The following is a 57,671-nucleotide window of genomic DNA, read 5'->3' as shown; positions in this document are numbered from 1 at the left end:
CTTAACATACGACATACCCGCCTTAACCACAAAAAAGCGGCGGAGCATCATGTACAGGTTCATCTCCTGTAACACGATACTCCGCCGCTTTTCATGTCCAAGAACAATTATTTGCACGCTATGATTGACAGTGGAGTACTAAGCTTGTCCATCCTCAACATAGGTATAAATAATGTCATCATGTTCCTCCAAATACTTAACTTCCAGATGATGGCCCTTGAGATACCAGTAATCCTGGTCCTCCATATAAAACGTAATGCCAGCCGCTTCATGCTGTAATACGGGGTGCTGCGGAGGCTCTACGGCAATTCCCAGAGAAAAGCCTGGATGCAACCCACCGCCAGAGCTATAGCGAACAAAAAAACGGATCGAATCTCCACGTTTCAAACCAAGCTCCTTAATATACCACTGTGCCGCAGGTTCAGTTACCTGTATGCTCATGCGCTATTCTCATCTCCTTATACAATGACGTCTGCTAACTATATCATAGCATTTTTTAGAATGACCACCAACCGTCCTAACCCAGCCAGTTTCTTGGACAAGCCATATACATTTTTTTGAAAAAGGTTTGACAATTCGCAAAAAAGGGTGTTAAGATTCAACCATACGAGATCCATTTTGAAATTTATTACCAATTTGAACGATTACTCATGTTAGAATGAACCCATTTTGAGGAAGAAAGGAGTGTTACCGGTGCTAAAATTTCCTATTGCATTTTACCCACATCTACAAACACAACAACTTCATACCGGAGCATCTCCCCTGTCGCATCCTTCAGAATTGGGCCATTCACGTTGTATGGTTTAATACGAGTGGCTGCCTGCGTTTGAGCAGTTTTTCAGTGGTGAGTGTGCTGAAAATACCTGCGCGCCATATGATATTGAGATTTAAGGCATATCGTCTGCGGACGGTATGCCTTTTTTGTGCCTGTTGTCGGATCTTACTTGTGGCAGCAAGCCCTGTTGTTTCTTCAAAATGGTACACAACTCTCGAATGAACTTGTCATGAAAGGATGGGATTCCTCTTGTTTTCAGTACTTAAAAATTTAAGCTGGTTTTTTAAAAGAGAACGAAGCCGATACTCCATTGGACTGTTTTTGCTGATAGCTGTTGGTGTACTGGAGCTTGCTCCACCTCGGCTGCTAGGTAGTGCCATTGATGAAATTGTGCGCGGTTCAATTTCCTGGTCCTCACTTTGGCATTATATTTTGTACATCATAGGCATTCTAGCCGTCATCTACTACATTACGTACATATGGATGCACAAGCTGTTTGGTGGTGCCAATCTGGTGGAGCGCTTACTGCGCACACGCTTTATGAATCATCTGCTGCGGATGACCCCTCCATTTTTTGAACGTAATCGCACTGGCGATCTGATGGCTCGGGCCACGAACGACCTTCGCTCCGTAGCAAGTACAGCGGGCTTCGGCATGCTGACACTGACAGACTCTACGGTCTATCTGAGCGTGGTATTAGTTGCCATGGGCACCCTAATCAGTTGGAAGTTGACACTGGCAGCTATCCTGCCCCTACCTTTTATCGCACTGGCTATGAGCATTTACGGTAAAGCCGTTCATGAGCGTTACACACTGGCACAAGATGCATTTGGTGATATGAACGATCAGGTGTTGGAATCCGTGGCTGGTATCCGGGTCATTCGCGCCTATGTGCAAGAGCGAATGGACGAAAAGCGTTTCGCTGATATTACTGACGATGTATTTCGTAAAAATCTGGCTGTCGCCCGGATGGATGCTCTCTTTGAACCGACGATCCGTTTATGTGTAGGACTTAGCTACGTCATTGGACTCGGGTATGGTATTTATCTGGTATTTCATAACGATATCACGCTAGGCGAATTGGTCTCCTTTAATATGTATCTAGGAATGATGATTTGGCCGATGTTTGCCATTGGAGAGCTGATTAACATTATGCAGCGCGGTAGCGCTTCCCTGGACCGGGTCAATGAAACTCTCGATGTCCAGCCAGACGTTCAGGATGCAGCTCAACCTGTTCCAGTAGACCGCCTCGAATCCATCAGGATGAAAGACGTTACCTTCCGTTACCCTACCTCTACTATTGACAATCTGTCACATGTGAGTCTGGAGCTCAAACGCGGAGAAACGCTAGGCGTCGTCGGTAGAACCGGCAGCGGGAAATCCACTCTGCTCAAACAGCTACTGCATGAATATCCGACGGGGAGCGGTGATATTTTAATCTCCGGCATAAGTTTGGAGGACATTGCAGTAGAACAACTACACAGCTGGATCGGCTACGTGCCGCAAGAGCAAATTTTGTTTTCCAAATCGGTGCGCGAGAACATTCAGTTCGGGAAACCTCATGCAGATGATGACGACATTATGGAAGCAATCCGTACTGCTGCCTTCGATCAGGATTTAGGTACCCTGTCTGACGGGCTGGATACACTGGTCGGAGAAAAAGGTATCGCTCTGTCCGGCGGCCAGAAGCAGCGCGTTTCGTTGGCACGTGCCTTTATCGGTGACCCGGATATTCTATTGTTAGACGATGCACTATCTGCAGTAGATGCCCGGACGGAAGCAAGAATTATTGACAATATCCGACGCAAGCGCTCGGGTAAAACGACCCTGATCTCCACCCACCGCCTCTCCGCTGTAGAACATGCAGACCGGATCGTCGTGCTGGAACAAGGACGCATTATTGAGGAAGGAACCCACAGCGAGCTGCTTCAGGCTGACGGATGGTACCGACAACAGTATGAACGGCAACAAGTGGAATCTGATCTGACCTCAGGGGAGGTATCCTAATGAAACCCAATATCGGCAAAAGACTATTCCAGTACGCACTGACGAGCAAAGCAGGCTTTATCGCCGCTCTCATCGCTTTGGCTATCGGAGTAGCCGCCGAGCTGGCTGGTCCCTTCATCGCCAAAACGATGATCGACGACCATATGCTCGCTATTGAAAAACCATTTTATGAAACAACTAGTGTGGACGGCACCGTAAGCTATGCGGGAACCCACTTTAAGCGTGAAGATCGCTTTGAGTCCGGGGAGACTAAAGGTCGTGAAGCGAGGATTTTACAAGTTGGAAAATCTTTCGTATTTGTGGATGGCTCGGTTCAAGTGGCTGACGGTAATCGCTCCTTTACGAACGGAACGCTGACTGTGACACGCGGCTCCGACACCTTTCGCTATGAAGCCAAGGCTCTGACAGCTGATGAACTGTATAGCTTTTACAAACCGGAAATGCCCGGTATCTTTCAGCTGATTGGTTGGTATTGCTTCTTCCTGGTTATTTCCATTTTTGCTGAATTTGGCAAAACATACTGGCTGCAATCCTCGGCGAACAAGGTCATTCAAAAGCTTCGGCTTGATCTCTACGCGCACATCCAGCGGTTGCCAGTTTACTTTTTTGATAACTTGCCTGCAGGCAAGGTCGTATCCCGTGTTACGAATGACACTGAGGCAGTCAAAGATTTGTTTGTGGCTGTGCTGTCAAATTTCACTTCAGGGATTGTAACGATGGCAGGGGTATATGTTGCACTCTTTCTGCTGGACTTCAGACTGGGTCTTATCTCACTGTTTATTGTACCGTTACTGATCTTGTGGATTGTATTGTACCGCAAGGTCGCCACCCGCTATAATACGATCATTCGGTCCAGACTCAGTGAGATTAATGCGATTATCAATGAATCGATTCAAGGGATGTCCATTATTCGCGTATTCCGGCACCAGAAACAAACGCAGCAAGAGTTTGAAGAATTGAATGATGACTACATGAAGCATCAGAATAAAATGTTGAATTTGAACGCCTTCACTTCGCACAATTTAGTCAACGTGTTGAGAAATCTCGCCTTTGCCGTCGTGTTGTGGTATTTCGGATCTGAGGCGCTCGGAACGACAGGTAGTGCTGTTTCACTAGGCGTATTGTATGCCTTCGTCGATGTGCTGGGACGACTGTTCCAACCTATGACGGGTATGGTCAACCAACTCGCCGTACTGGATACTTCCATCGTATCCTCAGGACGCGTATTTGAGTTGATGGACGAAACTGGAGAGCCAGTGACGGATGGCACGATGCCGCGCTACAAAGGTCAGGTGGAGTTTAACGACGTTTCCTTTGCCTACAAAAAGGATGATGTACTTAAGCATATCTCCTTTACAGCACAGCCCGGCCAAACAGTTGCCCTTGTCGGACATACCGGATCAGGCAAAAGTTCGATTATCAACCTGCTATTCCGGTTCTATGATCCGCAAAAAGGAACGATCACCATTGACGGAACGTCTGTCAAAGACATCCCTAAGCAATGGCTTCGCCATCATATGGGTATTGTTCTTCAAGATCCATATTTGTTCACAGGTACGGTAGCCTCCAATGTGAGTCTCGGAGACAGCCGAATCACGAGAGAACAGGTGAATAAAGCGCTGCATGATGTTGGAGCTGACAAATTGCTGGCCCATTTGCCGCAAGGATTCGATGAGCCCGTTATTGAGAAAGGTAGCACCTTATCAGCCGGACAACGCCAGCTTATTTCCTTCGCTCGTGCACTAGCCTTTGATCCCGCAATTTTAATTCTGGATGAAGCTACTGCCAATATTGACACCGAAACAGAAGCGCTCATCCAATCCGCTCTTGAGGTACTTAAGAAGGGACGTACGACCTTTATCATTGCTCACCGTTTGTCCACCATTCGCAGTGCGGACCAAATTTTGGTGCTGCATCGGGGTGAAATTGTTGAACGGGGTAGCCATGACGAGCTTATGGCCCAAGGCGGGCGTTACTTCCAAATGTATCAGCTCCAGTCGGGAACAGTTGCAACAGAATCCGATTCAATCTCTGCTACGCCTCCTGCGCAAAATGACTTACTTACTGGCAAAGTCAGCATTTAAAGCTAGAATAGCCCTATTGCTTAGGGCTAACGATGAACATTTGGCATGAAAAAACCAGCAAGTCTCCCCCACAAATTGGAGGCTCGCTGGTTTTATTTATATCTATAACGTATGGCTTGTAATTTTATTTAGCTACAGACGTGCCCGTTCCTGTGGGCGGAAGCACTGTTCCATCTACTGCTTTAAGCGTAACCTTATACTTACTGTCTACCATTGTACTTGTGTGGGTATCCGTAATGACCTGAATATTCATTTCCCCTGGCTTTGGACTAGTCAACTTGTAGTAAATTACTGCATTTGTATCATCTACGTAGTCGATGTGATCCACTTCAATGCCGTAACCTGGATTAGGTGCCTGCAAACGAGTAATTGTCACTTTGTTCTGCTGGTCATTCGCCTTCTCTATACTCATACTAATGTTATTTTGTTGACCCGGATCTGCAGGCTCAACCGGATTTTCAGGAGTGGATTCAACTGGTTTATGATTTTGCACAAATTCGGATGCGTTATAGACCATTTCTGCTGCCTCCATCCGGGTTACTTTACGATCCGGGTTAAAGTTGCTCTGTTCGTCCAATTTTGCAATTTTGGTCAACAGTAGGAATTGAATTGCTGCGTTTGATTCCTGATCTAGTTTTTTGCCATCCGCTACATTAATGTACATACGGACAGTTGGATATTCACCCGTTGCACTCACTGCTTTATACAGAATATTAGCAAATTGTTCTCTTGTCATACGAGTGCTTGGATCAATATCTGGTGACAAAGGGATTTGGTGTTGGGCTGCAATCCGATAGGACTGAGCATACCATGCGGAAGCCGGAATGTTTGCAAAGGAACCCGTTGTGAAATCAGGCATCACCTGAAGATCCATTGCACGAACAACCAAGTGTACTCCTTGTGCATACGTGAGCGTTTGATCCGGTGCAAATTTATCCTTGGTTATTCCTTGAATAATTCCTTTGTCCTGAAGTGAGTTTACGATCTTCTCCTGTTCAGCTCCCTTTATATCCAGAAAAGCAGAAGCCGACGTAGCCACTGCCAATGAGCAGACGACAAGCAGGGCAGCTGTCACACTTTTGTTCTTTTTCATGAGATACACCTCCATGTTTACTTTGCTTCTACACTTACCGACGCAATAGAATCATCAAATGTTTCAAATATACACAAATTGGTTACAAAACGGTGGAATTCCTGCGATTAGTGTACCCGTCTAACTCTTTTCTGCTCACAACATTTATGCATACCCAAAAGTGGCTGCAACAGATTAATCTTTTACAGTATTCCTTTAGAAGAGCCAAGTATGGGTAGCAGTCATCCCGCCAGCAAAAACTCGCTCCCTTCGTTCGCTTTGCTTACATCCGATTCGGTGCTTTCAGACCAAGAAGTTGCAGCGCGCATGCCAGAATATCCGCAGTTTGTTCCGCCAACTGAATACGCCATTGTCCACCATCGACAATCCTTTCCTTGGCGTAAAACCGGTTAAACGCCTGGGCCGTATCCAATGCAAATCTCGCAATTACCGAAGGCTCTAGTTGGCGAGCCGCACGTATCAGTTGCCCGTGATAGCGACCCAATTGCTTAAGCAGCGCCCAACCTGCGTCACCCAATATTTCATCCGATACGTCATTTAAATCACGAGAATGGCTATCTTGGACAAGGTCATTGTCGCTAGGGTTAGTGTTAACATCAACATCGGCGCGAGCGTGAGCTTTCTCCAGAAGGCTGCGTATGCGCGCATGAGTATACTGCACATAAGGCCCGGTCTCGCCTTCAAAGGTCAGCGCCTCCTCCAACGAAAAGTCCACTTCATTCAGCCGGTTGTTTTTTAAATCACCAAAAATAATCGCCCCAATTCCAACGTTCTCCGCTATTGCCTGTTGTTCCTGTAAACCAGGGTTCTTCTGAGTAATGATGCCTTGAGCACGCGCTACAGCTTCATCCAGCACCTCCTCCAGCTTCACAACCTTGCCACGTCTTGTGGACATTTTCTTACCCGCAAACCGCATTAATCCAAACGGCACATGCTCACATTGCTCCGCCCATGCCTCCCCTGCATGCTTCAGCACCGCAAACACCTGCTGGAAATGCAACTTCTGTTCTCCACCAACGACGTACAGCAACCGATCAGCCTTCATCACTTCATGACGATAAATCGCTGTTGCCAGATCACGTGTCGGATAAATGGTGGTTCCATCCTTTTTCAGAATAAGACACGGAGGCAGTTCCTCGTCTTCCAGGCGAACTACGAGCGCCCCATCACTTTCCTCCAACAATCCTTTTGCTCTTAATTGATCAATAACTGCCTGCATCTTATCATTGAAAAACTTTCTCCCAGCACATGGTCAAATGTAATGTTTAGACGCTGGTACATACGATCAAATTCACCCAGACTGATTTCAACAAAAAACTCCCATAGTTGTTGAGCCTCAGCATCCCCATGTTCCAAACGTCGGAACCACTCGCGCCCTTCATCCTCCAAAGTCGGATCATGATCGGCCTCCTGATGAAAACGCACATATAGCTTTAGCGATTCACCAATCGGATCATGTTGTAACTGCTCCTCATTTCCCCATCTTTTATAGGCCGCAATTTGCTTACCAAACTGTGTTCCCCAATCCCCAAGATGATTCACACTAATAGGTACATAACCTGTTTCACCAAGTATGCGATACAAGGCAGCACCGATAACCGTAGAGCGAAGATGACCGATACCAAACGGTTTGGCAATATTAGGCGAGGACATATCAATAACTACCCGCTGCCCGTTCCCGATATTAGGCCTGAGGAAATCAGCCTTGCTCAATTCAGCAAGCATAAGCGGAATATGAACCGATCGATCCAAGGTTATGTTTACATAGGCACCCGATGCTGAAGCGGTTAAACCTTCTTTATGGCCTACTAGTTCCGCCAATTCCAGTGCAATGTGCTGCGGAGACTTTCGAAACTTTTTAGCCAGCATAAAACAGGGAAACGCCACATCTCCCCATTCAGGCTGCGGAGGCACCTCAAATAAAGATAAAATTTCTTTCTCCTCCAAGCCCGTATGGGCTAATATCGCTTGAGCAGCAATCCTCATTAACATGATGATCTCTCTCCTTCTTTTTATAGAATCTAACAAAAAAAGCCCCCGCCTCTTGAAATCATTCAAGAGACGAGAACTTCAATATCCCGCGGTACCACTCTTCGTAAATCGGTTGTGCAGCTAAAGCTAACTACACAAATCGCGATTTCACTCCAATGACTAATAACGGTGTCTGCCGGGCTGATCTACTAGAAGTTCTGCTCGTTGGATCAACCGTCTCCCGGGTGCGCTTCACATCGGATCTCATACCGGCTTCCACCTCTTCCGGCTCGCTGTAATGATATGGCTTCGCTGCTACTCTCCCGTTCCATGACGTTAATTCCAATCATTATACAAACCTATTCAGTAGAAAGCAACCTTTTATTTCCTCTTCAGGCACTAGTTCCATATATGTAATTACACTGCCACCAATTGGCGGCAGGCCTGAACGCAACGACGGCAGGCTTCTGCACAATGTTTGCAATGATCATGGGAATGCTTGCTGCATTCAGCAGCACATACCTCACAGGCCTTGGAGCACAGCTCACAGATTTGCTCGGCAAAATCCGTTCCACGCTGCATCATTTGAGCAGCAAATCCGCATATTTCTGCACATTCCCTACTCACTCGAATACATTCACGCAGCATAGCTAAATCATATTCCTTCAAACTCGCTACGTAACATACATTGCAAGCGTTCATACATTCCAGGCAAGCATCCACGCATTGTTGGTATGAATGATTCATATTACATTACCTCCCAGTTGTTGACCCTGCTGTACTATTACCCGCTGTCCCTTGAGGTTAATCATTTGATGTGCGCGCTTTCAATAAAACAAGACAATACAATCCCGACTTATGTAAGGAAGTGTACTATATTCCAGTGTGCAAATGCAAGGATATTAATCACATGGATTTTTTAGCCCCTGTTTCTGACTTGCATACGCTCAGTCATTGCTCTATTGTAAAAAGTGTATGTCTAACCACCGATCAAGGAGTGAACATTTTAATGAATATGTCTTCTGTAGAGGAACACCGTCAGGAATCCCCCCAACAAGTGAATTGCATGGTCGTGACTGTCTCGGACACACGCACCGTGGAAACAGATACTGGGGGACGACTGCTCATGGATCTACTAGAAACCAATGGATATACAGTTGTTCGATATGTCATCGTCAAGGATGACTACGAAGGTATTCAGCAGTTAGTATCCGAAGCAGCGGCACAGGATGACATCGAGGCTGTTCTTTTGACAGGTGGTACCGGTATTTCTCCACGTGATACTACTTATGAAGCTGTCTCCTCTCTACTGGATAAGGAACTACCTGGCTTTGGGGAAATCTTCCGTTATTTAAGCTTTGCTGAGGACATTGGTTCAGCAGCTATCTTAAGCCGGGCTGTAGCTGGCACTGTGGGTCAGACAGCTGTATTTTCTATGCCTGGCTCACGCGGAGCCGTTCGTTTGGCAATGGAACGCATTATTGTCCCTGAGCTACGACATGTGATGAGAGAAATTTATAAATAAGCTCCTATTTCCTACATGCTCCAACACAAAGAGGCACCCCATGCATTCATGAGGTGCCTCTTCCAACTATTCTTTTTCTTCAACTTCGGGCTGCATATAGCTGTCGATCAGCTTTTGCTTTAGCTCCCATACCTTCTCGCTCAGATTTACACGATAAATTTCAGGGTTCAGCTTCCTCAAATATTCTGGCCAGAACAGTTTTAACTGTGAAGTATGGTAGGCACGAATTTCATCCAGCTCGGGAAGCTCATATACCTTCTGTCCATTTATAAAAATAGGCTCAAGCATCGGCACGGCTTCGTAATTTTCTACATACTTCTTCATATACGGATGCAAAGGGTTAAACAGCTTCAGGCGCTTACCATTACGCGGACGCTCTTCATCCGGAAAAGAAATATAATCGGATACAGCTCTCCCTTTCTTCTTATCCACAATGCGATATACATCCTTTTTGCCTGGTGTGGATACTTTTTCTGGGTTCCCCGAGATCTTAATCGTCGGCAGCATTTCGCCATCTACTTCACGCTCAACCAGCTTGTACACCCCGCCAAGCGATGGTTGATCCGAAGCCGTAATAAGCTGTGTTCCTACACCCCATACATCAATACGTGCCCCTTGGGCTTTCAGGTTAAAAATCGTATTTTCATCCAAATCATTGGAAGCTACAATTTGTACGTAATCTAAGCCTTCAGCATCGAGCATTTCCCGCGCCTGAATGGATAGATAAGCCAAGTCACCGCTATCCAGACGAATTGCATTCATACGCTTGCCCTGACTCTCTAGCATTTTTGCTGTCCGAATCGCATGAGGAACACCGCTTTCCAGCGTATCAAAGGTGTCTACCAGCAGTGTAACCTGGTCTGGCAAAACCTTCGCATAGACGTCAAACGCCTCCTGCTCCGTCATAAAGGTCTGCACCCATGAATGGGCATGTGTCCCCTTCGTCGGGATTCCAAAATGTTCGCCTGCCAGCATATTAGAAGTCGCGTCAAAACCAGCCACATAAGCTGCTCGTGCTCCCCAAATCGCTGCATCTGCCTCCTGCGCACGCCGTGTTCCAAATTCGAGCAGTGTATCGTCACTTGCCACCTGCTTGATGCGCGATGCCTTTGTCGCAATGAGTGTCTGATAGTTCATAAAATTCAGCAATGCCGTTTCGACAAGCTGCGTTTCCATAATCGTTCCTTCAACACGTACCAGAGGCTCGTTGGGAAAAACAAGGGCCCCTTCTTTCATCGAATGGACCGTTCCACCAAACTCAAACTGGCGAAGCGCCTCCATGAACATGGGATCGTACTTCTCCTCCTGTTCAGACAGGTAGCGAATGTCCTCTTCTGTAAACCGCAAATTTGAAATATAATTCACAATGCGTTCCAGACCCGCGAACACGGCATATCCATTACCAAAAGGGAGTTTACGAAAATACGCCTCGAACACAGCTTTACGCTGGTGACTTCCGTTCACCCAGTGGGCGTACATCATATTAATCTGATATTTATCTGTATGTAATGCGAGGCTCGTTGACTGCATTGTAATCATCCTCTCTGACTGTCTCCAGGTTTGTGGCGCTACCGCCTCATCTGCCCAGATTCAGCAATATCCGGCTCCATTTTGTTATCGGACATTGGTACACAAGCGTTAAGTTATTTTACTTCTTCTGGCGTAAAACCGTATCCTCAGCCGATCGTACCGCGGCTCCAAGACTTCCCTCAAAATGACCCAAAGCCCAATCATGTCCAGCTTGATTAAAGCTCGCCACAGCGTCCTTGTATACAGTAATAGCAAAACCTTTGTTATAAGCATCTACAGCCGTATGCAGTACACATATATCCGTACACACACCAATCAGATGAACTTCCACAATACCACGTTCACGAAGCCTGAGTTCCAGATCTGTGCCCGCAAAAGCACTGTACCGTGTTTTATCCAACCAGTAGATAAGATCACTTTGTTGCTCATAGAGGCTATGGAGCTTGCCATACAAATGTCGTCCGTTGGTTCCACGTATATTATGTGGAGGAAACAGCTTGCTCTCCGGGTGATAAAGGTCGTTCTCCTCATGCAAATCCACAGCCATGACGACAAAGTCCCCTTGATCTACATATGCCTGCGTAATTGCTGCGATCCGTTCATCCAACTCAATCGCAGGTTGTCCTACAGGCAAACTACCGTCCACAAAATCTTTCGTGTAATCAATCACAATTAGTGCTTGCATCGTACGGTCAGCTCCTTATCCTCAAAGTGAAATTGTACGTTCTATGCGTGACCTATTACATTAGACGTTACGTGTAGATAGATAAACGCGGTACTCTGTCACTAAAACGGTACAACTGTGCCGGTCTTTGTGAATACTGGTTGGAACTGAGCGGTTTGCCGTTCTCATCACGCACCTCTTCCAGAATTCCCTGTCTGCTACGAGTCGATGTTATTTTGCGAATAAAGTTTGGCTCTTCGAAGTCCGGTACGACACTCTGTATCACCTGATATAATTCACCCAGTGTAAAATGTAGCGGTAAAAACTGTTTGGCGATCGTCGTCTGAAGCATCTGCAACTGAATTTTGCGATAAGCATCTACTATGATATCCCGGTGATCGAATGCCAGCTCCAATTCCTCCAACGCTTCGCGGATTGTGAATAGCCCCACCTCGGAAGCATCATCGGCCGCCTGACGCTGTTCCAACATCCATTCTTCTACCAGCGCAAAAAATGCATGCGATATGATCCAGCCGCGCGGATCACGTCCCGGTCCACTATATACACCCAAATACTCCAGATGCCCGCCGTCCACACCCGTTTCCTCTAACAGTTCCCGCTTGGCAGCTCCATACATGGATTCATCTTCCTGACAAAACCCTCCAGGCAACGCCCAGCGTCCTGCAAACGGCCAACTGCGGCGCTTGATGAGCATCACTTTCAGCTCCCGAATCGGCAATGTCTTTGTTACCGTCTTGCGCTCCCGCTTCGTTAAGGTAAACATAACGATATCCGCCGGAGCTCCATCTGGAGTGCGGTATTTCTTAATGTTATACGACGCCTTTTGCGCCTCTTCGTTTATACGATTGCTATCCATTGGCATCACCATATTATATCGTTTTGATAAATTCATTATGACATAATAAAAATTTTTGTCAAGCGTCAGGCCTTACCTGAATCACTTGCTTGTATACGTAATACTCGGAAGGTTGCTGTAGATGTAGACCCAAGTGTGCCTTCACTATCCCTTACTTCCGCCTCAGTGGTTATAGTCCGACCTCCCTGATGAAGAATCCGCGCCCTAACCTCCAGTCGGCCTTGCCTCATGGCTGACAAGAAATGAACATTCAGGTTCGTCGTTACACATGGATCCATATTTCGTGAAGCCATACTGACCATCCCCATCGCCTGATCCATCAATGAAGTAAGCACACCCCCATGGACAATACCCATCACATTGGTATGCTCTTGTTTGGCTTCCAAAGCGATCTGTACCTCGTTTGCATCAGCTGCAATCAGCTCACACCCTAAATACTCCCAAAAAGTATTATTTTCGCCCTCTAGCATCTTACCGAACTTATCCATTCCCTTGCTTCCATCCCTTCTATGTTGTCCCATTTCTCTTGATGTCTTATAAATATATACGATGGCAAATTGCTTTCGAAAAAAAGGCGTGGAAGCTACGCCTCCACACCATAAATTTCATTAATCACTGCAATTCGACGAGGAAGTACTTTTTCCCTCTTCAACGTTCACCTTCTCAGCAACGGTATCACGAATCGCCATGATCACCATTTGCAGTAGCTCATTAATTTCCACCTGACTCTGCTGAAACTCCGTTACAATTGGAATACCATCAAGTTCTTCCTGTAGCTCCTGTAGCTCGGCCTCTATTTTGGCAATCATTTTTTGATTTTTTAAGGATTCAAATGCAACAATTTCCTTTTGCTTCTTTTTCATCGTTGCAATCAGTTGCTGAATGCGCCCATGATCCTGAATCTTTTCTTCTGCTTTCCGGAATACCTGTACTTCCTCACTGCTACCCAAAATACCTGCTAATTCTTTGGCTTTTGCCAATATCATTTCGCGATTGACCAAATGATCATGCTGGCGCGCCGCCGATTGAAGTTCTGTTTGTTGCAACCGCTCCTCTGTCATTGTCCATCGCTCCTTTTCTCACTTAGACGGCCCTGCACACAACCTTACTCAGACCGCATGCAACCCGCTAGAATATTCTTTTATCCGTTAACTGCTACAGCCGTTTCAACCAGATCACCTTTGATGTAAAAGGTCATAGGTTCCGTAATTTTCACTTGAACAAAGGAACCAATCAGGTCCTGAGAACCCTCAAAATGTACAAGCTTATTGGAACGGGTCCGACCGGCAAGCACTTTGCTGTCATTTTTGCTCTCGCCTTCCACCAACACTTCAACCACTTCGCCACGCAATCGACTATTAAAGCGAAGGCTGTTTTGGTTCACCGCAATGTTCAGACGCCGGAGACGCTCTTTTTTGACCGACATAGGCACATTATCTTCCATCGAAGCAGCTGGCGTACCTTCACGTGGTGAATAAATGAATGTGTAGGCAAAGTCATAGCCGACCTCGCGCACCAAAGATAGAGTATCTTCAAACTGCTCGTCTGTTTCGCCCGGGAAACCTACAATGATATCCGTTGTCAGAGAAACATGCGGAACAGCTGCTTTAATCTTCGCTGCCAGTTCCAGAACACGCTCACGGGTATATTTTCGGTTCATTTTCTTCAATATATCCGTATTACCGGATTGAACAGGCAGATGGATATGCTCCACCAAATTACCACCCTTACCGAGCACTTCTACCAAATGGTCATCAAAATCACGTGGATGTGATGTTGTAAAACGTACACGCGGGATATTGATTTTGCGCATATCATCCATCAGATCCCCGAATCTGTAATTCAAATCTTTCAAATCCTTACCATAAGCGTTAACATTCTGCCCCAGTAAGGTGATTTCTTTAAAACCTTGACGTGCCAAATCCCGTACTTCAGCGATAACATCCTCTGGACGACGGCTTCTTTCCTTACCACGTGTAAAGGGAACAATGCAATAGGTGCAAAATTTATCACAGCCGTACATAATGTTCACCCAAGCCCGCATACCCTCGCGCTTCTTCGGCAAGTTTTCGATAATGTCGCCTTCCTTAGACCACACTTCGACCACCATTTCTTTGCTAAAGAGTGCTTCCTTGACGAGCTGAGGCAGACGATGAATATTATGGGTACCAAAAATCATATCGACAAAACCGTGTTTTTGCATAATCCGGTTAACGACGTTCTCTTCCTGTGACATGCAGCCACACACGCCGAGCAGCAGTCCTGGCTTTTCTGTTTTGAGATGCTTGAGGTGACCCAGCTCGCCAAACACTTTATCCTCCGCATTTTCACGGATAGCACAAGTGTTTAGTAAAATGATGTCTGCTTCCTTCCGATCCTCGGTTGATTGGTAGCCCATTTGCTCCAGCAAACCTTTTATGGTTTCGGAATCATGCTCGTTCATTTGGCAACCAAATGTGTATACGATGTAATGCTTTCCCTCACCGATATGCTTTAGCTCATCCGGGACTGCGTTATCATATAATACCTGTACATCCTCTTTACCGCGTTGCTTTTCTTTTCTATGGTTCGGCTCCGCCATAATGTTGATTTCACGTCCGCGAATACGGATCTTTTTGCTATGCTCATCTTCAGAAATAATCTTCGCATCCGAGAAATCAAAATATTTGGAGTAATCTTTTGTTTTCTTTTCCATTCCTTAGTCACTCCTTACACCATCTATTTCACGAGCTAATTTGTGATTTTACTGTATCTTTAGGCATGGGTAAATTTATTTTAAGTTCTAAAAAAACCTTTAAAAAAGGCATTACACTAAATTATAGCATGATTTATAGGCCATCGCCATAGATCAACCGCAGATACCATTGAGTGCAAAGTGAACTCATGTTCTTTTTGTACATAAGTGAAGTATTTGTGAATTATATAGTATGTAAAAAGCCCGATTCTTTTGCAAGAATCGGACTCTTTAAGCCTTCCGGCATTTAAATCGTGTATATTAGTCTACGATTTCAGCGTTGTCACCGTTTTTCACACCGGCACCGTTCGCTTCATCTGTATCAATGTGCATATCCAAAGCAAAAGAATCGGACACACGTGCAAGAACATTTTCAAATACAAGACCACGTTCGCCGCCAACACGTACTTTCAGCAACTGCTTGTCCTTAATGTCCCATTTAGCTGCATCAGATGTATGGAAATGAATATGGCGGGCTGCTACAATCACGCCTTCTTGCAGTTCCACTTCACCTGCTGGTCCTTTTACTGTGATTCCTGGTGTACCATCAATGCTACCCGATTCGCGTACAGGTGCTTTTACACCAATAGCAAAGGAATCAGTGCGAGAAATTTCCAACTGGGAAGCGGGACGAGCAGGTCCCAAAATGCGAACCTTATCAAATTGGCCCTTAGAACCAATTACAGCTACCGTTTCATTTGCGGCAAATTGTCCTGGTTGGGACAAAGGTTTAAATTCGGTTAATTGATAGCCTGCTCCGAACAAAATTTCAATATGCTCTTGAGTCAGGTGAATATGACGGGCGGAAACGCCGACAGGTACGATTTTACTCATCGTGTGGTCACTCCTTTTTCTCTATACAATACTTTACACATCCATGCTATTATACTCCTATTTTGCCAAGAAAGAAAAGAAGAGCGTATAAAGTTCCCTTTTTCGCCCCAATCATCGTTAAATATCATCCCTATAAATCAGATCAAATCGTCGTTTTAGCGAACAGGAGAAAGAAAACCATGATTTCAGCTACAATGAGATGAGGGGGGACGACAATAAATATATTAAGGATAAACAGGACACAGAGTATTCCAGTTAAGAAAAAAATGACTCTGAGACGGGGTTTAAGATGACTTAATCTGTACTGATGAAATACCAGTAAAACCGACAAAAAGTAAATAAAAACAGAAGCAAAGGTAAAGCAAAGCACAAAGATATAGTCTACTTGTCCCAAAAACAAGAGCTGAATCGAAGCAGCTAGCATGCTAAGGGAAAGATAAATAAACAAATGACCATAAATAATAGTCTGTCCTGCTGATTGTTTTGATTTATCTACGCGCTTCTCCATATTCTCAAAATATTGCCACCAGATTGCGATGACTAATATAAAAGCCAAAGCGGCAAATACAACGGAAGAAACCGTAAAATGATCGGATTGTAAAACAGAAAGCATACTTATCACAGATTCGCCAAGCAGAATTAAGGTGAACTGTGCAAATCGTTCTAAAAGATGCTCCGTATGGATTGGTGTGATCACCAACTTTTTACGACCAATCAAAGGAACGAGGATATCAACAGCTATACCGGTATATAAAATCAAATATCGAACCCAAGAGTCAAAGAAAAGGGAGAAACTAGAGATGACTATTCCAATCCAAAAATAGGTTCCGAAAAAACGAGCTGTTTCCTGTTTATGAGCCGTTTCTTTGGGCGCCGAAAGTAAATATTGAACGACAGTTAAACCTCTTAACCCAATATAGCCAACAAAAAAAGATACATAATACGCATCAAAATCTATATTCAAACTGGCAGTCATGATTAACACGAAAAACAATTGCAGGATCATAAAGATTCGATGCGTTATACTGTCTTGACCAAAACGGTTGTTGTAGACAGTTTGCCCCACCCAAGCCCACCATATCGGGATAAAAATCATAATGAACTTCTCCATATGTTCCCACGAGATACTACCATGCTCAACATGTAGTAAAACATGAGTGGCCTTAGAGACAGCAGCTACGAATAGTAAGTCATAAAAGAGTTCAAGCCAGGTAACCTTTTTTATTAACATTGTGTAATGGAGCCCCCTCTGGTATAGCGGTGCAGCATGGTGCACCATCAGTCTCGCTCCATTGTCTGCCGTATTTCTGCAAATATTATTTAAAATCTAAGATACTTCTCATTATTTCGTAATCGTTCTCGCTTTGTCAAGAGTGTTCGCAGCCAAAACATCCCCTTAAATAGCTATTTAAGAAGACATTTTAGAAGGCAGATTCGTTTGCAGGTATTCCAGGGCATGACCTCCCAGCCATCCTTTGACTAGCTCCTCAGGGTAATGCTTCAGCAGCAGTTCTGCAAAAGCCGGATATTTCCCCGAGTGTTCCAAGCCTTGCACATGGTGCTCGATACCGTCAAAATCAGAGCCAAACATCAAATGCCTTTCGCCCCCTAATGAACAAATATGCTCAATATGCGGTAGCAGATCCTCAGCAGTTACTGTATCCTGCTCTTTGAGAAACATGGTGACGAAGGTCAAACCAATCCGTCCGTTACGGGCGATCAGTGCACGAATCTGTTCATCCCGCAGATTACGAGGATGAGCACATCTCGCAAAGACATTCGAATGCGAGGCGATGGGCGGTAGAGTAGCCTCCTCCAGCACCTCCCAGAAGCCCTGTACGGACAGATGCGACACATCTAACAGCAGTCCCAGGTCATTACAGCGATTGACCAAATCGCGCCCCTTGCTAGTCAGCCCGCCACCTCTATGTTCCATAATGCCGTCAGCTGCCCAGTTCGCATAATTCCATGTCAGCCCAATCAATCGTATTCCCATGGCATAGCATAATTCTGCATAAAAAGGGTTCCCTTCCAGCGCATCTACCCCCTCCAGTGAGAGCAAAGCCCAAGGTGCCCATATATGATCCGTCCCATTACCATCCAAATACGTTATCTTTTCCGTGCGCTTCTCTTCTCCTGCCTGCTTTACTTGCTCTTCCTGATGCACTGCGGACGCATTTTTCCACATTGCCAAGTCTTCCTTCCACAGCAATGGTCTCAACCCACCGGAGATAGAGGTAACATGCTGCCTGAACAGCTCAATTTGACGTACCACATGCTCAAATCTTGGTGTGCCTAATACCTGTGAAATATATATAGCAAACGTTTGCAACTGCACGTTACCTTCTAGCAAACGTTCTTTTGTGACATCAAGCGATGGATGACTGAAATCGATCTGCGCATCGAGCTGCATTTTACATAACACATCACAATGAAAGTCAACAACTGGCCAATTCACTTTTAGCTTATCATTCATGCATCTTACCTCCATTTATAGATTGAAGCACCACAAATTTATTTTAAAAATCATAGTAACAGACTCACAATGCAAAAAAGCCCGTTTACAAATCGTAAACAGGCTCAGGCAACTTACATTTATTATCTTGGCTCTACAATCAATTTGATCGCAGTCCGATCTTCTCCATCAATAACAATGTCTGTAAAAGCAGGAATACAAATCAAATCCACTCCGCTTGGTGCGACAAATCCCCGGGCAATGGCTACCGCTTTAATGGCTTGGTTTAGTGCACCCGCTCCAATCGCCTGTAATTCTGCATTTCCGCGTTCACGCAGTACTCCTGCGAGTGCGCCTGCAACTGAATTAGGATTGGATTTTGCTGATACTTTTAATACATCCATAGTAAGTACCTCCCCTGGGAATGATGATGGTTTGATTCCACTATTAGATGTTATTCGAGGGTCAGCAAAAAATTCCTGCTTTTTGGTGACAGTTTTCCTTATTCTTTCCTTAAGCAGCTTACAAAAAAGTTAATCCATCCGCCATTCATCTTCTTTGAGTCTGATTTTCTGAATTTTGCGGGCTTTTCCATCGTTATCATTCAGCTCTACGCTGATGGCATGGAAATGCCATTTGCCCATGTCCACTTGAAAACGCACCGGAAGCTGGGTCTGGAATTTCTGTAACACAGCCTCTTTCTGCATTCCAAGCACTCCCTCATAAGGACCTACCATTCCCGCATCTGTCTGATACGCAGTTCCTTGTGGCAAAATTGTATCGTCATTGCTCTGTACATGTGTGTGCGTACCTACCACGATTGAAGCACGTCCATCCAAATGCCAACCCATAGCGATTTTTTCCGAGGTTGCTTCGGCGTGAAAATCAACTAGGATATGTTTATGTTTTTTGCGCAACTCATCGACAATTTCATCTGCTGCACGGAATGGATCGTCAATAGCTGGCAAAAAGGTTCTACCTTGCAGATTAACAATAGCCAGCTCCTTACCTCCACCCTTTACAACGGTATAACCTCGGCCCGGTGTTCCTGGTGGAAAGTTAGCCGGGCGAATGATCCGTGGCTCATCATCTATAAAATCAAATATTTCCTTATTGTCCCAAGTATGATTTCCCATCGTAATCCCATGGACGCCCCAATCAAAAAACTCTCTGGCGATAGCAGGGGTTATGCCTCTTCCCGAAGCTGCATTTTCTCCGTTCACGATAATAACATGCGGATTGTATTTTGATTTGAGCGAAGGAAGATTTTCCCTCAGTGCCTTTCTGCCTACACTGCCGACGATGTCTCCAATAAATAATACGTTGATAGAAAGCCCTCCCTAGTCTGCCTTACATAAATGAAAAGTGGCCCTACAAACAGTGGCCACTTTTCATTGAAATGCTTTTATTTTGCGTATTCTACCGCACGGGTCTCGCGAATAACAGTAACTTTGATATGTCCCGGATAGTCCAGTTCATTCTCAATCGTTTTCGTAATATCGCGGGCCAGTCGGAATGCTTCCGCATCATCAATTTTCTCTGGCTGTACCATGACACGAACTTCGCGTCCGGCTTGAATCGCGTATGATTTTTCAACGCCTTCAAAAGATTCGGAGATGCGTTCCAGCTTCTCAAGACGACGGATGTACGTCTCTAGCGTTTCACGCCGCGCTCCCGGTCTTGCTGCTGATAGAGCATCTGCCGCCCCAACCAGCATGGCGATCACTGAAGTCGCTTCGCAGTCGCCGTGATGTGAAGCAATGCTGTTGATGACGACCGGGTGTTCCTTGTACTTCTTCGCCAGTTCCACGCCAATTTCAACGTGCGATCCTTCCACTTCGTGATCCAGCGCCTTCCCGATGTCATGCAGCAATCCTGCCCGTCTTGCCAGTACAACGTCTTCGCCCAGTTCCCCGGCCATTAGACCTGTCAAGTATGCAACTTCCATCGAGTGCTTTAATACGTTCTGTCCGTAACTCGTACGGAACTTAAGACGTCCCAAGATCTTGATCAAATCCGGATGTAAGCTATGCACGCCCACCTCAAAGGTGGCCTGCTCACCATATTCACGGATTCGTTCGTCCACCTCTTTACGGGATTTTTCCACCATCTCTTCAATACGAGCCGGATGTATCCGTCCGTCCGCTACGAGCTTTTCAAGCGCAGTACGCGCAATCTCTCTACGAATCGGATCAAATCCGGACAAAATAACAGCTTCCGGCGTATCATCAATAATGAGGTCAATTCCTGTAAGGGTTTCAAGTGCACGGATATTACGGCCTTCGCGCCCGATAATCCGGCCTTTCATTTCTTCGTTCGGCAATGTGACGACAGAAACCGTCGTTTCTGCTACATGATCTGCCGCACAGCGTTGGATGGCCAGTGTGATGATTTCACGAGACTTTTTGTCCGCTTCTTCTTTGGCCTGCTGTTCAATTTCTTTAATCATCTGAGCTGTTTCATGACGAACTTCCTGCTCTACGTTGGTCAGAATAATACTTCTTGCATCCTCCATCGTCAGATTGGAAATACGCTCCAACTCAGTTACCTGACTCTTGTAAATCAAATCAATTTGCTGCTGGGTTTCATCGATTCGTTTCTCTTTGTTGGCCACCTGTTCTTCTTTGCGTTCCAGCGATTCCAATTTTTTATCCAGCGATTCTTCTTTTTGCAGCAATCTTCGTTCCTGTCGTTGAATTTCATTGCGACGTTCACGAGTTTCTTTTTCAGCTTCGGCACGGATGCGGTGAATTTCATCTTTCGCTTCCAATACCGTTTCCTTCTTCAGCGCTTCTGCCTCTTTTTTCGCGTTCTCCACGATTTGCGCGGCAGCTTCTTCCGCACTGGAGATCTTAGCTTCTGCAATAGATTTGCGAATAAAATAACCAATCCCGAACCCAAAGAATAACGCGGCTACAGCAACGAGAACGAACCAGATCGCAGTCATCATACTGTTCACCTCCCCGTTGGTTCCTCCAAGGCATTCCTTGGGACTTTTTGCAATTGTCACATTTACTTTGATCGTCAAACTAAGATAACGACACAAGGTCGTTTCATTTCATATGCACATGCTTTCACATGTACAATTCCGCCTGGCATAGCGGCATCACTTGTTATTTGGCGATGAGAACTCACCGGTGGATTCCGCTTTTTTGGAAGGAAAAAGGGCGTTCCACAAGTATCGTTTCATATATATTTTATTATTTGACAAATGGCATTGTCAAGGGAATGCAAACATTAGTAGAGTACCATGCAGCTTTCCATGTAATAACTAGCTCATCCTATCCGTTCATACTAGCCCAAGGTTCAGCAGCCGTTTGGCAATTATTCCTCCCACTGCAACAATTCCTCGTCATCTGAAGCAGCGTCATGCTCGGCCGCAGTGAGATGATTGACCACTCGGCGTGTCATATCCCCCGAATATCCGCGTCTCATGAGAAAAGGGTAGGTTTTCCTTTTTTTCTCCGTTATATCACCACGTACCTGATTCCATTTCTTACGTCCGATCGTCAAAGCACTCTCCCACTCCTCATTATCGGTGATTTCACCTAACGCTTCCCCAATAGAGGCTTTAGAGATGCCTTTCTGACGGAGTTCTTGCCTAACCCACATCTTCCCCTTACGTTGGCTAGTTATACGCTGCCTTGCCCATTGGCGGGCGTACAAATCATCATCCACGAGTTGCTCCCTTTCCAGTCGGACCATTACTTCGTCAATAACAGACTGATCCAGTTCTTTTTGCACCAAACGCTGGGCAATTTCCTGACGTGTGCGAGGCTTTCGCCCCAAATATCGAAGCGCGAGTACATAGGCCTGTTGCTTTTCATCTGCCAGAACAATATCTTCCAGTTCTTTTTTGACGAATGACGTTCCTTTGAACATATTGTACTTGATCATTACATCTTCTAATACAGACAATGAATACGGGCCAAAATGAATGATATAGCGTCCACGTTTGCGTCCCTGTCCCTGCTCTACCCTAGTAATCATCAATTCCTCATGATCCGGAAAAAGAGAAATCTCTTGTTGCTTATTTGCTTCCGCAGAATATTCATCTTCATCGTCCAACTGCAATATGTTTCCCTCACTTTGAAATTCACGAAAGCAGTCTTTGGACAACTGCTACGCAAAAGTTAGATTCCGCTGACAAAGCAGCTTTAATTGATGCAAAAATGCCCTGCACAACTGTGCAGGGCATCAGAATCATGCTATTCAACCGGATTGTGCCATAACCCTGGCTCCAGTTCACAAATCAGGATTCACCAAGCTTTATTCAAGCTCCAACAATTCCTGTTCTTCCTTGGCTTGCTGTGCCAACTCTTCTTCTGTAGGCGGAGCAACCGTCGTAATCAAATTGCTTGCCACCCGAATTTTTTGCTCGATCGTACTAGCAATGTTCGGATTTTCCTTCAAAAATTGCTTCGCATTCTCACGTCCCTGACCAAGGCGCTCACCTTCGTAGGAATACCAAGCTCCACTCTTGTCGACAATGTCATGCTCCGTACCGATATCGATCAAGCTACCTTCTTTGGAAATGCCCTCACCGTACATAATGTCCACTTCAGCCTGACGGAATGGAGGGGCAACTTTATTCTTCACGACTTTAATACGTGTGCGGTTACCCACAATGTCGTTACCCATTTTCAAACTTTCAATACGACGAACATCCAAACGTACCGTAGAGTAAAACTTCAAGGCACGTCCACCTGGTGTTGTTTCAGGGTTACCGAACATAACACCTACTTTTTCACGTAGCTGGTTAATAAAAATAGCAATAGTTTTCGATTTGTTAATGGCTCCAGACAGCTTACGCAATGCCTGCGACATCAGACGTGCTTGAAGACCGACATGGGAATCTCCCATTTCGCCTTCAATCTCTGCCTTCGGCACAAGTGCCGCTACGGAGTCAACAACTACAATGTCTACTGCTCCACTACGTACAAGGGCTTCGGCAATCTCAAGCGCCTGCTCTCCTGTATCTGGTTGCGATAGTAACAACTCATCAATATTGACACCCAGCTTGCTTGCATACGACGGATCAAGCGCATGCTCGGCGTCGATAAAGGCGGCTTGTCCGCCTGTTTTTTGCACCTCTGCGATAGCGTGAAGAGCTACTGTCGTTTTACCGGATGATTCCGGTCCGTATATTTCAATAACCCGGCCTCTTGGAAAGCCGCCCGTTCCTAACGCAATATCCAAAGCAATCGAACCACTGGGGATCGTTTCCACTTGCATGTGGGTAGACTCACCCAACTTCATAATGGAACCTTTACCAAATTGCTTTTCTATTTGACGGAGCGCCATATCCAGCGCAGCACGACGATCTGACAATAAACTCACATCCTTCATTGTTTGTACTTTAATAATACCTTGTTTTGACACGCTTGCCAAGCATTTTTTCGAACATACATTCGTTTTTTTATTCACACAGCTCTCTTCTGTAATTACACCTGTCTCTTAAAACAAAAAAAGAACCGCTGGCAAAAGGCTTTGCAACGGTTCTTCCGATAAGGTGATTATATCATGAATATCTATCTAAAACAACTCTACGACCCACACTGTACATAGATGATTAAGAGAGTTTCTCGTTCTCTACCAGCCTGCGCCACAATCTGTACAGAATCGCTTTGACTGATCGCAGTCGGATTGTTTCGCGGTTACCACTCAGTCTCAGTTCATGTACTTCCGTTTCCTTGTCGCGTTCAGCAATGCCAATATACACTAGACCGACTGGCTTACGTTCGGAATACCCAGGTCCGGCTACACCAGTAACTGAAAGTCCAAAATCGCTGTCCATGATCATTCTCGCCTGCTCTGCAAGCACAAGGGCCACTTCCTTACTCACTGCACCTGGCGCTTGATCCCCCTCTAAATAATCACAAGGCACGTTGAGTAATTTCATCTTCATTTCATTGGAATAGCACACGATGCCACCTTGAAACATAGTAGCACTGCCAGGTATAGAAGTGAGGTGTTCCATCAGCAGTCCACCTGTACAGCTTTCTGCCGCACTCACAGTGAGTCCGCGATTGGCCATTAGATCTACGATAACCTTCTCCAGCGTAACATCTTCGCTTGCATACATAAATTCCGAAAGACGCTGCTGAATTTCTACTTCCGTAGCCGTCAGCTTAATCAATGCTTCACTTTCGCTGGCCGCCTTGGTGGATATACGGATCGTGACTTCCCCTTCCTTGGCATAAGGAGCAATCGTGGGGTCTGTCTGGGATTGGATCAGATCTAACAAACGGGTTTCAAGAGCTGACTCACCAATCCCTGCAAATTTTAGCATTTTTGAATAAATTGGCATTTCCTCACCGCTCAATGCCTGCTGAAGCAACCAAGGTTTGGCCTGGTTTGCAAACATCGGTTTGAGTTCCTTAGGAGGTCCAGGCAAAACTACATAAAATTTACCATCCTGTGCAATTGCGTCGCCCACAGCTAGCCCTGTCTCATTTTCAAGCGGAGTAGCACCTTCAATAGAAAGCGCCTGCCGGCGGTTATTTTCGGTCATTTCTACCCCACGGTTACGAAAAAATTGATCTAGCTTGTCCATTGCAAGACGATCTATGTGCAATTTTCGCCCCAATACAGACGCTATCGCATCTTTCGTCAAATCATCCTGGGTCGGTCCCAGACCGCCAGAAAATAAAATAATATCCGCACGCTTCTGAGCAATTCTTATGGCTTCCTGAAGCCGATCTATGTTATCGCCAACCACAGTCTGAAAATATACATCGATTCCAATTGTAGCCAACTCTTGTGACAAATATTGAGCATTTGTATTCACTATTTGTCCGAGCAATAACTCTGTTCCTACCGCAATTATTTCAGCTTTCATCAATTCTTCCTCCTGTACTGCGAATATGATGGGAATTATATAAAGAAACAGCAATAAGTTTAGTCCCTATTGCTGTTTCCATAAAATTTATACTGTTAAACCTTGGAGGAGCTCAGCAAATGGATATTTTTCACGAAATAATCAATACCCGAATAAATGGTGATCAACACCGCTGCCCATATCGCTATTAAATCAAACGGTATACCAAGAAAAACAAACGGGAAATTATTAATGAGCAGCGCTACTATAGCAACAATCTGAATGATCGTCTTTAATTTGCCCCAATTGCTTGCAGCAACCACAGACCCATCCAGCAAGGCAATCTGACGCAGCCCCGTAACCGCAAACTCACGGCTAACAATCACAACAACAATCCACGAATCAATTTTCCCCATTTCTACCAAGGAAACCAAAATGGCGGTTACCAAAAGCTTATCAGCAAGGGGGTCCAACAGCTTGCCCAAATTGGTGACCATATTATTTTTACGTGCCAAATACCCGTCAAGACCGTCCGTGCTGGCTGCTACAAGGAAAATGATAGCCGCAATCAGCTGATTATACGGCAGCTTGAAAGCTCCGATCTCAATCGGTGGCGGATAAAAATCAAAGTCCACCAGCAAAGCCAGCATCATCACCGGGATAAGGCAAATCCGCGTTATTGTAATTCTGTTGGGTAAATTCACAACACACTCTCCCCTGATTATCGTACTTGATTACAAATGGCAGTTTTCGGATTAAATTCAACCCTATGTAAATCGCTTTCGGCGAGCGCTATACACCTGAATTGTCTGCATTTTCGTTACAAGTATAATATGGCGCAAAACGCATGTCAAAATAACCTGCCGCACATCAAGCAACGTTTTTCCTGCAAAATATATGAGGGAAAACGTCTTTATTTCATGTTTGTAAATTGAAGCTCCAATGGCAAATCAGCTTTACGTAGCAATTGAATGATCGCCTGTAAATCATCCCTGTTTTTCCCGGTCACCCGGATTTGATCACCTTGAATCTGACTTTTAACTTTTAGCTTGGAGTCCCGAATAAGAATGTTAATTTTCTTGGCATTATCCTGATCAATTCCCTGCTTCAGCGAAAGACGCTGACGCACTGAACCTAGAGAAGCGGGTTCCAATTTGCCATACTCCACATTTTTGAGGGACAGACCTCGTTTAGCCATTTTAGACTGCAAAATATCAATCACCGCATTCAGCTTGTATTCGTCTTCCGATGCAATCGTAAGAGCTTCTTTCTCAAGCTTGAGGCTACTTTTGCTATCCTTGAAATCAAATCGTGTTTCAATTTCACGCTCCGTCTGATGAACCGCATTTGTTAACTCCTGCATATCCATTTTGGAGACGATATCAAATGAATTTTCTGAAGCCATCGTTTCACTTTCCTTTCCACAACAAAGTTCAATATCTAATTATAGGCTAGTCATTTACAAAAATCCAATAATCGGTTGACTAAAAAGGCGTTCTTGCCAGTTTTCCTGACAAAAACGCCTTTATTTCATTTACGGTCAAAATATCTAATTATGGCTTCGTGTTGGAGTTCGGAACATATCCAAAAGTCCAAGCACAATGTGAGCAAGACCAAAGCCCAGTATGCCATAGCCCCATGCATTCGGTGTCAGATAATAGCCCAGTAAACTGACAATTATACCGAGCCCAGTCACAATCCAGCTGACGGTCATAACGTATACACCTCACTTTGCGGAAAATGAAATGACTGCCTTTCCAGGAATTACAGTCATTAGTATTTCCTCGCACCAAGGCGTTTATTCACCATTAGTAGTTGTAGAATCTGTACCACTTTGTGCTGAATCCGTACTGCTACCTGTCGTAGAATCTGCAGGTAAACCCGTCACCCCTGCACTCGTTCCGGTCGAAGAGGCTTCTCCTTGCTGTATCAGTACACGAGTAGTCGATTTATTATCTGTTATCGGTTGACCTGCTACGGAAATATCTGTGGCAGAAGACCGCCCTGATTTGATATATAAACCTTCTGGACCAATATCGAAAGACATGGCATCTCCACTTTTAGTCATACCATAACTCAGCTTTTCTCCACGGGAATTTTCTCCCTTGTACACTTCAAGCCAGCTTTCACCCGTAGCTTTAATATCAACCTTGGCTGTGGCTCCCGTTGCACTGGAAACTTTAAAAATCGTCGTCTTGCCTTGCTTGCCGTCCTGTGCCACAGTTACACCTTGTTGTGGAGTAGTCGTATCCGGCTGTTGTCCAGTATTTGGAGTAGTAGCATCCGTATTCCCCGTACCATTTGGCTGAGTTTGCCCGGTTTGCCCCGCACCAGGAGTCTGCCCACCAGCACCATTTGGAGCCGTCGTTTGACCATTGTTCGGCTGTGTCGTAGTGGTATCAGGAGTAGACGTGTTTGGTGTTGTACTCGGTGTTGTACTCGGTGTTGTACTTGGTGTTGTACTTGGTGTAGTAATCGGTGTTGTGTTTTCTGCTGTTTTTGGAGTTGAATGGTTGTTGCTCACCCAATAAGCATAAATAACCCCAACAATGAGAACTAGAAAAAGCCACATTAACGCTGTAGGCAACCATTTAAGATTACCAATCGTGGCGGGACGGCTGGAGCGTTTCTGTGTAACAGGCTCCATGACTGCTTCCGGTTCAGGTTCAGGCACATTGCTTTGATGCCCTTCCAGAATCTCATCAGGATTCAACCCGACCGTTTCAGCATATGTTTTAATAAAAGCTCTGACATAAAAGCTTCCCGGCAGCACTTTGTAATCGCCCGTCTCAATGGCTTCCAGATAACGTTTGCGTATCTTCGTCATTTCCTGAACATCGTCAAGGCTCAATCCTTTTTGCAGCCGGGCCTCCTTTAATTGCTGACCCAGTTCTGACATGTCATCATCTCCTTGTGTAATTACGCTTATTTAAAGATCTTCTGTATAACTGGCTGTAAAGGTATCATAAATAATTTCCTCAGCCGGATTATTGCGAAGTTCAATAATGATATTGAAATCGTCAAAGCTGTATCCCGACTCACGTACAAATACATCAGGATGCTCAATCACTTTAGTACTTGGCATGCTCATAATTTCCTGAAGCAGGTGATAATGTCTTTCATTTGACCGAATTGTACTCACAATACCATCAATAATAAACACATTGTTTGGGTTCATTTCTTCTTCAGAGAGCTGACTGCGTACCGTCTGTCTTAGTAGCGTCGAAGATACAAAAGTCCAACGCTTCATTGCGCATACACTACTGGCAATAATGGATTCCGTTTTGCCCACACGTGGCATCCCGCGAAGACCGATCACCTGATTGCCGTCCCTCTTTAATACTTCACCCAAAAAATCGACCAGCAACCCAAGCTCATCGCGTGTAAAGCGAAATGTTTTACGATCATCCGAATCCCGATCGATGTAACGGCCATGTCTTACTGCCAATATATCAACCAGTCTCGGAGCACGTAAGGCCGTGACTGTAATGTTGCTCGCTTTTTTTAACGTGTCTCCGAGAATACGTATCTTCTCATCATCGTCTGTTTCAAGCAACATTCCCCGTCTTTCACCTTCAACACCGTTGATCGTCAGTATATTAACCCCCAGAATACCAAGCATGGAAGCAATGTCTCCCAGCAGTCCGGGTCGATTTTTATGTATCTTGTACTCCATGTACCACTGTTTCGTTTCTTCCGTCACGTTAGCACCTCATTCACATTCAAACCGTCAACAACTCCAAATCAAAGCATTATTGTATCATAAAATAACATCTTTCGACAAAACCAATTATTGAAATTTGATAGGCTGCATTGTGTTGTAAGCCTCAATCACGTTTATGATATATAAATTACAAGGGAATTACAAGAACAGCTCTGTAACCATTACAGAAAAGCCCCCAAAAGGGAGCTTTTCATGTTGGTTCTTACTTATGCGTTGCTCTTGGCCAATTTAACCATTAGCCGGGCGATGGTGTGACGCTCGTCCTCATCGGCAACTCCCCACAGTTCTTTCAATGCGCGGTTGGAGTGGTTGGCTGGATCGACCTTCTCATCCAGAAAATCACCGATTTCATAAGCAAGCTCTGAAATGGTATCTTGGCTGATTCCCAGCTTCTCCGCTTGCTCTACACGCTGACCGAGGAACTTTTTCCAAACATCAAAATTCTGAACAACTGTTGACATACTTAAATCCTCCTTAGATGATTCAGATTTAAAATCAACAGTTGTAATATGCTCTTCTCAGACGCTTACTATACTGGTGGATTCCTCCAAGCGCTATTTCCCTTAAGTCACCCATCCTCCGTTAGGACTTATGACCTGGCCATTAATATAACCTGACTCAGGAAGCGCAAGAAAATAAACCAGGGATGATATCTCATCAGGTCGAGCCAATCGTCCGGCAGGAATTTCTTCTTCCAAACTGGTAATTTCGCCTTCATCTAAATGATCCAGCATCGACGTATTCACTGCACCTGGAGCTACTGCATTCACTGTCACCCCGGAAGGTGCTACTTCTTGAGCCAGCGCTTTAGTGAAAGCGTTAATGCCTCCCTTCGTGGTGGAATACAACACCTCGCACGAAGCGCCACATATCCCCCACACGGAGGAAACATTCACAATGCGGCCATAGCGTTGGGAAATCATATGTGGCATAAAAACCTGCGTACACAGAAAGGTTCCCTTAACATTGACTGCCATCACTTCGTCCCATTCCTCTTCCGAAACATCTGTCAACAGCCCATAATGAGATAATCCGGCGTTGTTCACAAGAATATCCGGCTTCATCCCGTGATTATCCAGCTTTTCCCGCATGCGTTCGATCTGCTCCTTGCTCCGCAGATCCGCTGACACGGTCATAACCTTGCCCGAATAAGCCATGCAACGACGGGCAACTTCATTTGCTTTTTCATGGGACTTCATGTAGTGAATGACCACATTCATCCCTACAGCTGCAAAACGCTCAGCAATAGCCGCACCAATTCCGCCACTCGCTCCTGTAATCAGCACAGTTGTATCGCCAATCGCTTTTAATTCTCCGCCCTCAGTGGTCATCGTTTCCCTCTCCCTGGACATTACGGACTCACCACTAGTGATATTGCGAGTTGATCCCACTGGATATGATCTTTCAGACGGCGATTTACATCCTCAAGCGTAATACTTTCATAAACCGGAAGCAGTTGGAAAAAATCACTGCCCCGGAAGCGATGTCTTGTAAATTCATGCGCAATATTTTCTGGTGAATTGAGTGTACGCAGATAACCACCGATTTTCTTTTTGCGTGCCCGTTCAAAATGTTCTGCTGCGAAGCCCTGCTTCTGGATGGACTCCACCTCTTCACGTATTCTCGCCAACAGCCGATCCGGGTCTTTGGTATCTCCACCGATTGCGGAAAATGCATATTGCTGCGTACTATTGTACTCATGGCCAAAACTGTCCGAAATCAGATCCTCATCGTAGAGCTTTTGATACAGTTGTGTACTGGAACCAAATAGGAGATCAAGCATCAGCTTGGTTTCCAGATCATGACGAAGCAATTCTTCACCCGTTAAACCTACTTCTGCCTCCTTGAATCCAAACAGTAGCTTTGGCAGAGAAACGGCCAGCTTCACCTCACGACGTGGTTCTGCAACTGTAGTGGGTTCATCGTCGAAAATCCGCTCAATCTCTCCCTGCGCCTTATAGTCCTTTTTGGCCTGATTGTTACGTACCAGCTCTATTACTTCAGCTGGATCCACTCCTCCCACTACAAAAAGAATCATATTGCTTGGGTGGTAGAAAGCTTCATAGCAACTGTACAGCGTTTCCTTTGTAATCGTACTGATGGATTGAATCGTACCTGCGATATCAATATGCACCGGATGGACCTTGTACAACGCCTCGATCAGACCAAAGTAACTCCGCCAATCGGGGTTATCTTCATACATATTGATTTCCTGGCCAATAATGCCTTTTTCCTTCTCTACATTTTCATCTGTAAAGTAAGGATGTTGAACAAAATTGACCAGCGTGGTCAAATTTTCTTGAATACGCTCAGTTGCCGAAAACAGATATACGGTTTGATCAAAGCTCGTAAATGCGTTCGCCGATGCACCATTAGAGGAAAAGGTAGCAAAAATATCTCCTTCAGGCTCTTCAAACATTTTATGCTCCAAAAAATGGGCTATGCCATCCGGCACCTTTACGGGCTGTTGACCTTCTACGCGGAAATGATTATCAACCGAGCCGTATTTAGTCGCAAATGTGGCGTACGTCTTCTGAAAACCCGGTTTGGGCAACACATAAACGTGTAAGCCGTTATCCATTACTTCATAGTACAGCGTTTCCTGCAAATGCTCATAAGGTATATGCTCCACCGTTATTCCCCTTTCTGGTCTCTCAAGAAATAAATAGTGTCCAGTCGGAACGTCCGGGCGGCATCCTGAACATCCTGCACCTTGACTGCCTCCACCTGACTCAGCAGCTCATCTACCGTCCGCTCTTTACCGGAAAGCTGTCTGTTAAAATCATAGGCGATCATCTCAAAAGCGGAATCCTGCATCTCCTTCAGCAAGTTGCGAATCATCGCCTGCGTTTGGGTCATTTCCAGCTCAGTAATCGCTCCGTTTTGCGTATCTTCCAGTTGCTTGCGGATAATAGTAACCGCTTTTTCATAATTAGGAATTTCAATACCAGATTGAATCGTACCAATCCCTTTATGCCCGTCATATCGCGATGAAGCGTAATACGCCAAACTTTCCTTTTCCCTTACATTAACGAACAGCTTTGAATGCGGATACCCGCCCAGAATGCCATTGTACATCAGAGCGGATGCATAGCGATCGTCACCATACGTAATAGGGGTCCGCAATCCCATGTTGAGCTTGCCCTGGTTCACATCAAGACGCTCTACAACAGTTTGAACATCACGCTCTACCGACTTGGGCTGTTCCGGAACATACCCTGCTTCCGCTGAACGGTTCAATTGAAAATAGCGATCAACAAACTTCTCAACTTCTTCTAGCGTCGTATCTCCCACAACGTATAAATCCATGCTGGCATGATTCAGCCATTCTCCATAAGCCTCATACAAGCTCTGTGCATCTATACTGTCCAGATCAGATCGTTGACCAAGAGGGTGCAGACGATAAGGCTCATCTTTGCACATTTCCTCCATGCAGCGCTCACCAGCATAACGTATTTTATCGTTAACTATAGATTCCAGCTTCTTGCGCACATTTTCTCGTTCCTGCTGAACGTATCCAGTTTGAAATGCATCATTTTCCAATGCAGGCTTCGTCAGCACTTCTCCAAGGAAAGCAAACGAACGATCCAGCAAACTATCCGGACTGTTTACAAAGCTGTCATTAATCGTATCCATGCGAAATTGCACGATCTGATAATCTCCACGTTTATACACATCGAATCCGAAACCTGCGCCATACAATTGCTCTAACTGTTCTCTGAATTGTGTAGTCTGCGGATACGATTCTGTACCCCGGCGCAGAACGAAAGGTACCAGCCCCACTCGAGTTACGGTTTCCTCCCGTAGCGGAGTGCCTACATACAATGATATAGCAAACGTCTTAAAGCGCTTGGTTGGCAGTACATGAATCCTCAGTTGTCTGCGTGTGCCACGCTCGAAACCTGTTTTGTTCAAGTCCAAAACTCCTTTGTGACGTCAATTGGCGTCTAGCCTTTGATTAGCATTAGCTGCTGTAAATCGTCCTCCTGTAAAGAGGTAAAGTGTACCAATCTTTATTCTAACCATGCAAAAGCCAAGAAGCAACCGGAGACAAGCTCCCGGCTGCTTCGGCGTTTTACATGCAAAAAATATGTTCCCCGATGGTTTTCACCTGCGGACGGGTCCAAATCCATTTGGAGGTGGCTGTTTTTGGATTAAAATAATAGAGACATCCTCCGCTTGGGTCCCAGCCGTTCAGCGCCTGTCGTACTGCCTTCTGTGCAGTTTCATTCGGCGTAAGCCAGATTTGTCCGTCTGCTACAGCTGTAAAGGCCCCCGGCTGGAAAACCACCCCAGATGGTGTATTTGGAAAACTAGGTGATTTAACCCTGTTCAAAATAACCGCCGCCACGGCAACCTGCCCTTCAAAGGGCTCGCCACGGGATTCACCGTAGACCGCATTAGCCAAAATCTTAAGATCGTTTGCAGATAGTCCCATGGTGTTGGCCGAACCCATTGTTTCATCATTTTGATCCGCTTTATCATTATTGCCCGCTGTCTGTCCCTGAGCGGAACCTTGATTGTTACGATGCATAGGAGTTTCCGTTGGCTTCCAGTTAGGGGTAGCATTCACCAGCTTTAATTTCGTCTTTGCTCCGACCACTCCATCGGGACGGATACCAAATTCCTTTTGAAAACCTTTAACAGCTTTTAGTGTACTGCTGCCAAAATGGCTGTCCACTTTCCCGCCAAAAAAGCCCAGCAACTTCAAACGTGATTGCAACTCATATACATCCTGACCGTAAGATCCAAAATCAACCGCTCCCGAGCTGAATGTCGGCTCGGATGGTTGCGCCGCTTGTACTTTCTGCTGTGTGCTGAGCGACTCTGCTTGCTGCTGTGCAGAGTCATTTTTAAAAAGTCCTGTGTACGTAATAGCCGAGGCTGCGAGGATACCCGTGCAAATCCAGACCATTGTCTTTTTCATATGCTGCGCTCTACCTTTCTTTTGTGGGATTAACAGGATGGCTACGTTTATTATGACAAGCTCCGCTTAAAGCTATTCACCCTTTTAATCTTCTTTCAGCAGGTAGTCGCCACACCTCAAAAAAACATCACAAAAAAACGCTGTTTGTACACTTGGAGTTGTCATTTTAGAACAACTACCTTGCGAACGAACAGCGTTTTAATGTAGTGCTGGATAGAGATAATGCTTAGGAACTAACTTTATTTTGCTGATATTGCTCCATTGAGATAAGAACCTCACGGGGCTTGCTGCCCTCGTAAGGGCCGATGACTCCGCGAGCTTCCATGGAGTCAATCAGTCGAGCAGCACGTGTATAACCGATCCGCATACGGCGCTGAAGGAGCGAAACGGAAGCTTGTTTAGCCTCTAAAATGATGTTGACAGCCTGATCGTACAGCTCATCCAGCATTTCATCTGCATCAGCCGATACCTCTTCCACCTCCGGCACTAGCGTCTCATCATACTGCGCTTCACCCTGTTCACGTACATAGTTAACAATATTTTCGACTTCTTGATCGCTCATGAACGCTCCCTGAACGCGGACTGGTTTAGAAGCACCCATTGGCATGAACAGCATATCACCACGTCCGAGCAGCTTCTCGGCTCCACCCATATCCAATATAGTACGGGAATCTACCTGCGAGGAAACGCCGAAGGCAATACGTGAAGGAATATTGGCTTTAATTACCCCGGTAATTACGTCAACCGAAGGTCTTTGCGTTGCAATGATAAGGTGGATGCCTGCTGCACGCGCCATTTGGGCAAGTCGTGCAATCGCATCCTCCACATCTCCCGCAGCTACCATCATTAAATCTGCCAACTCGTCCACAATAACGACGATGTAAGGCAGAAATGCATCCGGGTTATCTTTCATCAAATTATTGTATCCCTCAATATTACGGGTTCCTGATTTGGAAAATAACTCATACCTTTTTTCCATTTCAACTACAATTTTCTTCAATGCAAGTGAGGCACGCTTTGGATCAGTCACGACCGGAGCCAACAAATGCGGGATTCCGTTGTACACGTTCAACTCCACCATTTTAGGATCGACCATCAAAAATTTGACCTCATCCGGCTTTGCTTTGTACAAAATACTCGTGATGATCCCATTGATACACACTGATTTACCCGAACCTGTTGCCCCAGCTACAAGAAGATGGGGCATCTTGGCCAAATTACCGACAATCGTCTGTCCTGCAATATCACGTCCGAATGCAATAGACAAGCTGGAAGCTGACTCCTGGAAAACGGTTGTCTCCATTACCTCACGCATCGTTACAATGGAAACTTCATTATTCGGAACCTCAATTCCGATAGCAGATTTTCCAGGAATTGGAGCCTCCATACGGATATCTTTGGCAGCAAGCGCAAGCGCAATGTCATCCGTCAGACTCACAATACGGCTGACCTTCACTCCAATGTCCGGCTGAATTTCATAACGTGTTACGGCAGGGCCACGGACAACCTCCAGCACCTTCGCCCGCACACCGAAGCTTTCCAGCGTTGCTTCCAGTTTGCGTGCCGTTTGCATATAATCCTTTTGTCCCATACCTTTGCCTGCATTTTGTGGTTTAGCAAGCAAACGAAACGATGGTAGCTTGTACGGTTTAGGCGGCGGTTGAGCCGGGATAGCTGTATGGGTACCTTCAACCTCTTCGCCTGCCACCCCAGTTGCAATCGTCTGAGCTTGTCCCTGAGCACCTTCTAATGTCCCCTGGATCGTAGTCGAATCATCCATATCCTTATTCGCATTGGCACCCACAAAGTCATCATCCAGGGGTTCGTCAATAACGGAAGTCGTCTGCTCTGCCCCTGTCAGGGACTCTCCAAATTCAGCTTCCGTTCTTCTTTCCTCATGCTTTACTTGTTCGAAGAAATCCCTAATAATCGGCGACCTTTTTACCGGAATTGCAGCTTCCTGCTCAGCGTGTTCGACTACGTCAGACACCTCTTCACTCTGGTTGCCGTTTCTCCACTGGGCCTGCGCGTCCTCAGCTTCATATGGAAAATCATGATCATCCTCATCGACGGAATGCTCTTCCTTGTCCGCTTTATCTGAATTCTTAAGACCAAACAACTGAAAGAAAATCGGTTGTTTGCGTGCAGGAGGCTGCATTTCGTCAAAGTCATCATCCATGTCTTCCTCATAGGCAGGAATCGGCTCAGACTTGATCTTTCTATTTCCATTACCTTTGCTAGATGCCGAAAGCGGAGTAGCTTTACCAGTCCATTTTTTGCGCACACTTCCCCCAGCTGCTAGCAGCTTGGTTTTTACAATCCGCACCAAATCCACATAGGACAGTTGGGTCATCAGCATGAAACAAATGACGAACATAACAATCATGATCAGTTTAGCTCCCGTGAGACCAAACAGCCACAACAGAACAGTAAGCTGCAACGCGCCTACGTAACCCCCGCTGATATCCTTGTTCAGCATTGAGGAATGGCCCTGCTGATCAGGCGACAGCAACTGCTCGCGCATATCTATATGTATCTGGGTCATCACTCCGCCCGGCTGAAGCGCGTTGATCGGCCCCAAACGCTGCTCCATAGATGAAATAGAACTCATAAGTGTAAAGGCAAATACCAACAGGAGCAAACCCGTTTTACGCGAGTTCCACTGGTTCGGCCACTTGCGGTGAATCATCACCATCAGACCATAATAAATGCCAATCAGAGGGATAACAAAATAGAATTTCCCCAATACGAGCCCAAACATCTTGGATAGCGACCGACCAACTGCCGCTTCACCCGACAACGCAATGACCGCTAATGTAATCAGCACAATGCCGTAAATTTCAAATTTTAGAACTCCGCCAAATGCGGCTTTCTTTTTTCTTTTTCTTCTTCTGGACATACAAGGTCACCCCCCAGAAGAATATTATACCACGTCACCCGGTATCCGCACATATGTTCTTTTTCAGCAGTAAATGACCGATTTCTATACTATTCGACACCTTCTACGACCATTCGATGACTTGACCGGGTCCATAACGCGGATTCAGGTAGGCTTCCAGCGGGCAGTCCAACAACCGTACAATGATCCCCCGACGACTTTCAAGCGGCTGTACCTGCATAAGTAGACCGTCTACTCGAACCTCTGCAAGCTCCTCAGCCTCTTTCCACATCCCTTGCCACACCATTTCCATTGGCATTACAGTATATAATGTCATTGAGATAGCTCCCCGCTATGCTCCCCTGACAGTGTCTCTGTAGGAGTTCCTGTGGCACTGGGAATAAAAGGAGCATACGGAGCCTGCTGTTGGATCCCAGCGTTCCCGTTTTGCTGACGCCGCGTTTCAATAATGGTGTTCAGCTGTTTTAAAGCCTCTCCGATCCCTCCAACCGCGTCCATCAATCCATACTTCACTGCATCGGCTCCCCCAACCGCTGTACCAATATCGCGGTTTAACTCACCGGTTTTAAACATCAATTCCTTAAACTGCTCTTCTGTAATACGAGAATGAGAAACGACAAAGCGTACGACACGCTCCTGCATTTTTTCCATATATTCAAAAGTCTGTGGGACTCCAATGACCAGTCCGCTCATACGAATAGGATGAATGGTCATCGTCGCACTCTCCGCAATGTAGGAATAAGTGGAAGACACAGCAATCGGCACACCGATGCTGTGCCCCCCGCCTATCACAATGGTCACCGTTGGTTTACTCATCGATGCGATCATTTCAGCAATAGCCAGTCCTGCCTCTACATCACCACCAACTGTATTCAGCAAAATCATTAATCCTTCGATACGAGGATTTTGTTCTGCCGCTACCAGTTGGGGAATAATGTGCTCATATTTTGTCGTTTTGTTTTGAGGCGGTAAAATGAGATGCCCTTCAATCTGACCGATAATCGTCATGCAAAAAATATTGGACTCGCCTCCAGGCATGGAGGTTTGACCCAGTTGCTGCAAAGCCTCCATAGCAGGTAACGCGGGTCTTTGCCCAATTTCTGGTTGATCTGGCGTTTCCGTTTCCTCGTTGCCAGATGATAGATTGCTGTATTGTTCCATATGGGTGATCTTCCTTTCGCTTTACGCATCTATATGACCCGTAGTCACCCTATAGTATGGGATGTAAATGGAATATTTTATACCTACCCCCATGCTTTTCCTTACCCCGAAAAATCAAAAAAGCCTCTCCTTCCGCGGAAACCGTCCAATATTTCCTGCGGGAAGAGAGGCGACTGTGTGCCTGTGACTTAAGTTTTTAATTCAGGTTTTTGAACAAATTTCAATTGAATCACACTTCCATTATAATTGGCAGGATCATCGGTCTGCGACGAGTTTGCTCATACAAGAAGCGACCCAGTGCATCCTTGACATTTGTCTTGAGGGAAGCCCATTCATTTACATTTTCACTCATGAGCTTATGCAGTGTACTTGAGACAATACGATTCGCTTCATCAAGCAAACCTTCCGATTCACGGACATAAACGAAACCGCGGGAAATGATATCTGGACCCGATTTAATCGTTCCGTCTTGCTTGCTCAGCGTGACAACCACCACCAAAATACCGTCCTGTGACAGCAATTTACGGTCGCGCAATACGATATTTCCTACATCCCCTACGCCTAGTCCATCGATCAGTACGTTACCTGCTGTAACTTTACCAGCTCTGCGTGCTCCGCCATTCTGAATTTCAATGACTTCACCGATATCCGTGATGAAAATATTTTCAGGCTCAATACCTACGCCTTCAGCAAGAAGGGCGTGACGACGTTGCATTCTGAACTCACCATGAATTGGCAAGAAGAACTTTGGTTTCATCAGATTCAGCATCAGCTTAAGTTCTTCCTGGCTTCCGTGTCCAGAAACGTGAATACCTGGATTAGCTGCGCTGTAATATACATTGGCACCCAGACGGAACAGTTCATCAATTGTGCGTCCAACGTATTTTTCATTACCCGGTACCGGAGTAGCTGCAATGATGACTGAATCCCCTGGAAGAATGTCAACCTTTCGATGTGTGGAACGAGCCATTCTTGTCAAAGCGGACATCGGTTCGCCCTGACTGCCTGTGCAGAGAATAACTACACGGTCCGCTGACATTTTGCCAACTTCTTCAGGCTCGATCAGCATTCCATCCGGAATTTCCAAATAGCCCAAGTCCGAAGCAATGCCTACGACATTAACCATGCTTCGACCAATAACTGTTACTTTACGTCCCGTTGCTTCAGCAGCATTAATTACCTGCTGAATACGATGTACGTTAGAAGCAAAAGTGGCTACGACCACACGCTGTCTCGACTTGCGGAAAATGTCTTCCAGCACAATACCAACGCTCTTTTCCGAAGGTGTAAAGCCCGGTTTCTCGGCATTCGTACTGTCTGACAAAAGAGCCAGTACGCCACGTGTGCCAATTTCAGCCATACGCTGCAAATCTGCATATTGTCCGTTCACCGGAGTATGGTCAAATTTGAAGTCACCTGTATGAACAACAGCGCCTTCAGGAGTATCAATACATACACCTACAGAATCCGGAATACTATGGTTGGTTCTGAAGAAGGTTGCTTTTAGTGTGGAACCCAGCTTGATTTCGGAATCAGCATTGATCAAAATACGTTTGGTTTCACCAAGCAGATTCGCTTCCTTCAGCTTGTTTTCCACCAATCCCAGCGTCAATTTGGTACCATATACTGGTACATTCAAATGTTTCAACACGTAAGGCAAACCGCCGATATGGTCCTCGTGACCATGAGTCAGCACAATGCCTCTTACTTTGTCGCGGTTCTCTGTAAGGTAGGAAATATCAGGAATAACGATATCAATGCCCAGCATGTCCTCTTCCGGGAATTTCAGACCGGAATCCACCACGACAATGTCATTGCCGTATTGAACGACATACATATTTTTCCCGATTTCACCGACGCCGCCCAAAGCGAAAATCATCAATTTATCGTTGTTTGTTTTTTTAGACAAATGAATCTAAACCTCCTATGGTAGTTGGACGTCGTACCTTGATTTGTTATTTAATTTTCAAAAAAATACCGCACCCAGTCACTTGACCCCATTATACATGATTAAAATACGAAAAAACAAGTCATCCTGTTCGTTACGCTAGGTTTCCCATTGCCGTCTCAAACCATTAGTATCTGTCATTTTATCTATATGCATGGTTAAAAGCACAGCAAAAAGGACGTCCTATAAGAACGTCCTTCATGCTGGAGGACCTTGTCAGACAATAAACTCTATCGGTTTTGTACCTACCGACTGCCCTTAACAAGGTTACTCCTTAGTATTAATTAATATCCTACATTCCTATTTGTCTTTAGCGGGTAAATAATTTCTTAATAAATTCCGCTTCATCCTCAGTTGGAGGAATGAGCGGCAACCGAACCGAACCAACCCTAATCCCCCGTAATTCCAATGCATATTTTACTGCCACTGGATTAGGCAGAGGATGAGGACAGCCAAACAAACCCTTGAAAATCGGGAACAACTGCTGATGCAACTTTGCTGCCTCCTGAGAGTGTCCTCCTACAAGTGAATCGATCATCTGCTTCATTTCAGCACCTACCACATGGCTCGCTACGCTGATAATACCATAAGCACCTACAGCCATAGCAGGCAACCCAGAAGCATCATCCCCGGAATAAACCAGAAAACCCTCTGGCGCTGCCGCTGCAATCTGTGTAACCTGCGCAAGTGATGCACATTCTTTGGTTCCCACAATATTTGGAATTTGTGCAAGACGCAGCGTTGTTTCAGCTGTTAGACTCGCTCCAGTACGGCTTGGAACATTATACAGTATAGCTGGAAGGGATGTGGAGTTTGCAATACTTTCGAAATGCTGATACATCCCTTCCTGATTCGGTTTATTATAATATGGCACTACCAGTAGAACACCATCTGCTCCTGCCTGCTCCGCGGCACGGGTAAGATGAATGGAGTGACGCGTATTGTTGCTGCCAGTCCCGGCAATAATTTTACATCGTCCAGCTGCTTTTTCTACAACAAAAGCAAACAACTTGATTTTCTCATCATCGCTCAGGGTAGGAGACTCTCCTGTTGTTCCAGATACAACAAGTGACTCTGAATGCTGTTCTTCTATTAAATAATCAATCAACGAGGACAATGCAGTCCAGTCAATCTCTCCTTGCTGATCAAAAGGTGTCACCATCGCGGTAATCAATCTGCCGAAGTTCACCATGCTGCCTCCTTTTTGCAAATCCGAGCACGGACCATGCACCTATTGATGGAGTTCAAATTTATTATGCAATGCGCGTACAGCCTGCACCATATCTTCTTTTTTAACAAGTACCCAGATCGTCGTGTTGGAATCTGCGGATTGAAGGATCTGTACGTCTGATTCTGCCAATGCCTCCACAATCGTCGCCATAATGCCCGGTACCCCGTTGATACCACCGCCTATGACAGAAACTTTAGCACATCCGGCCAGTATCTTAGGTTCTAGACCCAACCCGTTCAATACTTCAACCGCTTTGCTTCCATCATAATCGAACACAGTATAAACTGCCCCCGATGGCGTTACATTAATAAAATCAACGCTGATTCCATGTTCAGCCATAGATTTGAACACTTGTAATTGCAAGTGCTCCATACCCGGCTTTAATTCAACATTAATCTGAGTGACATTGCCAACATACGCAATACCGGTCACGAAACGGTCTACGATGTCTGCCTGCACGTCTTTAAAGCCTTCCGGATGGGTAACTAACGTACCTTCTCCTTCGGAGAAGGTAGAGCGAACACGGACCGGGATATTAGCCTGCATGGCGATTTCAACAGCACGAGGATGGATAACCTTTGCTCCCTGATGAGCCATATTACAAATCTCCGTATAGCTAACATGTGTAAGCGGCTTTGCGTTTTCCACAATGCGCGGATCGGCGGTCAATATACCATTCACATCCGTATAAATATCAACCATATCCGCATGTAGAGCAGCACCTAGAGCAGTAGCTGACGTATCGCTGCCTCCCCGACCCAAGGTAGTCATATCACCGTCTGCTGTTTGTCCCTGAAAACCTGTCACAATGACAACTCTGCCTTGGTTCAACTCTTCAACAACACGGTCTGGCTTTATATCCAAAATACGAGCATTGCCGTATTGATCATCCGTAATAAAGCCCGCCTGTGCCCCAGTTAGCACTGTAGCAGGAATACCTTCCTTCTCCATCAGGCTGCATAATGTAGCAGCAGAAATAATTTCACCACAGCACAGCAATAAATCCCGTTCGCGCTTTGGCAGACTGTCGCCGTTAGACACCGCCCAATCCAGCAGCGTGTCGGTGGCATAAGGCTCTCCTTTTCTCCCCATGGCCGACACAACAACAACCAATTGAAGATTTTGTTCCAGCTCCCTCTTCACATGTGCCAACACAAGTTTACGTGCTTCAGGTGTGGAAAGCGAGGTTCCTCCAAATTTTTGCACCAAAATACCCATTATTTTTCCCCCATATTGGAACGTTACTCCGCGTTTGCAGCAATAATTTCCGCGATTTGCACCGCGTTCCATGCCGCTCCTTTGAGCAGATTGTCGGATACGACCCACAAATTCAATCCACGGCTATTGCCCAAATCACGGCGTACACGCCCCACAAATACGTCAGGTTTTCCTGCAGCTTCAGATGCCAGTGGATAAAGCTGAGCAGCAGGATCGTCCACTAGCGTTACTCCCGGTGCTGAAGCCAGCAAATTACGGATTTCTTCTAAATCATAATCTTTTTTAAGTTCTACATATACAGATTCCGAGTGACCATATACAACAGGAATACGTACACACGTTGCTGTTACGTCCACCGATTCGTCACCCAGTATTTTTTTCGTTTCACGTACCATTTTCATTTCTTCCAGTGTATAACCATTGTCCTGGAATTTATCAATTTGCGGAATAGCATTGAAAGCAATCTGATGTTTTACTGGCAACGAGCCTACTGGCAACAGATCAGGCTGAACTTCATCACCGTTAAGAATCGCTGCGCTTTGACGATTCAATTCATCAATAGCTCGGCTTCCAGCCCCGGAAACGGCCTGGTATGTGGATACTATGATACGAGAAATGCCATACTGATCATATAATGGTTTCAAAGCAGCTACCATCTGAATGGTGGAGCAGTTCGGGTTCGCAATAATGCCTTGATGCTCGGCAATTTTGTCGCTGTTCACCTCAGGCACTACAAGAGGAGCTGTCGGATCCATTCGGAATGCATTGGTGTTGTCAATACAAACTGCCCCATGACGAACAGCATGCGGCGCCAATTCCTTACTTACGTCTCCACCTGCACTAAACAAAGCAATGTCGATTCCCTCAAAGCTGTCGGGGGTAGCAATCTCTACTGGAATTTGCTGACCTTTAAAGCTAATTAACGTGCCGGCAGAACGAGGCGAAGAAAGAAATTTGATTTTGTCCACAGGAAAATCCCGTTTTTCCAGCAGATTTACGATCTGTTCTCCTACAGCGCCTGTCGCTCCAACGACAGCTACATTAAACTTTCTATTGCTCATCTGGTATATCTCCCCTTCTCGACTAAAAAACCATTTTTTATTCTGAAAGCATCCACCGCCAACAAGAAATTAGACCCGATACAATATCGAATCATCTTCTAGGCGAGGGATGCTAGCAGTTAACTATAATACTTCATGGGGTCTTGCGTTCCACAATCATCGGCTGAAGCTGTTTGCCCTGCAATGCTTCATAAGCAGCCTCCGGAATCAACTCCATGTTAGCTACAAGCGAGTTCGGCTTTTTAACTGGATTGTCCTGTCCGAACGGTACAAAAAAGATATTTTTGGCTACGAGTAATTTGGCGATATTGGCAGCATTTAGGCCCAGTCCATCATTAGTAGATATGGCTAAAAGAAGTGGACGGCCGTTGCGCAATTGCGCCTTGGCAGCCATCAAAACCGGACTGTCTGTCATCGCATTCGCTAACTTACTCATCGAATTCCCCGTCAAAGGTGCAATCACCAGCACATCGAGTATTTGGGAGGGACCCAGTGGCTCAGCCTCCACAATTGTAGAAATGATATCATTCCCTGTTATATCTTTCAACTGTTTTTGCCAACTTTGCGAAGTACCAAAGCGAGTATCCGTTGTTAGCACTGTATTGGATATAATAGGGACGACCTTTGCACCCTCATCAACAAAGCGCTGTATAACAGGCATTACCTCTTCAAATGTGCAATGTGAGCCTGTAATTGCATAACCTACTGTTTTCCCTTGCCAACTCATTGTGCATCCCCCCGATCAGGATTATCTTCCATTAACAACTGCACCAGCGTATTCGCTATAATGGCACCAGCAGTTTTGGGAGCAACAATACCGGGAAGACCAGGGGCAAGCATAGCCTTGATTCCACGCTTTTCCGCATAACGGAAATCACATCCGCCCGGGGCGGAAGCAAGATCTATAATCACGGTGCTCAGTGGCAATTTAGACAGGATTTGCGCTGTGATAATCATAGAGGGTATCGTATTAAAAATCAAGTCAACTCCCTTTGTCTCATGTGCTAAATCCCTTGTCATAAAAGGCTTCCAACCCATTTCCACGGCTCTCGCTGCATCCTCTGCCCGCCGTACTCCAACCTTCACTCTAGCTCCCAATCCCTGTAGTGCCCTTGCCATGGTAAATCCAGTCCGTCCCATGCCTAGAACCATACAATCTGCACCGTGAATCGTAAAATCAGTATGCTGAATGGCCATCATCAGTGCGCCTTCGGCCGTAGGTATAGAGTTGTATATGGCCACATCATCTCGCTCCAGCAGCTCTACCAGCTTTAACTCATGTCTGGTACAAATTTCTTTTAAGTACGTCCGCGCCATTCCTGTATATACAATACAATGAGGTGGAAGAGCAGCAGCATGCTCATTCAGGAACTGAAGCTTCTGTGCTCCGAAAAGTGCATTTACGTTGCCTTCCTCATCGCATCCCACCACCGGCAAAATCAATGCATCTGACGATTCCAGCAGCTTGACAGACAGTGGTTCTAGTGTCACTCCTTTGAGTGGTACTTCAAGCTTGTCAAAACCGACCACACTGACGGTAGCATCCATGTCCACACATTTACGGATTACCTCAAGCTGCCTCGCATCGCCACCCAAAACAACGACGCGTATTCCTGTTAGCATCCGGATCACTCCTTTCCGAGACACGATATGCTTTTAGTCTATGCGAGTGCCCGGAAAGGGGTGAAAAAACACAAAAAAAAGCCGCCTCTTTATGAGGCGACCTTTATATGCATACATGCTCTTAAGCAAGTAAATTCGAAGCTTTTACAAAATAGATATTCGTACATTTTAAACCAACCATCGCCTCAGCGTCCTGTATGACCAAAGCCTCCAGCACCACGCACTGTTTCAGATAATTGGTCTACTTGTTTCAGCTCTACCTCAGGTACAACTTGAAATACCATTTGTGCAATTCGCTCATTGCGCGTAATCGTGAATGATTCCTCGCCCAAATTAATAAGAAGTACCTTAATCTCCCCACGATAATCCGCATCAATTGTTCCCGGTGTATTGAGACAAGTAATACCATGCTTAAGAGCCAGTCCACTTCGCGGACGGATCTGTGCCTCCAATCCCGCCGGCATAGCTATTGCAAATCCGGTTGGAACGAGGCAACGCTTGCCGGGTTCCAGTACCAGATTTTCCTGTACTGCTGCATACAAGTCAAACCCTGATGCAAGCTCTGACATTTTGCGGGGCAGCTCAATATCTTCATTGCCCGCGAGTCTGTTAATTTCCACGTAAGTTAACAAAATAGTCCCTCCTCATATCCTTTACCGCTGAATCACTCGCTCCCACCATCGACAGGGCAAACGGCTCCGAGAACATCCGATCCAGCACTTTGTTCACATCATTCGCCGTCACTTGCTCGATATGTTCGATCATTTGATCCAGCGTATAATGCTGACCAAGCATTAATTCATTTTTTCCAAGCCGATTCATCCGGCTACCTGTACTTTCAAGGCTTAAAATCAAACTTCCTTTTAATTGCTCCTTACCTTTACGAAGCTCATTAGCGTCTAAACCGTTGACAGCCACATCTCGTAAAAGCTCCAGAGTCAAATCCAGCACGTCCTTTGTTTGTTTAGGAGCCGTACCTGCATAGATCGTGAACATGCCACTGTCCGCATGGGAGCTATGATAGGAATAGACCGAATAAGCAAGCCCACGCTTTTCCCGAATTTCTTGAAACAAACGTGAACTCATGCCGCCGCCGATCGCGTTATTCAGCAAAACCATAGCATACTGGAGGTCGTCACCCGTCGCAAATCCAGGTAGGGATAAACAAATATGATTTTGCTCCGTTGCTTTCTCATGATACAACAGTTCACCGTTAAACGCAGGTACTGTCAGCGGCGAAACGGTTCCATGATTGTCAAAATGTCCAAAATGTCGCTCCAACAATTCTACCAAGCGATCGTCAACATTACCAGCCACACTGATAACCGTATTGTCGATTGTATAATGTTCCCTCATGTAATGGCTGAGATGTGAGCTATCCATAGCAAGCAGGTGATCTTCGGTTCCGAGAATAGGATAAGCCAGTGGATGTTCACCATAGGCGGCGCGAGATACAAGATCATGCACCATATCATCCGGTGTATCCTCATACATGGAGATTTCCTCCAAAATCACATTCTTCTCTTTTGCCAATTCTTCCTGATCTAGTTTGGAATTAAAAAACATATCAGACAGCACATCAACTGCGATCGGTAGATGCTCATCCAACACTTTGGCATAATAGCATGTATATTCCTTCGAAGTAAAAGCATTAACATTTCCTCCGATGGCATCGAATTGCTCAGCGATTTCCTTAGCGTTAAAACGCTCTGTTCCTTTGAAAAGCATGTGTTCGATAAAATGAGAGATACCGCTATTGTCCGGCGTTTCATTCCGGGAGCCAGTTTTAACCCAGATGCCGAAAGAAACTGAACGCACGGTTGGAATTTTTTCAATGACCACTCTTAGGCCGTTTTTGAGTTGAATTCTTTCCACGATTGGCCCTCCTAAACTGAATTGCATACTTAGCCATAATGTTCAATCCTAACAGAAAAAAGACGTTCACTCAACCGGAACAGGTAGTTGCCGATCAGGGGAAAGCGTCTGACTGACAGTTCCGAGCATAAGTCCCTTACTACGAATGGCATGGATCATGCCTTTGAGAGCAGCCGCTGAGGAATCTGTTGGGTGCATTAATATCAGGGAGCCTGATTCTACCTTACTACTGATTTTGTTAATCACCGATTCCGGTGACGGATGTTTCCAATCTACTGTGTCCAATGTCCACAACACTGTTTTGAGCCCACTTTCTGCTGCTATATCCACCGTTTGCTGATTAAAATCACCCGAAGGAGGGGCAAACCAGTAATTTTTGATACCCAAAGTTTCTTGAAGAAGCAATTGAGTCTTTTCAATTTCTTGTGTGGCTCTGGCCCGACTCAGACGGCTCATATTCGGATGAGAGTAAGCATGATTCGAAAGCTCATGCCCTCTTTTTTGAATCTCCTTGGCGAGATCTGGATTTTTTTTCAACCAACTTCCATCAAGAAAAAATGTAGCCTTGACCTTTTCCTGATCCAGCGTGTTCAGTATCGGCAGGATAAATTCATTCCCCCATGCTACATTGATCATGAGGGATACCATCGGCTTTTCGGGGTTCCCCCTGTAAATTGGAACATTACCAAGCTGATTTAAATGTATTTTAGGTGCCAATTGCCGATATACATATTGAATGGGTCGATCCGGAGATGCAATCGCTTTGCGATAGGTAGCATCCAAATCCACCTCCAGCCCGTTATAGCCTGGAATAGCCTTCCATACCCTGTCGATCTTGGCATCAACTGGCTCCCGCCGCTGACGGGCTGCTTCTGTTCTTAGTCGCTGCATAAGCGCATTATCGGGTAAAGCCGCCATCGTTGTTTCAACTTTAGGCTCCCCAACTCCTGTAACGTCTCCATTGCTTAATTGATCAGCGAAGTCACGAACCCCGCTAAACTGTCCGACTACCAGTGTGATGGCTAAACTGGCTACCACCCACACTGCTCGTTTTGCCCTACTCATAATTCCTTCATCCCCCCGCCCGTTTGTCCACATTGTATGCGACGAGGACAAGAACTATGACGTAGCAAGCTCTAGAAGCTCACTTGGGTGCAGCTTGTGTATATGTATGAAAAAAGAGCCAGAAACGTAGCTCTGCCTCTTTCCAAAAGCTTAAACAATGCTATTCAAATCCCTTGTACTGTTAATACGAAAAGCTTCTCCTGCCTTTCTAGTCTGCGACATGCAGGTCCTAGGATTTTGCAGGTGCTTCTGCTGTCAGAACAGCCTTACGGGACAGATTGACACGTCCTTGTTGATCAATTTCGGTTACTTTCACCGTAATTGTATCCCCAATAGCAATTACATCTTCAACTTTGGCTACACGCTCAGTAGACAGTTGAGAAATATGAACCAGACCATCTTTACCTGGTAAAATTTCAACAAATGCACCGAATTTCTCAATCCGTTTTACTGTACCGATGTAAATCTCACCGACCACGACTTCCTTTACGATACCCTCAATAATGGAACGTGCTTTTTCATTCATCTCTTGATTTGTGGAAGCGATGAACACACGACCATCTTGTTCAATATCGATTTTCACGCCGGTTTCTTCGATGATTTTGTTGATGATTTTACCACCAGCTCCAATAACATCACGGATTTTGTCCGGGTTAATGTGCATCGTCATAATTTTTGGAGCATACGGAGACAACTGCTCACGTGGCTTCTGGATCGCTTCCATCATTTTGCTAAGAATGAACAAGCGTCCTTCTTTAGCTTGCTTGAGCGCATCCTGTAAAATCTGGCGGTCAATACCGTTAATTTTAATATCCATTTGAATGGCAGTTACGCCTTCCGCAGTACCAGCAACTTTAAAGTCCATATCGCCCAGGTGATCTTCCATACCTTGGATATCAGTCAATACAGAGACATGATCTCCATCCTTGATCAATCCCATCGCTACACCTGCAACTGGAGCTTTAATTGGTACACCTGCATCCATCATAGCCAATGTACTTGCACAAATACTAGCTTGTGAAGTCGAACCATTCGATTCCAGTACCTCAGAAACCAGACGGATGGTGTATGGAAATTCAGTTTCGGAAGGAATTACTTTGGAAAGCGCACGTTCACCAAGAGCACCATGTCCGATTTCACGACGACCTGGCGCACGCAAAGGACGAGCCTCCCCTACGCTGAATGGCGGGAAATTGTAATGATGCATGAAGCGTTTTGTTTCTTCCAAATCAATACCGTCCAAAATTTGCACATCACCCAATGCACCAAGTGTACAAATGCTAAGTGCTTGCGTTTGACCGCGTGTAAATAAGCCCGAACCATGAGTACGCGGCAAGATGCTAGTGTCGCTTTCAATCGGACGAATTTCGTCAAGCTTACGACCATCAGGACGCACTTTATCATGCGTGATCAGACGACGTACTTCTTCCTTGACGATATCATAGAGAACTTCGCTCACGTCGCTCAAAAGCTCTGGTGTCTCTATGTATTGTGCTTCAAAATGGGCAACTGTCTCTTCGTTGACTGCATCAATCGCCTCTTGACGGGCATGTTTTTCTGCAATTTTAACAGCTTCCATTAAACGTTCAGCTGCATAAGCACGTACTTCACTGTTCACTTTTTCATCAACAGCATGCAGTTTAACCTGCATTTTCTCTTTACCTGCTACTTGCACCAATTGTTCAATGACTGCCACAATGTTCTTAATCTCATCATGACCGAACATAATGGCTTCCAGCATAACTTCCTCTGGAATCTCATTGCCTTCGGCTTCTACCATCATGATGGCATCTTTCGTTCCGGCTACAACCAGGTACATGTCGCTTGCATTCTGCTGTGCAATATCCGGGTTAATCACAAATTGTCCGTCTACACGTCCTACAGCGACTCCACCGATTGGCCCATTAAAAGGTACATCCGAAATGCTAAGTGCTGCCGAGGTTCCGATCATTGCTGCAATTTCAGGTTCGCAATCCTGATCGACACTCATAACCAGGTTCAACACCTGTACATCATTCCGGAAACCTTCCGGGAACAATGGGCGAATTGGACGGTCTGTCAAACGGCTGGACAAAATCGCTTTTTGACTCGGACGTCCTTCACGTTTAATAAATCCGCCAGGAATTTTCCCCACAGCATACAATCTTTCCTCATAGTTTACGGTCAGGGGAAAAAAGTCCAAATCTTTCGGTTCACGTGAAGCGGTCACGGTACAAAGCACAACCGTTTCTCCGTAGCTCACTTTAACTGCCGCATTGGCTTGTTTCGCAAGACGTCCTGTTTCCAGCACCAGCTTTCTTCCGCCGAGCTGCATTTCTACGCGTTGCTCCATGGTATCCCTCCATTTCATTTCATTGTAAAAGTTCTATACATATTCAGTATTTCCTGCGCAGGTCTTATTCATAAGAAGCTCGCAGGCAAACCAGGATATGTAATTCAAAAAAAGATTCCTCATTTCAAAAAAGAACCCGGCTGCTGTCCGCCGTCGCCTTAGCAGGGACAAGCGGTGAACAACCAGGCTTCTTTTCTCATTACATGTCTGAAAATTAACGACGCAGTCCGAGACGCTCGATCAACGCACTGTAACGTTTAACATCAGTCTTCTTCAGGTAAGCCAAAAGTTTACGACGCTGACCGACCATTTTCAACAACCCGCGGCGGGAGTGATGGTCTTTCTTGTGCGAACGAAAGTGACTTTGCAAGTTGACGATGTTTTCAGTAAGGATAGCGATTTGTACCTCTGGTGATCCTGTATCGGATTCATGAGTTTTGTACTCCTCGATCAATTGCTGTTTACGTTCTTGAGTCAATGCCATCCTGTTCACCTCCTTCATTATAATCGCCATTAGCCTCGTAGCCGCCGGTGAAAGCGGACAACCAAGCTAAGGTTCATCGTTGTTTACACAACATAAGTCAGTATAACACAGCGCCTGTCTTATGTAAATAAATTAGCCTAACAGCTTTTTAGCCGTTTGTGCGTCATTGCCAATTTGGTTGATCAGCTCATCCACCGAAGAGAATTTGCGTTCAGGACGGATGTAGTGGTGAAGCTCCACAAGTACAGACTCTCCATAAATTTGCTGATTAAAATCAAATAGATGTACCTCAAACGACGGATTCAGCACACCTTCATGGAAAGTAGGCTTAACCCCTACATTCATTACACCGTTTATCCAACGATCACCTACTAGTGCTCGTACAGCGTATACACCCTTGATCGGAATCGCGTAAGTATCTCTCAGTTTGAGATTAGCGGTCGGAAAACCGATCGTACGTCCACGCTTCTCCCCATCCATTACAGTACCCTGGATACGATAAGGACGTCCCAACCAGCGAGAGGCATGCGCTAGATCCCCAGTCTGTAAAGCACGGCGAATTCCAGAGCTGCTCACCTTGTCCCCATCCAGTTCGAACGGTGGTACGGTGTGCACAGACATCAGCTTTCCCCCCAGCGTCCGAAGTGTATTCTCATGCCCTGCTCCCCGGTGGCCAAACCGAAAATCAAAGCCTACTACCGCTGTTCGAATTTGCAATGGAAGCAGCACGTCGCTCATAAACGCCTCAGGGCTGACCTTAGAAAATTCTTCGTTAAAACTCAAAATATAAAGTACATCCACACCCATATCAGCCAGAATAGTCTGCTTGTCCGCAAGCGGTGTTAAATAACCTTCATAATCGCCTTTTTTCATGACTTCCTTCGGATGAGGGTGAAATGTCATGACAGATATCGGCATTTGCTGTTCACGAGCCAGCGCAACGGCCTCGCGTATCACGCTTGCGTGTCCAAGATGAAGACCATCAAACTGACCGATCGCCGTGACCTGTGGACGTGCCCATTGCTGCAAAAGCTCATCACTCAATGGATAAGATAACGATACGGTAATCATTATTAATTCACCTGCATTTCACATCATTTGACTAACTTCGTCAAAATTATAGCACAATTCAAGGTAAGAAAAACGTCTATCGACGTAATTCACGGAAGCCAGACCACGCCTAGCGGAAGTTTTTCTTGCGATTATAGAATTGTTCAGCTCCCCTGAAAATCTATAAATTTTATAATCTTAAAAAAACTTTAATGGGAGCAATCGCGTCTGATTCATCCCGACCAAATATGCCTAAAAACGTTTTATCCTCTTTATACAAACGGAAGGGCTGGTTGTCCGTCACAGGTGGTGAAATCATATTCAGCGACAGGCGTTGGCCTTGCAGAGCCGCAGTTACCTTGGCTTCAGCCACTATATGCTCAGGCATATAGTCAATCGCCTGATCCGTTGTAATAAGCCGCTCTCCAAGACTGCCATCCGCTACGAAACGCTCTATCTCTTCGAAAGTCAGACAACGTTCCGCAGGAATTCCCGCAGACATGGTTCGCTCCAGCTTAACCATCGTTGAAGGATATCCTAATTCACGGCCAATATCAACACACAGTGTACGGATATAAGTACCTTTGGAGCATAAGGCACGAAAAGAAATATCCACATACGCCCCCGTCTCCGCGAATCCCGTCATCTCCAACTCATAAATGCTTACTTCACGGCTTTGGCGCTCAACAGTTTTGCCTTCTCGAGCCAGCTCATATAGACGCTTGCCGTCCACTTTTAGCGCGGAGTACATTGGAGGCACTTGGGAGATCGTACCAACAAAACGCTTCAGAACCGCTTTGACTTCCACTTCCGTCACCTCTACTGGACGTTCACTTTCTTCCGTAATTTCCCCAGTCAGGTCCTCGGTATCCGTGGCAATGCCTAATCGCAGTGTAGCCAGATATTCCTTGGGCCGCTCTTGCATGTATTCCACCACGCGGGTGGCACGTCCCAGACACAAGGGCAAAACACCGGTTACTTGCGGATCAAGCGTTCCAGTGTGTCCGATTCGCTTCATACCTAATAAACGGCGAGCCTTGGCCACCACATCATGAGAGGTAAATCCAGCAGGTTTATAGACTGGTAGGACGCCTTCCCAAGCTGCTTGTTCCTTCTTTATCGGGTTCATAGCTCAGACTTCACCCGCCCTACAACTGTCTTAATGATATCTTCCAGTTTACCCTCTAGCCGACAGCCAGCCGCACGTACATGTCCACCGCCTCCAAATGATTGAGCCAGCGCGGCTACATCTACATTCCCTGCCGATCTCAAGCTGGCCTTGACCGCTTGATCATTAATAACCTTAAAGAAAATGCCTACCTCAACACCACGAATATTTCTTGGGTAATTCACGATGCCTTCCAAGTCCTCATTTACAGCGCCACATTCTGTCATATCGTCAGGTGATACAACGACCCAAGCGACTTTTCCATCCTCGGACATCGTGAGCGTTTGCAATGCTTTTGTCAGCACCTTCATTTGTGGAAAGGTCATTTCCTCGAGCAATTTCTCAGATAAAGAGGGACCATCTACACCGTAAGCAAGTAACTGTGACACAGCAGACATCACTTTCGGTGAAGTGTTGGAATAACGGAAACCTCCTGTATCCGTTAGCAACCCTGTATATAAAGCCGTTGCTACTTCGACGTCCCAGGTTACTGCAAACTCTTCCAGTAGATCAAAAAGAATTTCCGCTGTTGCCGCAGCATCCGACTTAATCACATTAACTGTACCATAAGCATCATTTGTTGGATGATGATCAATATTCAGGATAATGGCATCTTCCGTAAAAAACTGCTCTGTCAAACCAACACGACGGTAATCCGCACAATCTACACAAATGATCCGATTGTATTTCCGTTCTGGCGGTTGCTGGCTCATATCCATAATCTCATCGGCATGCCATAAAAAATCCATGCGCTTGGGAATAGGTCCCTCATTCAGCATGGTAAATTTCTTCCCCAGACATGAGAGAAGCCAGCCCACCGTTACGGTGGAGCTGACTGCGTCTCCGTCCGGCTGTACATGCGATACGATCAGGTAATCATCATGCTCCAGAATAAATTCCTTCGCTTGTTGAAGCGCCTGTTCATAGGTATGCATTGCCTTCTCCTTTACATTCAGTTCATGGTTCCTTCAGACAAACTAAAAGTTTTATTTTTCATCCTTGTCGATATCACTCAGCAGTTTTTCAATTCGACTGCCGTAAGCAATAGATTCGTCAATTTTGAAAATCAACTCAGGAATATGGCGCAGCCGTATCCGTTTGCCGAGTTCAGAACGAAGATAACCGTTCGCTTTGTCCAATGCTTTCAGGGAAGAATTTTTTTGTTCTTCATCCCCGAGCACGCTCAAGTATATTTTCGCTTGGGACAAATCATTTGTAAGATCGACACCCGTTACCGTGATAAAACCGATGCGGGGGTCTTTTAATTCAGTTTGGATAAGTTGGCTTAGCTCCTTCTTGATCTGCTCGCCAACCCGACCTGTACGTATTTTAGCCATGGATGCTCACCTCTCTGCCGTTAGCGCTCCACTGTTTCCATGACGAACGCTTCAATAATGTCGAGTTCCTTAACATCATTATAGCCATCAAGGGTAATACCGCATTCGTAACCTTGGGCAACTTCTTTTGCGTCGTCCTTAAAGCGTTTCAGTGAGTCGATTTTACCTTCAAAAATGACGATGCCATCACGAATCAGGCGTGCTTCTGCTGAACGGGTAATTTTACCGGATGTCACCATACAACCAGCGATCGTACCGACTTTAGTAACTTTGAACACGTTACGTACTTCAGCATGCCCAATCACATTTTCTTTATATTCAGGATCCAGCATGCCCTTCATGGCTTGCTCTATTTCTTCAATGACATTGTAAATGACACGGTGTAGACGAATGTCCACTTTTTCAGCTTCCGCTGTAGATTTCGCCTGGTTATCCGGACGAACATTAAAACCAATGACAATAGCATTGGAAGCTGCTGCCAAAATAATATCGGATTCGGTGATTGCTCCTGCACCACTGTGAAGAATTTTAACGCGCACACCTTCGACTTCAATCTTGTTCAAGGAACCTTTCAACGCTTCGACAGAACCTTGCACGTCACCTTTAATAATGACGTTCAGATCCTTCATTTCGCCATCCTTGATGTGTTGGAACAGGTCATCCAGTGTTACGCGTGTATTACTGCCCAGATCAGATTGGCGTTGTGTGATCGCACGTCTGTCAGCAATAGCACGAGCTTTCCGCTCATCCTCAAACACCATGAATGGATCACCAGCAAGTGGAACCTCTGTCAAACCAGTAATTTCAACTGGAGTGGAAGGTCCTGCTTCCTTAAGACGACGACCTTTATCGTTGACCATGGCACGCACACGTCCGAAGCAGTTACCCGCTACGAAAGCATCGCCGACTTTCAGTGTACCATTCTGAACGAGGATACGGGCTACAGAACCGCGGCCTTTATCCAGCTCTGCCTCGATGATGGTACCACGTGCCCGTTTGTTCGGGTTTGCTTTGTACTCATTCACTTCAGCTACGAGCAGAATCATTTCGAGCAGGTCTTCCAGACCCATTCTTTGTTTCGCGGAAACGTTGACGAAAATCGTATCGCCACCCCACTCTTCAGGTACCAATTCATATTCAGTGAGTTCTTGCTTCACTTTATCCGGGTTGGCATCCGGTTTGTCGATTTTGTTCACAGCTACGATAATTGGCAGACCTGCCGCCTTCGCATGGTTAATAGCTTCGACTGTCTGTGGCATAACACCGTCGTCAGCTGCAACCACGATAATCGTCATATCTGTCACTTGAGCACCACGTGCACGCATAGCGGTAAAAGCTTCGTGACCCGGTGTATCCAGGAAAGTGATTTTTTTGCTATTAATTTCAACTTGGTATGCACCAATATGCTGTGTAATACCGCCAGCTTCGCCACCAGTTACATTAGTCGAGCGAATGGCATCCAGCAAAGTTGTTTTACCATGATCGACGTGACCCATAATCGTTACAACTGGTGGACGTGTTTTCAGATCCGCAGGATCATCATTTTCTTCCACCGTTTCAAAACGATCTTCTTCGACCGGAATTTTCACTTCTACCTCGACACCAAAGTCTCCGGCAAGCAAGAGAATAGTATCCATATCCAGTTCCTGGTTAATGGTCGCCATCGTTCCGAGCATAATCAGCTTTTTGATGACTTCTGACGCATCTTTATGAAGAAGCTTGGCAGTTTCGCCTACGGTCATCTCACCACGAACAATAATTTTCTTTGGCGTGTTGTCGATTTTCTCGCGACGTTCCTGTTGTTGACCTTTACCACGATTGTTAAATTTCCCGCCACGATTGCTACCACCGCGATTATTGCCTCCACGACCACCGTTACCACCGCGTCCGCCGCCTTGACGGTTATCGTCAAAACGTCCTTGACCGGAACGGTTACCACCGTTGTTGGAGTTACTGCCTGTACGGTTGCCACCACTACGGTTCGCATTGTTGCTACCTGTGGAGGATGATGTTCTTACAGCCGTACCACCCTGACTACTTCCCTGAGGGCGTGAGTTAGTGCTTTGGCTACCTTGAGGACGCGAACCTGTGTTACCGCCGGGACGCTGTTGTCCTCCCTGTTGTTGACCATTACTGCGGTTTTGTGTACTTTGCTGACCAGTGGGTCTGCTAGTACTTTGTTGACTGCGGTTTTGACCGCCCTGCTGACTGCTTTGCGCTTTTGGAGCGCTGCTTCGGTTACTGTTTTGGTTGTTGTTTGTCCTATTCATACTTACCTGCTTTTCCTGTTGATTTTTGGTTTGCTCAGTTGAATGATTACTATTCTGGCTTGAACCGGCCTGATTCGAGCTTACTTGCACCGTACCTGCTTCGCCTTGCTTGGCCGCAGCATTGGATTTAATATTCTTAAAAAAACTTTCCACTTTACCTACGGCATCATGTTCCATGACGCTCATATGGTTGTTCACGGGAATATCCAGCCGTTTAAGAATGGTGATAATTTCTTTGCTGCTCATGTTCAACGATTTGGCGTATTCGTATACCCGCACTTTGTCTTTGTTTTCTTGTTTACTCAATATACTCCACCTCCGACATTATCCCCGTATGTTTCTTGATCAATTTCGCGAATCCTTGATCCGTCACAGCCAGCACAACCCGTTCAGGCTTGCCGATACTGCTTCCCAAGCTTTCCCGGTCAAATCCTATCATTAAGGGGATTTTGTACGTCCCGCATTTGTCGCGGAATTTCTTTTGAGTATTCATTGAAGCATCTTTCGCAAGAATGACCAGCTTGGCTTCTGAAGACCTGATCGCTTTATAAACGATCTCATCACCTGTTAGCAGCTTGCCAGCTCTCATGGCAAGACCCAATCCAGACAGCGCCTTATTCATCCTGCACGCTGCCTTGTGCCGCCAGGAATTCTTCCTCGACGGCAGCAAAATCACGACTTAGCTGCTCATAAATATCAGGATGAACCGAGTGCTTCAATGCTCGATCCAGTGCCTTGCTCTTTTGAGCCAGCTTGAAGCAGGCGGCTTTGCCGCACAAGTAAGCGCCGCGTCCCGACTTTTTGCCAGTCAAGTCAATCAACACTTCGTCTTCAGGGGTTTTGACGACACGGATCAACTGCTTCTTTGGCATCATTTCATGACAGGCCACACATTTGCGCAAAGGTATCTTTCTCTGTTTCATGCATTA

The 57,671-nt window shown here is 45.7% G+C and carries 53 protein-coding genes, 1 pseudogene and 1 other annotated feature (1 of these 55 running past the window's edge); of the genes and pseudogenes, 4 read left to right on the top strand and 50 right to left on the bottom strand.

What is annotated here, in order from left to right:
- Positions 1-5, top strand: the 3' portion of a protein-coding gene (locus MKX46_RS00270) for a hypothetical protein (protein ID WP_039273552.1). Its footprint begins 508 nt before the window's first position; 5 of the gene's 513 nt are visible here — the last part of the coding sequence; the start codon falls outside the window, past its left edge; the stop codon is at positions 3-5.
- A gap of 133 nt (positions 6-138) precedes the next feature.
- Here MKX46_RS00270 and MKX46_RS00265 read toward each other — a convergent pair whose 3' ends face one another.
- Positions 139-441 carry a HesB/YadR/YfhF family protein gene (locus tag MKX46_RS00265; protein WP_039273555.1) on the bottom strand — a complete coding sequence of 101 codons (303 nt, stop codon included), beginning with the start codon at positions 439-441 and terminating at the stop codon, positions 139-141.
- A gap of 583 nt (positions 442-1,024) precedes the next feature.
- Between MKX46_RS00265 and MKX46_RS00260 the strand changes: the two genes are divergently transcribed.
- Both MKX46_RS00260 and MKX46_RS00255 read left to right on the top strand, forming a co-directional pair.
- Positions 1,025-2,782, top strand: a complete 1,758-nt coding sequence (locus MKX46_RS00260) for an ABC transporter ATP-binding protein (protein ID WP_318626636.1) — start codon at positions 1,025-1,027, stop codon at positions 2,780-2,782.
- The gene (locus MKX46_RS00255) at positions 2,782-4,866 is read left to right on the top strand and encodes an ABC transporter ATP-binding protein (protein WP_340931996.1); all 2,085 of its coding nucleotides are present in this window, start codon (positions 2,782-2,784) and stop codon (positions 4,864-4,866) included. Before MKX46_RS00260 ends, MKX46_RS00255 begins: the two co-directional genes overlap by 1 nt.
- Positions 4,867-4,990: 124 nt before the next feature.
- Here MKX46_RS00255 and MKX46_RS00250 read toward each other — a convergent pair whose 3' ends face one another.
- From MKX46_RS00250 to MKX46_RS00240, 3 genes and pseudogenes are all read right to left on the bottom strand, one after another.
- Positions 4,991-5,959 carry an S-layer homology domain-containing protein gene (locus tag MKX46_RS00250; protein ID WP_318626638.1) on the bottom strand — a complete coding sequence of 323 codons (969 nt, stop codon included), beginning with the start codon at positions 5,957-5,959 and terminating at the stop codon, positions 4,991-4,993.
- Positions 5,960-6,221: 262 nt separating this feature from the next.
- Positions 6,222-7,951 (bottom strand): annotated as a pseudogene (gene argS / locus MKX46_RS00245) (arginine--tRNA ligase).
- A gap of 62 nt (positions 7,952-8,013) precedes the next feature.
- Positions 8,014-8,270: a binding site (T-box leader), on the bottom strand.
- A 77-nt stretch (positions 8,271-8,347) separates the two neighbouring features.
- Complete coding sequence (locus tag MKX46_RS00240) at positions 8,348-8,677, bottom strand: four-helix bundle copper-binding protein (protein WP_340931991.1); 330 nt, start codon at positions 8,675-8,677, stop codon at positions 8,348-8,350.
- Between the two features lie 262 nt (positions 8,678-8,939).
- Here MKX46_RS00240 and MKX46_RS00235 point away from each other — a divergent pair, with 262 nt between their 5' ends.
- On the top strand, positions 8,940-9,455 hold the full coding sequence (locus tag MKX46_RS00235; RefSeq protein ID WP_029517048.1) for a MogA/MoaB family molybdenum cofactor biosynthesis protein: 516 nt from the start codon (positions 8,940-8,942) through the stop codon (positions 9,453-9,455).
- 66 nt (positions 9,456-9,521) lie between these two features.
- Here MKX46_RS00235 and MKX46_RS00230 read toward each other — a convergent pair whose 3' ends face one another.
- The 46 genes from MKX46_RS00230 to rnpM form a co-directional block, all read right to left on the bottom strand.
- Entirely contained in the window at positions 9,522-10,985 is a 1,464-nt protein-coding gene (locus MKX46_RS00230) for a nicotinate phosphoribosyltransferase (RefSeq protein ID WP_340931989.1), read from the bottom strand.
- Positions 10,986-11,103: 118 nt separating this feature from the next.
- The gene (locus tag MKX46_RS00225) at positions 11,104-11,670 is read right to left on the bottom strand and encodes a cysteine hydrolase family protein (RefSeq protein WP_029517047.1); all 567 of its coding nucleotides are present in this window, start codon (positions 11,668-11,670) and stop codon (positions 11,104-11,106) included.
- 67 nt (positions 11,671-11,737) lie between these two features.
- Positions 11,738-12,526 carry an NUDIX domain-containing protein gene (locus MKX46_RS00220; RefSeq protein ID WP_023988247.1) on the bottom strand — a complete coding sequence of 263 codons (789 nt, stop codon included), beginning with the start codon at positions 12,524-12,526 and terminating at the stop codon, positions 11,738-11,740.
- Between the two features lie 65 nt (positions 12,527-12,591).
- Entirely contained in the window at positions 12,592-13,014 is a 423-nt protein-coding gene (locus MKX46_RS00215; RefSeq protein ID WP_341070748.1) for a PaaI family thioesterase, read from the bottom strand.
- 120 nt (positions 13,015-13,134) lie between these two features.
- Positions 13,135-13,587 (bottom strand): RicAFT regulatory complex protein RicA family protein, encoded by a 453-nt coding sequence (locus MKX46_RS00210; RefSeq protein ID WP_023988245.1) that lies wholly within the window; start codon positions 13,585-13,587, stop codon positions 13,135-13,137.
- An 80-nt stretch (positions 13,588-13,667) separates the two neighbouring features.
- Positions 13,668-15,221, bottom strand: a complete 1,554-nt coding sequence (gene miaB / locus MKX46_RS00205) for a tRNA (N6-isopentenyl adenosine(37)-C2)-methylthiotransferase MiaB (protein ID WP_029517045.1) — start codon at positions 15,219-15,221, stop codon at positions 13,668-13,670.
- A gap of 300 nt (positions 15,222-15,521) precedes the next feature.
- Positions 15,522-16,094, bottom strand: a complete 573-nt coding sequence (gene pduL, locus MKX46_RS00200) for a phosphate propanoyltransferase (protein WP_013309962.1) — start codon at positions 16,092-16,094, stop codon at positions 15,522-15,524.
- 142 nt (positions 16,095-16,236) lie between these two features.
- On the bottom strand, positions 16,237-17,325 hold the full coding sequence (locus MKX46_RS00195; protein ID WP_341070747.1) for a low temperature requirement protein A: 1,089 nt from the start codon (positions 17,323-17,325) through the stop codon (positions 16,237-16,239).
- Positions 17,326-17,502: 177 nt separating this feature from the next.
- Positions 17,503-18,570, bottom strand: a complete 1,068-nt coding sequence (locus MKX46_RS00190; RefSeq protein ID WP_029517043.1) for a dipeptidase — start codon at positions 18,568-18,570, stop codon at positions 17,503-17,505.
- 122 nt (positions 18,571-18,692) lie between these two features.
- A complete protein-coding gene (locus tag MKX46_RS00185; protein ID WP_007430104.1) occupies positions 18,693-18,953 on the bottom strand; it encodes a stage V sporulation protein S in 261 nt (86 codons plus the stop codon).
- A gap of 129 nt (positions 18,954-19,082) precedes the next feature.
- Entirely contained in the window at positions 19,083-19,877 is a 795-nt protein-coding gene (locus MKX46_RS00180; RefSeq protein WP_013309959.1) for a TIGR00282 family metallophosphoesterase, read from the bottom strand.
- 77 nt (positions 19,878-19,954) lie between these two features.
- Entirely contained in the window at positions 19,955-21,499 is a 1,545-nt protein-coding gene (gene rny / locus MKX46_RS00175) for a ribonuclease Y (protein WP_013309958.1), read from the bottom strand.
- 374 nt (positions 21,500-21,873) lie between these two features.
- The gene (locus tag MKX46_RS00170; protein WP_029517042.1) at positions 21,874-22,623 is read right to left on the bottom strand and encodes a regulatory protein RecX; all 750 of its coding nucleotides are present in this window, start codon (positions 22,621-22,623) and stop codon (positions 21,874-21,876) included.
- A 195-nt stretch (positions 22,624-22,818) separates the two neighbouring features.
- Positions 22,819-23,880 (bottom strand): recombinase RecA, encoded by a 1,062-nt coding sequence (recA, locus tag MKX46_RS00165; protein ID WP_023988239.1) that lies wholly within the window; start codon positions 23,878-23,880, stop codon positions 22,819-22,821.
- Between the two features lie 241 nt (positions 23,881-24,121).
- Positions 24,122-25,390, bottom strand: a complete 1,269-nt coding sequence (locus MKX46_RS00160) for a competence/damage-inducible protein A (protein WP_029517041.1) — start codon at positions 25,388-25,390, stop codon at positions 24,122-24,124.
- Between the two features lie 95 nt (positions 25,391-25,485).
- A complete protein-coding gene (gene pgsA / locus MKX46_RS00155) occupies positions 25,486-26,073 on the bottom strand; it encodes a CDP-diacylglycerol--glycerol-3-phosphate 3-phosphatidyltransferase (RefSeq protein WP_013309954.1) in 588 nt (195 codons plus the stop codon).
- A 209-nt stretch (positions 26,074-26,282) separates the two neighbouring features.
- Complete coding sequence (locus MKX46_RS00150; RefSeq protein WP_013309953.1) at positions 26,283-26,774, bottom strand: YajQ family cyclic di-GMP-binding protein; 492 nt, start codon at positions 26,772-26,774, stop codon at positions 26,283-26,285.
- A gap of 144 nt (positions 26,775-26,918) precedes the next feature.
- A complete protein-coding gene (locus MKX46_RS00145; RefSeq protein WP_023988236.1) occupies positions 26,919-27,083 on the bottom strand; it encodes a hypothetical protein in 165 nt (54 codons plus the stop codon).
- An 84-nt stretch (positions 27,084-27,167) separates the two neighbouring features.
- Positions 27,168-28,268: a RodZ domain-containing protein gene (locus MKX46_RS00140; protein ID WP_029517040.1), complete on the bottom strand. Its 1,101-nt coding sequence runs from the start codon at positions 28,266-28,268 to the stop codon at positions 27,168-27,170.
- A 30-nt stretch (positions 28,269-28,298) separates the two neighbouring features.
- Complete coding sequence (locus MKX46_RS00135) at positions 28,299-29,072, bottom strand: DUF3388 domain-containing protein (RefSeq protein ID WP_013370747.1); 774 nt, start codon at positions 29,070-29,072, stop codon at positions 28,299-28,301.
- Between the two features lie 227 nt (positions 29,073-29,299).
- On the bottom strand, positions 29,300-29,554 hold the full coding sequence (locus MKX46_RS00130; RefSeq protein ID WP_013309950.1) for a DUF3243 domain-containing protein: 255 nt from the start codon (positions 29,552-29,554) through the stop codon (positions 29,300-29,302).
- A gap of 102 nt (positions 29,555-29,656) precedes the next feature.
- Positions 29,657-30,424 carry an elongation factor P 5-aminopentanone reductase gene (ymfI, locus tag MKX46_RS00125; protein ID WP_029517039.1) on the bottom strand — a complete coding sequence of 256 codons (768 nt, stop codon included), beginning with the start codon at positions 30,422-30,424 and terminating at the stop codon, positions 29,657-29,659.
- A 20-nt stretch (positions 30,425-30,444) separates the two neighbouring features.
- Complete coding sequence (gene yfmH, locus MKX46_RS00120) at positions 30,445-31,725, bottom strand: EF-P 5-aminopentanol modification-associated protein YfmH (protein WP_029517038.1); 1,281 nt, start codon at positions 31,723-31,725, stop codon at positions 30,445-30,447.
- A 2-nt stretch (positions 31,726-31,727) separates the two neighbouring features.
- The gene (gene yfmF, locus MKX46_RS00115; protein ID WP_029517037.1) at positions 31,728-33,008 is read right to left on the bottom strand and encodes an EF-P 5-aminopentanol modification-associated protein YfmF; all 1,281 of its coding nucleotides are present in this window, start codon (positions 33,006-33,008) and stop codon (positions 31,728-31,730) included.
- A gap of 160 nt (positions 33,009-33,168) precedes the next feature.
- Positions 33,169-34,020, bottom strand: coding sequence for a spore cortex-lytic enzyme (gene sleB / locus MKX46_RS00110; protein WP_029517036.1), 852 nt, complete (start codon positions 34,018-34,020; stop codon positions 33,169-33,171).
- Between the two features lie 226 nt (positions 34,021-34,246).
- Positions 34,247-36,919, bottom strand: a complete 2,673-nt coding sequence (locus MKX46_RS00105) for an FtsK/SpoIIIE family DNA translocase (RefSeq protein WP_029517035.1) — start codon at positions 36,917-36,919, stop codon at positions 34,247-34,249.
- A 103-nt stretch (positions 36,920-37,022) separates the two neighbouring features.
- Entirely contained in the window at positions 37,023-37,235 is a 213-nt protein-coding gene (locus tag MKX46_RS00100; protein WP_023988229.1) for a YlzJ-like family protein, read from the bottom strand.
- On the bottom strand, positions 37,232-38,080 hold the full coding sequence (locus tag MKX46_RS00095) for a ClpP family protease (protein WP_029517034.1): 849 nt from the start codon (positions 38,078-38,080) through the stop codon (positions 37,232-37,234). Before MKX46_RS00095 ends, MKX46_RS00100 begins: the two co-directional genes overlap by 4 nt.
- A 229-nt stretch (positions 38,081-38,309) precedes the next feature.
- Positions 38,310-39,989, bottom strand: a complete 1,680-nt coding sequence (locus MKX46_RS00090; protein ID WP_013309942.1) for a ribonuclease J — start codon at positions 39,987-39,989, stop codon at positions 38,310-38,312.
- A 349-nt stretch (positions 39,990-40,338) separates the two neighbouring features.
- Positions 40,339-41,220 (bottom strand): 4-hydroxy-tetrahydrodipicolinate synthase, encoded by an 882-nt coding sequence (gene dapA / locus MKX46_RS00085; RefSeq protein WP_029517033.1) that lies wholly within the window; start codon positions 41,218-41,220, stop codon positions 40,339-40,341.
- Positions 41,221-41,259: 39 nt separating this feature from the next.
- Positions 41,260-42,477: an aspartate kinase gene (gene dapG / locus MKX46_RS00080; protein WP_069011410.1), complete on the bottom strand. Its 1,218-nt coding sequence runs from the start codon at positions 42,475-42,477 to the stop codon at positions 41,260-41,262.
- 23 nt (positions 42,478-42,500) lie between these two features.
- Positions 42,501-43,538, bottom strand: coding sequence for an aspartate-semialdehyde dehydrogenase (locus tag MKX46_RS00075; RefSeq protein WP_013309939.1), 1,038 nt, complete (start codon positions 43,536-43,538; stop codon positions 42,501-42,503).
- Positions 43,539-43,671: 133 nt separating this feature from the next.
- Positions 43,672-44,265, bottom strand: coding sequence for a dipicolinate synthase subunit B (locus tag MKX46_RS00070; RefSeq protein WP_029517031.1), 594 nt, complete (start codon positions 44,263-44,265; stop codon positions 43,672-43,674).
- Positions 44,262-45,161 carry a dipicolinate synthase subunit DpsA gene (gene dpsA / locus MKX46_RS00065; RefSeq protein ID WP_029517030.1) on the bottom strand — a complete coding sequence of 300 codons (900 nt, stop codon included), beginning with the start codon at positions 45,159-45,161 and terminating at the stop codon, positions 44,262-44,264. The genes MKX46_RS00070 and dpsA overlap by 4 nt, the downstream gene beginning before the upstream one ends.
- A gap of 185 nt (positions 45,162-45,346) precedes the next feature.
- Positions 45,347-45,793, bottom strand: a complete 447-nt coding sequence (dut, locus tag MKX46_RS00060; RefSeq protein WP_013309936.1) for a dUTP diphosphatase — start codon at positions 45,791-45,793, stop codon at positions 45,347-45,349.
- The gene (locus MKX46_RS00055) at positions 45,771-47,036 is read right to left on the bottom strand and encodes a M16 family metallopeptidase (RefSeq protein ID WP_209948042.1); all 1,266 of its coding nucleotides are present in this window, start codon (positions 47,034-47,036) and stop codon (positions 45,771-45,773) included. Before MKX46_RS00055 ends, dut begins: the two co-directional genes overlap by 23 nt.
- 66 nt (positions 47,037-47,102) lie before the next feature.
- Entirely contained in the window at positions 47,103-48,101 is a 999-nt protein-coding gene (locus MKX46_RS00050) for a polysaccharide deacetylase family protein (RefSeq protein ID WP_341070746.1), read from the bottom strand.
- Between the two features lie 229 nt (positions 48,102-48,330).
- Entirely contained in the window at positions 48,331-50,433 is a 2,103-nt protein-coding gene (pnp, locus tag MKX46_RS00045) for a polyribonucleotide nucleotidyltransferase (RefSeq protein WP_039274655.1), read from the bottom strand.
- 214 nt (positions 50,434-50,647) lie between these two features.
- On the bottom strand, positions 50,648-50,917 hold the full coding sequence (gene rpsO, locus MKX46_RS00040) for a 30S ribosomal protein S15 (protein ID WP_007430074.1): 270 nt from the start codon (positions 50,915-50,917) through the stop codon (positions 50,648-50,650).
- A 132-nt stretch (positions 50,918-51,049) separates the two neighbouring features.
- Positions 51,050-51,988, bottom strand: coding sequence for a bifunctional riboflavin kinase/FAD synthetase (locus MKX46_RS00035; protein ID WP_341070745.1), 939 nt, complete (start codon positions 51,986-51,988; stop codon positions 51,050-51,052).
- Positions 51,989-52,157: 169 nt separating this feature from the next.
- Positions 52,158-53,096, bottom strand: coding sequence for a tRNA pseudouridine(55) synthase TruB (gene truB / locus MKX46_RS00030; protein ID WP_340885102.1), 939 nt, complete (start codon positions 53,094-53,096; stop codon positions 52,158-52,160).
- Positions 53,093-54,070: a DHH family phosphoesterase gene (locus MKX46_RS00025; protein WP_069011407.1), complete on the bottom strand. Its 978-nt coding sequence runs from the start codon at positions 54,068-54,070 to the stop codon at positions 53,093-53,095. The genes truB and MKX46_RS00025 overlap by 4 nt, the downstream gene beginning before the upstream one ends.
- A gap of 51 nt (positions 54,071-54,121) precedes the next feature.
- On the bottom strand, positions 54,122-54,472 hold the full coding sequence (gene rbfA / locus MKX46_RS00020; RefSeq protein ID WP_010346342.1) for a 30S ribosome-binding factor RbfA: 351 nt from the start codon (positions 54,470-54,472) through the stop codon (positions 54,122-54,124).
- A 20-nt stretch (positions 54,473-54,492) separates the two neighbouring features.
- Complete coding sequence (gene infB / locus MKX46_RS00015; RefSeq protein WP_029517022.1) at positions 54,493-57,048, bottom strand: translation initiation factor IF-2; 2,556 nt, start codon at positions 57,046-57,048, stop codon at positions 54,493-54,495.
- Positions 57,041-57,364 (bottom strand): L7Ae/L30e/S12e/Gadd45 family ribosomal protein, encoded by a 324-nt coding sequence (locus tag MKX46_RS00010; RefSeq protein ID WP_029517021.1) that lies wholly within the window; start codon positions 57,362-57,364, stop codon positions 57,041-57,043. Before MKX46_RS00010 ends, infB begins: the two co-directional genes overlap by 8 nt.
- Positions 57,357-57,665: an RNase P modulator RnpM gene (gene rnpM / locus MKX46_RS00005; RefSeq protein WP_007430067.1), complete on the bottom strand. Its 309-nt coding sequence runs from the start codon at positions 57,663-57,665 to the stop codon at positions 57,357-57,359. The genes MKX46_RS00010 and rnpM overlap by 8 nt, the downstream gene beginning before the upstream one ends.
- Positions 57,666-57,671 lie beyond the last annotated feature (6 nt).

Origin of the sequence: Paenibacillus sp. FSL P4-0113, assembly GCF_038009305.1 — a bacterium.
GTDB classification, from domain to species: domain Bacteria; phylum Bacillota; class Bacilli; order Paenibacillales; family Paenibacillaceae; genus Paenibacillus; species Paenibacillus polymyxa_D.
The sequence above is the reverse complement of the archived record's forward strand: the minus strand, read 5'-3'. Positions and strand labels throughout refer to the sequence as shown.

What these genes read in the sequence shown, in the direction of transcription:
- MKX46_RS00265 (WP_039273555.1), bottom strand. Translation starts at nt 441, where the DNA reads ATGAGCATACAGGTAACTGAACCTGCGGCACAGTGGTATATTAAGGAG.
- MKX46_RS00255 (WP_340931996.1), top strand. Translation starts at nt 2,782, where the DNA reads ATGAAACCCAATATCGGCAAAAGACTATTCCAGTACGCACTGACGAGC.
- MKX46_RS00250 (WP_318626638.1), bottom strand. Translation starts at nt 5,959, where the DNA reads ATGAAAAAGAACAAAAGTGTGACAGCTGCCCTGCTTGTCGTCTGCTCA.
- MKX46_RS00240 (WP_340931991.1), bottom strand. Translation starts at nt 8,677, where the DNA reads ATGAATCATTCATACCAACAATGCGTGGATGCTTGCCTGGAATGTATG.
- MKX46_RS00235 (WP_029517048.1), top strand. Translation starts at nt 8,940, where the DNA reads ATGAATATGTCTTCTGTAGAGGAACACCGTCAGGAATCCCCCCAACAA.
- MKX46_RS00230 (WP_340931989.1), bottom strand. Translation starts at nt 10,985, where the DNA reads ATGCAGTCAACGAGCCTCGCATTACATACAGATAAATATCAGATTAAT.
- MKX46_RS00225 (WP_029517047.1), bottom strand. Translation starts at nt 11,670, where the DNA reads ATGCAAGCACTAATTGTGATTGATTACACGAAAGATTTTGTGGACGGT.
- MKX46_RS00220 (WP_023988247.1), bottom strand. Translation starts at nt 12,526, where the DNA reads ATGGATAGCAATCGTATAAACGAAGAGGCGCAAAAGGCGTCGTATAAC.
- MKX46_RS00215 (WP_341070748.1), bottom strand. Translation starts at nt 13,014, where the DNA reads ATGGATAAGTTCGGTAAGATGCTAGAGGGCGAAAATAATACTTTTTGG.
- MKX46_RS00210 (WP_023988245.1), bottom strand. Translation starts at nt 13,587, where the DNA reads ATGACAGAGGAGCGGTTGCAACAAACAGAACTTCAATCGGCGGCGCGC.
- miaB (WP_029517045.1), bottom strand. Translation starts at nt 15,221, where the DNA reads ATGGAAAAGAAAACAAAAGATTACTCCAAATATTTTGATTTCTCGGAT.
- pduL (WP_013309962.1), bottom strand. Translation starts at nt 16,094, where the DNA reads ATGAGTAAAATCGTACCTGTCGGCGTTTCCGCCCGTCATATTCACCTG.
- MKX46_RS00195 (WP_341070747.1), bottom strand. Translation starts at nt 17,325, where the DNA reads ATGTTAATAAAAAAGGTTACCTGGCTTGAACTCTTTTATGACTTACTA.
- MKX46_RS00190 (WP_029517043.1), bottom strand. Translation starts at nt 18,570, where the DNA reads ATGAATGATAAGCTAAAAGTGAATTGGCCAGTTGTTGACTTTCATTGT.
- MKX46_RS00185 (WP_007430104.1), bottom strand. Translation starts at nt 18,953, where the DNA reads ATGGATGTATTAAAAGTATCAGCAAAATCCAATCCTAATTCAGTTGCA.
- rny (WP_013309958.1), bottom strand. Translation starts at nt 21,499, where the DNA reads ATGATGACTGCGATCTGGTTCGTTCTCGTTGCTGTAGCCGCGTTATTC.
- MKX46_RS00160 (WP_029517041.1), bottom strand. Translation starts at nt 25,390, where the DNA reads ATGAAAGCTGAAATAATTGCGGTAGGAACAGAGTTATTGCTCGGACAA.
- MKX46_RS00150 (WP_013309953.1), bottom strand. Translation starts at nt 26,774, where the DNA reads ATGGCTTCAGAAAATTCATTTGATATCGTCTCCAAAATGGATATGCAG.
- MKX46_RS00145 (WP_023988236.1), bottom strand. Translation starts at nt 27,083, where the DNA reads ATGACCGTCAGCTGGATTGTGACTGGGCTCGGTATAATTGTCAGTTTA.
- MKX46_RS00140 (WP_029517040.1), bottom strand. Translation starts at nt 28,268, where the DNA reads ATGTCAGAACTGGGTCAGCAATTAAAGGAGGCCCGGCTGCAAAAAGGA.
- MKX46_RS00130 (WP_013309950.1), bottom strand. Translation starts at nt 29,554, where the DNA reads ATGTCAACAGTTGTTCAGAATTTTGATGTTTGGAAAAAGTTCCTCGGT.
- ymfI (WP_029517039.1), bottom strand. Translation starts at nt 30,424, where the DNA reads ATGACCACTGAGGGCGGAGAATTAAAAGCGATTGGCGATACAACTGTG.
- sleB (WP_029517036.1), bottom strand. Translation starts at nt 34,020, where the DNA reads ATGAAAAAGACAATGGTCTGGATTTGCACGGGTATCCTCGCAGCCTCG.
- MKX46_RS00105 (WP_029517035.1), bottom strand. Translation starts at nt 36,919, where the DNA reads ATGTCCAGAAGAAGAAAAAGAAAAAAGAAAGCCGCATTTGGCGGAGTT.
- MKX46_RS00100 (WP_023988229.1), bottom strand. Translation starts at nt 37,235, where the DNA reads ATGACATTATATACTGTAATGCCAATGGAAATGGTGTGGCAAGGGATG.
- MKX46_RS00095 (WP_029517034.1), bottom strand. Translation starts at nt 38,080, where the DNA reads ATGGAACAATACAGCAATCTATCATCTGGCAACGAGGAAACGGAAACG.
- dapA (WP_029517033.1), bottom strand. Translation starts at nt 41,220, where the DNA reads ATGGTGAACTTCGGCAGATTGATTACCGCGATGGTGACACCTTTTGAT.
- dapG (WP_069011410.1), bottom strand. Translation starts at nt 42,477, where the DNA reads ATGGGTATTTTGGTGCAAAAATTTGGAGGAACCTCGCTTTCCACACCT.
- MKX46_RS00075 (WP_013309939.1), bottom strand. Translation starts at nt 43,538, where the DNA reads ATGAGCAATAGAAAGTTTAATGTAGCTGTCGTTGGAGCGACAGGCGCT.
- MKX46_RS00070 (WP_029517031.1), bottom strand. Translation starts at nt 44,265, where the DNA reads ATGAGTTGGCAAGGGAAAACAGTAGGTTATGCAATTACAGGCTCACAT.
- dpsA (WP_029517030.1), bottom strand. Translation starts at nt 45,161, where the DNA reads ATGCTAACAGGAATACGCGTCGTTGTTTTGGGTGGCGATGCGAGGCAG.
- MKX46_RS00050 (WP_341070746.1), bottom strand. Translation starts at nt 48,101, where the DNA reads ATGAGTAGGGCAAAACGAGCAGTGTGGGTGGTAGCCAGTTTAGCCATC.
- pnp (WP_039274655.1), bottom strand. Translation starts at nt 50,433, where the DNA reads ATGGAGCAACGCGTAGAAATGCAGCTCGGCGGAAGAAAGCTGGTGCTG.
- rpsO (WP_007430074.1), bottom strand. Translation starts at nt 50,917, where the DNA reads ATGGCATTGACTCAAGAACGTAAACAGCAATTGATCGAGGAGTACAAA.
- MKX46_RS00035 (WP_341070745.1), bottom strand. Translation starts at nt 51,988, where the DNA reads ATGATTACCGTATCGTTATCTTATCCATTGAGTGATGAGCTTTTGCAG.
- truB (WP_340885102.1), bottom strand. Translation starts at nt 53,096, where the DNA reads ATGAACCCGATAAAGAAGGAACAAGCAGCTTGGGAAGGCGTCCTACCA.
- MKX46_RS00025 (WP_069011407.1), bottom strand. Translation starts at nt 54,070, where the DNA reads ATGCATACCTATGAACAGGCGCTTCAACAAGCGAAGGAATTTATTCTG.
- rbfA (WP_010346342.1), bottom strand. Translation starts at nt 54,472, where the DNA reads ATGGCTAAAATACGTACAGGTCGGGTTGGCGAGCAGATCAAGAAGGAG.
- MKX46_RS00010 (WP_029517021.1), bottom strand. Translation starts at nt 57,364, where the DNA reads ATGAATAAGGCGCTGTCTGGATTGGGTCTTGCCATGAGAGCTGGCAAG.
- rnpM (WP_007430067.1), bottom strand. Translation starts at nt 57,665, where the DNA reads ATGAAACAGAGAAAGATACCTTTGCGCAAATGTGTGGCCTGTCATGAA.